At 64.8% G+C, this 57,671-nt stretch carries 43 protein-coding genes and 2 pseudogenes (1 of these 45 running past the window's edge); 16 read left to right on the top strand and 29 right to left on the bottom strand.

Features of this window, described 5'->3' with window-relative positions; genetic code table 11:
• The coding region annotated (locus tag ABIE20_RS26325; RefSeq protein ID WP_429508397.1) for a hypothetical protein crosses the window boundary (this coding region is incomplete at its 3' end): on the bottom strand, window positions 1-40 show 40 of its 192 nt. 152 nt of the annotated region lie to the left of the window's left edge.
• Window positions 41-276: 236 nt separating this feature from the next.
• Here ABIE20_RS26325 and ABIE20_RS26320 point away from each other — a divergent pair.
• Window positions 277-426 (top strand): annotated as a pseudogene (locus tag ABIE20_RS26320) (flavin reductase family protein); the annotation flags it as partial.
• Between the two features lie 65 nt (window positions 427-491).
• On the opposite strand, the gene ABIE20_RS26315 reads toward ABIE20_RS26320, so the two are convergent.
• The 15 genes from ABIE20_RS26315 to ABIE20_RS26245 all read right to left on the bottom strand — a co-directional run bounded on the left by ABIE20_RS26315 (window position 492) and on the right by ABIE20_RS26245 (window position 26,757).
• The gene (locus ABIE20_RS26315) at window positions 492-5,033 is read right to left on the bottom strand and encodes an NEL-type E3 ubiquitin ligase domain-containing protein (protein ID WP_429508396.1); all 4,542 of its coding nucleotides are present in this window, start codon (window positions 5,031-5,033) and stop codon (window positions 492-494) included.
• Window positions 5,030-9,256 carry an NEL-type E3 ubiquitin ligase domain-containing protein gene (locus tag ABIE20_RS26310; protein WP_429508394.1) on the bottom strand — a complete coding sequence of 1,409 codons (4,227 nt, stop codon included), beginning with the start codon at window positions 9,254-9,256 and terminating at the stop codon, window positions 5,030-5,032. Before ABIE20_RS26310 ends, ABIE20_RS26315 begins: the two co-directional genes overlap by 4 nt.
• A gap of 59 nt (window positions 9,257-9,315) precedes the next feature.
• On the bottom strand, window positions 9,316-9,537 hold the full coding sequence (locus ABIE20_RS26305) for a DUF3079 domain-containing protein (RefSeq protein ID WP_429508393.1): 222 nt from the start codon (window positions 9,535-9,537) through the stop codon (window positions 9,316-9,318).
• Window positions 9,538-9,634: 97 nt separating this feature from the next.
• Window positions 9,635-11,254, bottom strand: coding sequence for a methyl-accepting chemotaxis protein (locus ABIE20_RS26300; RefSeq protein ID WP_429508392.1), 1,620 nt, complete (start codon window positions 11,252-11,254; stop codon window positions 9,635-9,637).
• Window positions 11,255-11,266: 12 nt separating this feature from the next.
• The gene (locus ABIE20_RS26295) at window positions 11,267-11,962 is read right to left on the bottom strand and encodes an anaerobic ribonucleoside-triphosphate reductase activating protein (protein ID WP_429508390.1); all 696 of its coding nucleotides are present in this window, start codon (window positions 11,960-11,962) and stop codon (window positions 11,267-11,269) included.
• Window positions 11,959-12,126 carry an anaerobic ribonucleoside-triphosphate reductase gene (nrdD, locus tag ABIE20_RS26290; RefSeq protein ID WP_045198023.1) on the bottom strand — a complete coding sequence of 56 codons (168 nt, stop codon included), beginning with the start codon at window positions 12,124-12,126 and terminating at the stop codon, window positions 11,959-11,961. The genes ABIE20_RS26295 and nrdD overlap by 4 nt, the downstream gene beginning before the upstream one ends.
• A 34-nt stretch (window positions 12,127-12,160) precedes the next feature.
• Window positions 12,161-14,173, bottom strand: a complete 2,013-nt coding sequence (locus tag ABIE20_RS26285; RefSeq protein ID WP_429508388.1) for a ribonucleoside triphosphate reductase — start codon at window positions 14,171-14,173, stop codon at window positions 12,161-12,163.
• Between the two features lie 1,245 nt (window positions 14,174-15,418).
• Complete coding sequence (gene moaA / locus ABIE20_RS26280) at window positions 15,419-16,411, bottom strand: GTP 3',8-cyclase MoaA (protein ID WP_429508387.1); 993 nt, start codon at window positions 16,409-16,411, stop codon at window positions 15,419-15,421.
• A 10-nt stretch (window positions 16,412-16,421) separates the two neighbouring features.
• The gene (locus ABIE20_RS26275; protein WP_429508385.1) at window positions 16,422-17,246 is read right to left on the bottom strand and encodes a peptidylprolyl isomerase; all 825 of its coding nucleotides are present in this window, start codon (window positions 17,244-17,246) and stop codon (window positions 16,422-16,424) included.
• A gap of 10 nt (window positions 17,247-17,256) precedes the next feature.
• Window positions 17,257-17,937 (bottom strand): respiratory nitrate reductase subunit gamma, encoded by a 681-nt coding sequence (narI, locus tag ABIE20_RS26270; RefSeq protein WP_429508383.1) that lies wholly within the window; start codon window positions 17,935-17,937, stop codon window positions 17,257-17,259.
• On the bottom strand, window positions 17,930-18,685 hold the full coding sequence (gene narJ / locus ABIE20_RS26265) for a nitrate reductase molybdenum cofactor assembly chaperone (RefSeq protein WP_429508382.1): 756 nt from the start codon (window positions 18,683-18,685) through the stop codon (window positions 17,930-17,932). The genes narI and narJ overlap by 8 nt, the downstream gene beginning before the upstream one ends.
• A gap of 2 nt (window positions 18,686-18,687) precedes the next feature.
• A complete protein-coding gene (gene narH / locus ABIE20_RS26260; RefSeq protein ID WP_429508380.1) occupies window positions 18,688-20,226 on the bottom strand; it encodes a nitrate reductase subunit beta in 1,539 nt (512 codons plus the stop codon).
• Window positions 20,227-20,237: 11 nt separating this feature from the next.
• Complete coding sequence (locus ABIE20_RS26255; RefSeq protein ID WP_429508379.1) at window positions 20,238-24,005, bottom strand: nitrate reductase subunit alpha; 3,768 nt, start codon at window positions 24,003-24,005, stop codon at window positions 20,238-20,240.
• 72 nt (window positions 24,006-24,077) lie between these two features.
• The gene (locus tag ABIE20_RS26250; protein ID WP_429508377.1) at window positions 24,078-25,475 is read right to left on the bottom strand and encodes a NarK family nitrate/nitrite MFS transporter; all 1,398 of its coding nucleotides are present in this window, start codon (window positions 25,473-25,475) and stop codon (window positions 24,078-24,080) included.
• Entirely contained in the window at window positions 25,462-26,757 is a 1,296-nt protein-coding gene (locus ABIE20_RS26245; RefSeq protein WP_429508376.1) for an MFS transporter, read from the bottom strand. The genes ABIE20_RS26250 and ABIE20_RS26245 overlap by 14 nt, the downstream gene beginning before the upstream one ends.
• A gap of 316 nt (window positions 26,758-27,073) precedes the next feature.
• Here ABIE20_RS26245 and ABIE20_RS26240 point away from each other — a divergent pair, with 316 nt between their 5' ends.
• From ABIE20_RS26240 to ABIE20_RS26230, 3 genes are all read left to right on the top strand, one after another.
• Window positions 27,074-28,876, top strand: coding sequence for a HAMP domain-containing protein (locus ABIE20_RS26240; protein WP_429508401.1), 1,803 nt, complete (start codon window positions 27,074-27,076; stop codon window positions 28,874-28,876).
• The gene (gene narL / locus ABIE20_RS26235; protein WP_429508375.1) at window positions 28,873-29,520 is read left to right on the top strand and encodes a two-component system response regulator NarL; all 648 of its coding nucleotides are present in this window, start codon (window positions 28,873-28,875) and stop codon (window positions 29,518-29,520) included. Before ABIE20_RS26240 ends, narL begins: the two co-directional genes overlap by 4 nt.
• A 96-nt stretch (window positions 29,521-29,616) precedes the next feature.
• Window positions 29,617-30,294, top strand: coding sequence for a Crp/Fnr family transcriptional regulator (locus tag ABIE20_RS26230; RefSeq protein WP_429508373.1), 678 nt, complete (start codon window positions 29,617-29,619; stop codon window positions 30,292-30,294).
• A gap of 19 nt (window positions 30,295-30,313) precedes the next feature.
• Here ABIE20_RS26230 and ubiT read toward each other — a convergent pair whose 3' ends face one another.
• From ubiT to norR, 7 genes are all read right to left on the bottom strand, one after another.
• The gene (gene ubiT, locus ABIE20_RS26225) at window positions 30,314-30,784 is read right to left on the bottom strand and encodes a ubiquinone anaerobic biosynthesis accessory factor UbiT (RefSeq protein WP_429508372.1); all 471 of its coding nucleotides are present in this window, start codon (window positions 30,782-30,784) and stop codon (window positions 30,314-30,316) included.
• The gene (locus ABIE20_RS26220) at window positions 30,778-31,668 is read right to left on the bottom strand and encodes a U32 family peptidase (protein ID WP_429508370.1); all 891 of its coding nucleotides are present in this window, start codon (window positions 31,666-31,668) and stop codon (window positions 30,778-30,780) included. Before ABIE20_RS26220 ends, ubiT begins: the two co-directional genes overlap by 7 nt.
• Before the next feature lie 10 nt (window positions 31,669-31,678).
• The gene (ubiU, locus tag ABIE20_RS26215) at window positions 31,679-32,674 is read right to left on the bottom strand and encodes a ubiquinone anaerobic biosynthesis protein UbiU (RefSeq protein WP_429508369.1); all 996 of its coding nucleotides are present in this window, start codon (window positions 32,672-32,674) and stop codon (window positions 31,679-31,681) included.
• A 127-nt stretch (window positions 32,675-32,801) separates the two neighbouring features.
• Window positions 32,802-34,037: a molybdopterin molybdotransferase MoeA gene (locus ABIE20_RS26210; RefSeq protein WP_429508367.1), complete on the bottom strand. Its 1,236-nt coding sequence runs from the start codon at window positions 34,035-34,037 to the stop codon at window positions 32,802-32,804.
• Window positions 34,034-34,588, bottom strand: a complete 555-nt coding sequence (moaB, locus tag ABIE20_RS26205; RefSeq protein ID WP_429508366.1) for a molybdenum cofactor biosynthesis protein B — start codon at window positions 34,586-34,588, stop codon at window positions 34,034-34,036. The genes ABIE20_RS26210 and moaB overlap by 4 nt, the downstream gene beginning before the upstream one ends.
• Window positions 34,589-34,678: 90 nt before the next feature.
• Window positions 34,679-35,326 (bottom strand): pyridoxamine 5'-phosphate oxidase, encoded by a 648-nt coding sequence (gene pdxH, locus ABIE20_RS26200; RefSeq protein ID WP_429508364.1) that lies wholly within the window; start codon window positions 35,324-35,326, stop codon window positions 34,679-34,681.
• A gap of 81 nt (window positions 35,327-35,407) precedes the next feature.
• Entirely contained in the window at window positions 35,408-36,928 is a 1,521-nt protein-coding gene (gene norR / locus ABIE20_RS26195) for a nitric oxide reductase transcriptional regulator NorR (protein ID WP_429508363.1), read from the bottom strand.
• Between norR and ABIE20_RS26190 the strand changes: the two genes are divergently transcribed.
• Window positions 36,866-37,531 carry a hemerythrin domain-containing protein gene (locus tag ABIE20_RS26190; protein WP_429508399.1) on the top strand — a complete coding sequence of 222 codons (666 nt, stop codon included), beginning with the start codon at window positions 36,866-36,868 and terminating at the stop codon, window positions 37,529-37,531. The genes norR and ABIE20_RS26190 overlap by 63 nt on opposite strands.
• A 799-nt stretch (window positions 37,532-38,330) precedes the next feature.
• Here ABIE20_RS26190 and ABIE20_RS26185 read toward each other — a convergent pair.
• From ABIE20_RS26185 to vasI, 6 genes and pseudogenes are all read right to left on the bottom strand, one after another.
• Window positions 38,331-38,768 carry a CopD family copper resistance protein gene (locus tag ABIE20_RS26185; RefSeq protein WP_429508361.1) on the bottom strand — a complete coding sequence of 146 codons (438 nt, stop codon included), beginning with the start codon at window positions 38,766-38,768 and terminating at the stop codon, window positions 38,331-38,333.
• 17 nt (window positions 38,769-38,785) lie between these two features.
• The gene (locus tag ABIE20_RS26180; protein ID WP_429508359.1) at window positions 38,786-39,976 is read right to left on the bottom strand and encodes an NnrS family protein; all 1,191 of its coding nucleotides are present in this window, start codon (window positions 39,974-39,976) and stop codon (window positions 38,786-38,788) included.
• 203 nt (window positions 39,977-40,179) lie between these two features.
• Complete coding sequence (locus ABIE20_RS26175; protein WP_429508358.1) at window positions 40,180-41,490, bottom strand: coproporphyrinogen III oxidase; 1,311 nt, start codon at window positions 41,488-41,490, stop codon at window positions 40,180-40,182.
• Window positions 41,491-41,582: 92 nt separating this feature from the next.
• Entirely contained in the window at window positions 41,583-45,191 is a 3,609-nt protein-coding gene (gene tssM, locus ABIE20_RS26170; protein ID WP_429508356.1) for a type VI secretion system membrane subunit TssM, read from the bottom strand.
• A 7-nt stretch (window positions 45,192-45,198) separates the two neighbouring features.
• Window positions 45,199-46,629 (bottom strand): annotated as a pseudogene (gene tssA, locus ABIE20_RS26165) (type VI secretion system protein TssA).
• On the bottom strand, window positions 46,617-47,231 hold the full coding sequence (gene vasI, locus ABIE20_RS26160; protein ID WP_429508354.1) for a type VI secretion system-associated protein VasI: 615 nt from the start codon (window positions 47,229-47,231) through the stop codon (window positions 46,617-46,619). The pseudogene tssA and the gene vasI overlap by 13 nt, the downstream one beginning before the upstream one ends.
• 358 nt (window positions 47,232-47,589) lie before the next feature.
• Here vasI and tssB point away from each other — a divergent pair, with 358 nt between their 5' ends.
• The 11 genes from tssB to ABIE20_RS26105 all read left to right on the top strand — a co-directional run.
• The gene (tssB, locus tag ABIE20_RS26155) at window positions 47,590-48,105 is read left to right on the top strand and encodes a type VI secretion system contractile sheath small subunit (RefSeq protein ID WP_429508352.1); all 516 of its coding nucleotides are present in this window, start codon (window positions 47,590-47,592) and stop codon (window positions 48,103-48,105) included.
• 62 nt (window positions 48,106-48,167) lie between these two features.
• Entirely contained in the window at window positions 48,168-49,646 is a 1,479-nt protein-coding gene (tssC, locus tag ABIE20_RS26150; RefSeq protein WP_429508350.1) for a type VI secretion system contractile sheath large subunit, read from the top strand.
• On the top strand, window positions 49,647-50,063 hold the full coding sequence (tssE, locus tag ABIE20_RS26145; protein ID WP_429508348.1) for a type VI secretion system baseplate subunit TssE: 417 nt from the start codon (window positions 49,647-49,649) through the stop codon (window positions 50,061-50,063). It abuts the gene before it with no gap.
• Window positions 50,064-50,070: 7 nt separating this feature from the next.
• Window positions 50,071-51,837, top strand: coding sequence for a type VI secretion system baseplate subunit TssF (gene tssF, locus ABIE20_RS26140; RefSeq protein ID WP_429508346.1), 1,767 nt, complete (start codon window positions 50,071-50,073; stop codon window positions 51,835-51,837).
• Window positions 51,801-52,826 (top strand): type VI secretion system baseplate subunit TssG, encoded by a 1,026-nt coding sequence (gene tssG / locus ABIE20_RS26135; protein WP_429508345.1) that lies wholly within the window; start codon window positions 51,801-51,803, stop codon window positions 52,824-52,826. Before tssF ends, tssG begins: the two co-directional genes overlap by 37 nt.
• Window positions 52,823-54,232: a type VI secretion system lipoprotein TssJ gene (gene tssJ, locus ABIE20_RS26130; RefSeq protein WP_429508344.1), complete on the top strand. Its 1,410-nt coding sequence runs from the start codon at window positions 52,823-52,825 to the stop codon at window positions 54,230-54,232. Before tssG ends, tssJ begins: the two co-directional genes overlap by 4 nt.
• A gap of 37 nt (window positions 54,233-54,269) precedes the next feature.
• Entirely contained in the window at window positions 54,270-55,616 is a 1,347-nt protein-coding gene (tssK, locus tag ABIE20_RS26125; RefSeq protein WP_429508343.1) for a type VI secretion system baseplate subunit TssK, read from the top strand.
• Window positions 55,609-56,415 (top strand): type IVB secretion system protein IcmH/DotU, encoded by an 807-nt coding sequence (icmH, locus tag ABIE20_RS26120; RefSeq protein WP_429508342.1) that lies wholly within the window; start codon window positions 55,609-55,611, stop codon window positions 56,413-56,415. The genes tssK and icmH overlap by 8 nt, the downstream gene beginning before the upstream one ends.
• Before the next feature lie 120 nt (window positions 56,416-56,535).
• Window positions 56,536-57,048 carry an Hcp family type VI secretion system effector gene (locus tag ABIE20_RS26115; protein WP_045197961.1) on the top strand — a complete coding sequence of 171 codons (513 nt, stop codon included), beginning with the start codon at window positions 56,536-56,538 and terminating at the stop codon, window positions 57,046-57,048.
• Between the two features lie 75 nt (window positions 57,049-57,123).
• Window positions 57,124-57,381, top strand: coding sequence for a PAAR domain-containing protein (locus tag ABIE20_RS26110; RefSeq protein WP_429508341.1), 258 nt, complete (start codon window positions 57,124-57,126; stop codon window positions 57,379-57,381).
• 18 nt (window positions 57,382-57,399) lie between these two features.
• On the top strand, window positions 57,400-57,671 hold a 272-nt coding region (locus tag ABIE20_RS26105), incomplete at its 3' end, for a contractile injection system protein, VgrG/Pvc8 family (RefSeq protein ID WP_429508340.1).

The following is a 57,671-nucleotide window of genomic DNA, read 5'->3' as shown; positions in this document are numbered from 1 at the left end:
CGATCGCTGGCAAAGCCAGCTCCCACAGGTTCTGGTGCATGCAGATCCATTGTGGGAGCCGGCCTTGCCGGCGATGAGGCCGGTACAGCCAGTACATCAGGCGTTGCCTGGATTACGACCGCTGTGCGCTCGATCGCTGGCAAAGCCAGCTCCCACAGGTCTGGTGCATGCAGATCCATTGTGAGAGCCGGCTTTGCCGGCGATCGAGCGCGCAGCGCTCGCAGCTACCTGTCTCTCCTGCAACCGCCCCCCCAACATTCCCATGAGGCTTATCTGGCGCTGGTGCTGTTCTGCCCCAACTACAGCTCCGATTCCTACCCGGTGCTGATCCGCAATAAACGCTTCGCCATCCACTTGCTGTCCGGCGCCCAACAGGCCGAGGCCTATGCCTTTGCACGCGAAGGCAAAGACAAGGCCCAGGGCATCGCGTTTCGCTGAAGCTAACGTTCGTCGGCCCGGATCCAACCGCACCGCTGCTGTTCTGAAGGCTTTTAGGGTGTGGCCGCCTTCGAACCAAAGGCGGCCCACGCCTCTTCGGTAAAGCGCAGCGCCAAGCTTGCTTCGGCCTGGTCGCGGGCGCTGGCCAATGCCCTCAAACGCTCCAGGTAGTCAGCATCACGCAGCACACTCTGACTGTTCATGATCGTATCCAGCTGGTCGCGGTAAGGCCGATCAAGAGCCTCGAACTGCACTTTGTGCTGCTCTTTGAGGTGCTCGAGCCAGAAGTCCCGGGTACTGATGAACTGCTGCAACGCCGGTGTCTGTTCAAGGCCCTCGATGCGCTGGCGGGCGCCGGCGATCTCGCTCCCATCCAGCGGCGCCAGAGCCGGAAACAACATGCTCTGCGGCTTGCTCGGCAAGTCCAGGGCTTCGCCCAGGGCAATGCGGTAGGCCAGGTTCAGCTCGACGGCATCGACAGCTGTCGCCCCGCCCGCGCGTGCCTCAACCTGTTCGGCAACCAGCAGGTCGAGCTGTTCCTGGCGAAACAGACGCCGGCCCAGGCGCAGTAGGCGCTGTGCCAGTGGCTGGTCACTCTCAAGGTGTGTGGCGACGTACACCGAAGCCCTGGTTTCCAGGGTGGTGAAGTTCAAGGTGACGCTGTCACCGCAGGTGATCGGTGATGCCGCCAGCTCGAACAGCGACTCGCGCAGTTCAGGCGCCTTGCTGGTGGCTTCGAGCAAGGCCCACACCCGCACGCCCAGGTCAGCGGGCGTGCGCTGGAATTCGGCGGTGGTGCTCAGGTCGGCCAACAGTTGCAACAATGCGCTTGCCTGTGGCTCATCTGCCAGGGCTTGCCATGTGATCAGCGCCTGGGCGCTTGCGCCAGCAGGCGCCGTTTGCAACCACAGGCGCCGCGCCCTGCTCGCCGGCGACAAGTGACTGCGGCGCGAGGTCAGACGGATACCGGTGCGCTGCTGGTAGTGCTCAAGCTGTTCGAGGGTTTGCTCCGACAGCGGGTTGTCGTGCAGCGCCAGCGCGCGGTTGATCCAGCCCGGAGCATCGAGTACCGCCTGTGGCAGGGCCTCGATCTGGTTGTTGCGCAGGTCTAGGCGATAGCCGTGGAAGCGGTTCAACAGGCCGCTGGGCCAGGCTTGCAGCCCGGTGTTGCGCAACTGCACTTCTTCCAGCCGGGACAGGCGCTCAAGGTCTAGCAACGGGCCTATGGGATTGTCGTTGAGGTTGAGCCAGCGCAACTGTGAAAGCCCGGCCAGCAGCGTTGCCGCCTGCTGGTCGAGCTCGATCTGGTTGCCCGGTAACAATAACCGCGTCAGCGCCGGCATGCGGCCCAGGGCGTCCGGCACACGGGTCAGGGCGTTGTTGCCCAGGTTCAGCTCGCGCAAACGCTGGAAGGGCTGCAGAAAGACTGCCGACGCGTCGCCCAGGCCCATGTTGTGCAGTTGCAGATCAACCACATGGTCAAAGCTGACCTCGGCCGGCCAGCCGGGCAACTCGCCGGTGCGCAGCCCCTCAAGGCTCAGGCTATAGCCGATGACGCTGTGGTTGGACAAGCGCTTGGGCGACAGTTTGCGCCAGGCGCGACGAATCAGCAGCGCCGCCTGCTGGCGGCTGCGGCCCATGGCCTGTCCGGCCTCGCCGCCCGGAAGCGATTTGCTCCAGGCTCGCAAGGTGTCGTCGAGCAACTTGAATTCACGTTGATAGGACTTGATCCGCGCAGCGACATCGACACCACTGCGCTGCAGCGCGTCAACGAAACTGTCGGCATCAGTATCAGACAGCCCCGGGTAGAGCTGGCGTACATCCCTGACCTGCGCCGCGCGGCGCCCGCCGAACAGGCCGCGACCACTCAAGGGGTAACCGATACGGCCATCGGCCAGACGCTGCGGCGGATTGAACCAGGGGCGTTGCTCGGGCATCAGTTGCAACCACTGGCCGACCTGGTCGCGGTGCTGATGCAACAGCTCGCCGAGGCGGCTGCGCAACCCTGCTTGCGGCGCTTCCAGCGCAGCCTGTTCGGTGCTCGTCAGCACGGTGCGCAAGGCGCTGAACAGATCGGCACAGAATTCGCCCTCCCCCGCCACACGATACAGCTGATACCCCGACTCCAACCTGACGATCTGCACGCGCCGGCTGGCGCTCGTGGCCCAGGCTGGGACGAATGCCGGACCTGACAGGCTGCCTTCGAGCAACTCGATCGCCAGGTCCCGGGGCCAGCCGGCGAGGTGCCCGAGCAGGGCCAGGACCAACCTGTCGCTGTCGCCGCTGCGCACCGATTGTAGATACAGCCCTTCAACGGCGCGGCTGACGCGCACTTCGTACAAGGGTGCACGCAAGCGGTTGGCCATCGACAGCGGGACTCGCCACTGCTGCTCCAGCCGCTCGCGTTCGAGGTCGCTGGCTGCCTCGACCAGATCACCCACGAGGCTGTTGGGCAGCTCGGGGAAATCCACCTGCACCACGGTTTCGGGAATGCCGCTCAGGCGTGTGCGCAGACCATAGCAATGCTCGAACAGTGCCTGGCGCAGCGTGCCCGCATGCCGGGCCAGTACCGTGGGCGCGGCGCTGCCAGTGGTGCCCGCGGGTAAGTGTGACAACAGGTAGTCGGCCATTTGCGCGTTGCCGGTATCCAGCGCTGCCCCCTGCGCAAGCTGCTCGATAAAGCGTTCGATATCGTGATCCAGACGCCAGCGCAGCAGGCAGTCGCGAAGCAGGCCCGGCGCCGGCAGGTCGTCCAGGTGCAAACGGCGCAATTGCCCGCCGTCCAGCCCGCTCATGGTCAGAACCTGTGCCTGGGCCGGCTCTGGCAGGGTGGCCAATTCAGGCAGCAGACGCTTGAGCATGAACCGCGAGTCGTGCCACAACAGCGGGTTTTCACCACCGTGACGCCAGCCTCCCCGGCCGTTGCCGTGCAACACCGGCGAGTAGCGCTCGGGCGTTTGCGGCTGGACGATGCGCCACTGCGCCAGGGCTGCGTCGTGGTCCACGGCGTAGAGCCGCTCGTCCAGCTTGATGTAATGGCGCAGGCTCCCGCTGATGAGCCCCTGCGAATCCGCGGTGCCCTGCTCGATGCCGGCTTCACTGGCCGCATAACCCGCAAGGTCGGGTTTCCACAAGCGCGCCTGGCCACCCGCGTTGCTGATCGGCACCAGTTCCTCGATAAAGGCTGCGTGGCGCAAGGCTTTGCTCACCAGCTGAACACCGGCGCCGGCGGCGGCAAACAAGGCGAGGGTTTCGACCACGTCGGTCAGGTGTTCGAGCGCCTTGTCGCTATCGCCCTGCAACCAGTCCTCAACACCTTCCAACACTTGCGAGAGCAGTTGCCCCGCAGCCACCCCGAGCATCACTGCGCCCAGTACCGGCACGAACAGGCCGGCGACATTGAGCAGCAACAGCCCGGCATTCTCGTAGGCGTGCAAGCGCTCCACCCGCTCGTTTTCGTCTTCATCAGCGGTGGGCACGGCCAGGGTGCGCGCATCATTGCGGATCTTTGCCACCTGCTGGTTTGCCAGGGTACTGAACAAGGGCCCGGGGAAAGCCGTCAGGGCCATGGGCAGCACCAGCGGTTCGCCCTTTTCGGCACGCTGACGGCGCTCGGCCAGGGTTGCGGCAAATGCCAGCTGCTCGGCCTGGGGGACGAAGCGCATGAACAGGCGCTCGTACGCGGGTGACTGCAAACGCTGACCCAGCTCGCGTGCCATAGCGTCGCGGGAATTGAAGCGAAGCAGCGGCCGCTGCGCGTCACCGGGGATGTACAGCAGCCAGTTGAGCCGCTCAAAACGCAGCACACCCGGCGTGAGGCTAAAGGCCGACTCCGGCAGTACCTCAAAGACCACCACCGCACTGAGCAGCACCCCACCCAGGCGCACCTGCAGGGGGCGAATGACCGGGTCTTCGCCCGGCTGCAGAAAGTCTGTATGAACATGCTGCAACAGCGCCTTGAAGCTGTATTCATCGAGCGTGCCATTGAGCGCGGCGATCAACGCAGCGACTTCAAGATCATGGTAATGACTGCGCCGCAGCACCTGGGTAAATTCGCCAGTCAGCACCTGATCCAGATGCGACTGGTAGCGGCCACCCAGGTCGAGGGTGCGGCACAGTGCGGCGAAAGACTCGGGAGTCAATTGCGTCGAGGCGGCCAGCGGTTGTGCAAACTGCAGCCGCGCTTTGCCGGCAAGCCCGCCGCTGGCCGCCTCGGCGGCGCTGAAGTTCTGTAGCGCAGCCTGCAGCAGGCTGTGACTGGAGACCACTGCCGTCGAGCCCTGACGCGGTAAAGAGAGCAAGGTGGAGGTCAGGCTCAGGTGCCGGGTATGGACAAAATGGTTGAGCTCGACATCCAGGTTGGCACCGGTGTGTGTCCGCAGTTGCTGGCGCAGCAAGCTACGGGCAAAGCCGTCGAGCGGCTCAATGGTCGAGAGCACCGCAGCAACCCTGGTGCGTTGCTGCTGGCTTAGTTGCAGCGCCCGGCTCAGGGCCAGCAAACGCTGTGCCGGCGCCTGCAGCAGCCAGGTGGGCAGATAGTCGTGCACCTGGCTGTCGATGCCGGGCGCCTGCCCCTGAGGGTTAGATGCGTTCATTGCTGCGCCTCCTGCGCCAGGGCGCGGCGGGTCAGTTGCAGGATCAGCTCGGCACGCGCCGCTTCGCGTGCCGCGCCAATGTCGTTGCTGCGCTGCAGGTACTGCTGGTCGGTGAGTTCGCCCTGCATCGCCGCCAGGTCCTCCAGTTGCTGGAAAAATGGCTGGTCTACCGCCTCGAACGCGTGCTGCTCATGTTGCTCCATAAACCTGACCCAGAAGTCTCGTGCTGCTACCGAAGCCACCAGGCGTGGCGTCTGCTCGGCCATGCGGACCTGGTCGCGCATGGTGTGCAAGGCATGGCGATCGACACCGGCGACAAAGCGGTAGGCCATGGTTCGCGGTTGCCCGACCAGTTCCAGCTCGTCGGCAAGCCCGGTACGAAACGCCAGCAGCACCTCGATTTCGTCCGGCGCCAAGCCCATCGAGCGACGCACCTGGATTTCTTCGCGGCTCAGGCGGTCGACTTCATCCAGACGAAACAGCGAGCGGGCCAGGTTCAGCAGCGGCTGCAGGCGGCTGGCGCCGGTCAGGCCTCTGGTCGCAGCAAGTTCGTGGGCGCGCACCTCCAGGGCACTGAAGTTCAGGGCCACGCTGTCGGAGCAGCTTCTCGGCGCGCCGGCCAGGGCGAACAGTTCACTGCGCAAGCGGGTATCGCGATAGCAGCCATCGAGCACCTCCCAGACCCGGCGCGTCAGGTCCTGGCGCCGACGCCTGAAGTCGGCCGTCTCACGCAGATCTCCCAGCAGGCGAAACAGGTCGGCCGAGCCCTCCTCACCCAGCAGTGCTTGCCATTGTCGGGTCCGTTGTCCTCGCAGCTCGTCGTCTGCCCCGGACAGCCACTGCTCCTGCAGGTTGTCGAAGCGCGCATGACTGAAGCCGGCCACCGCCGGCAGCAACCCGGCGCGCTCGAACGCCAGCAGCCGTTCACGGCTCTCGGCGTTGAGCGGATTGTCGTGGAAGTTGATGCGTTCGAGGATCCGCCGCGGCGCGTTGAACAGCCCCTCCTGCAACACCACAATGGGGTTTTCGCGCAAGTCGGCGCTCTCCAGCGCCGGGCGGCTGAGCAACCCGGCCGGGACCGTGGTAATGGCGGTACTGCGCAGGCGCAACACGCGCAAACGCGACAAGGCGGTCACTTCCGGTGGAGCGGCCAGCGGATTGTGATCAAGGTCGAGCACCTCCAGGCGGCCCAGTGACGCCAGCACACCATTGTCGGCGGGGGTCCAGGCAATCTGGTTGCCGCTGAGGTTCAACCAGGTCAGATGACTCAGCCCGCTGATGCCCTCGGGCACCCGGGTCAGGTCACTGTGCACCACATCCAGCCAGCGCAAGGCCGGAAAATGCTGGAGAAACCCTGGCGGCAACTCGGTGATCTGCAAGCCATTGAAGGTGATCTCCGCCACATGGCCAAAGCTGATGCTCGCTGGCAACTGCGGCAGTGCGCCAATCGGCTCGTGCTCGAGCAGCAAGCGATAATCGGCGCCGCGGTTACGCACCCGTGCTGTCTGCCGGCGCCAGCAACGGCGCAGGCGCGCCGCGACCCGCTCGCGGGCGGCGCCACGTATGGGGTCGGCGGCTTGCCAGGTGTAGAGGGTCTCGTTGAGGCTTGCCAGTTCCTGATGCAGTGCCTGCAAGCCGCTCCACAACTCACGGCCGGACACCCGCAGTTCGGTGAGGAATTCGCCAATCTCGGCATCGCTGAAGGTCGGGTACACCTCGCGGATGGCGCGATTGACCGCTTGCCGGCCACCCACCCCACGCCCGCTCAAGGGGTAGCCGATACGGCCGTCGGCCAGGCGCTGCGGCGGGTGAAACCATTGCCCCGGCTCGCTCAGGCCGATGATCGCGGCAACCTCGTCTCGCCTGGCCATAGCCAGGGCCGCCACCGTTGTACTGTCAGCCCGGCCAGGGCTTTGCAGATGCAGACCTTCCAGCGCGCGGTTGATGCGCACCTCACGCATCAACAGGCGGGCTTCTTCAAGCATCGCCAAGGGTACTTTCGAGGTATCCAGCAAATTCTGCAGATGGTCGGGCCGGGCGTGGCTGCAGATCTCTTCGGCGACCACCAGCGGCAGGCCGGGGAAGTTGCGCTGAAGGATCTGCGCGCCGGGTCCGGGGTTTCTCCGCCTGTGGGCATAGAGGTAATCAAAGGCGTCCGGCTTTTGCTGTTCAAGGTGACTGGACAGGCGCGCGATCACTTGCTGACGCTCGCTCAGGCCCTCTGCGTCATCGCTGAGCAGCGTACTCTTGTCGGTTTCATCCAGTGCCTGCAGGACCTGATCCAGCCAATCGCCGCTGGCCGAGGGCACACCGGTCAGTTCAATAGTGCGCGATTGCTCAAGCACCTCCTGGCCGAAACGCTCATCGCCGAGCTGCAACTGTACCTGTTCGGGCCAGCCCTCAAGGGCGGTCAGCGCCCGCAGCAGCACGGGTGCCGGCTGGCCGACGTTACCCACGGTCAGGCTGCTGAGCATCGAGGCCAGCTGCTGGTCGAGCTGCACGCGCTCCAGCGCATCGACCAGCGTCGCCGGCAGCGCCGCGCCTTGCACTTGCCAATGCCTGACCTGCGCCTCTTCGGTGCCGGTAATTGCCAGTACCCGGTCCAGTTGCGCGTCGGACACCCGAGCCCATTGCCCGCCGTAACGTCTGAGCATCAGCCGGGTGTCCTGCCAGTGCTGCGGGCTGTCCCACGCCGGGCGCCAACCCGTGGCACCGAGAGGCTCCAGGCGGTGCTCGAACGCATTGGCCCGGTACGATTGCCAGTCGGGATTCCACAAGCGCTGGCGCTGGTCGGCCAGTGATACCGGCACCAGGCCATCGACAAAGCCCGAACGCTTCACGGCCTTGACCAAGGCCGTGCCACCGGCCACCAGCAAGGCGTTGGCCGCCAGGTTCTCCGCCACCCCGAGCAAGTGGTTCAAGGCCCCCTCTCGATCACCCTGCTGCCAGTCTTCATAACCGTGATAGACCTCGCCGAGCATCTGCCCGATGGCGACACCGAGCATCACTTCCCCAAGCCCCGGAACAAAAAACGCCGCCAGGTTCGCCAGGTTCAGCCCGGCGTCCAGGTACTCCTGCAACCTGACGTTGCGGTTGGCGCGGTCTTCATCATCGGTTGGCACCGCAAGTACCCGGGCGTCGTCTTCGATCTTGCTGATCCGTGCGCCTGCAAGCGTGGCCAGCAGCGGCCCGGCAAAGGCGAAATGACGACCATCGAGCTCGATTGCCGAGCCCGCCGTGGCTTGCCTGAGCAGCCGCGTCAGGGTGGTCACGAATGCCGCACGATCGCGTTCGCTGACAAAGCGTTGAAAGAACGGCCCGTACCCTGCTTGCGCAAAGCGTGCGGCAAGCGCCGAATACGCCGCGCTCCACGAGTTGTAGTGCTTGACCGGGTGCAGCGGATCATCCGGCACATACAAGACCACGCCCAGAACATCGGAATAGCCATTGGGCTCAAACAGTTGCTCGCGCATCTCGAACGCCACCACGCCGACCAGACGCTTGCCCAGCAGGTTGAGGTGGTGGGGGAAACTGCTCAAGGTGGCGTTGGGCACCAGCGGCCTGAGCGCCAGGGCGCGCAACAGACAGTCATGGTTGGCGGCGTCGAGGTCGCCCTTGATCCAGGCCTGGTTGAGGGCGACGGCCAGGCCGCTGCGGCCGGCCTGCTCCAGGGTCTTGCTGACCTGCCTGGCCGCCTCGCCAGCAGGGCTTAGCAGCGCCTTGAGGTGAGCCTGGTACTGGCCACCCAGGTCCAGTTCCCGGCACAGGCTGGCGAAGGCTGCCACCGGCAACGGCTGCACCGCGCCCTGCTCGTCGATGATCGCGGTCAGTTCATCATGACTACCCTCCACCGCTTCTTCAGCCGCAAAATTGTGCAGCGCGGCGTGCAACAGGCTCTGGTAAGTGGTCACCACCCGGAAAACCGGCGGCAGCGACGCTTGCGGCAATCCATCGAGAACGCGCCGCACCAGGCGCAGGCGCCAGCTGCGTACATTGACCCGCTGGGCAATGCGCCTGCCCAGGGCGGCGTTCAACAGCGGGGCGGCAAAGTCTTCGAGAGGCTGCAACTGGTCGAGCAGCGCCTGCATCGGCATCTGGGCGCGCTGATTGTCGCCCATGCTCTGCTGCAGGGCTTGGACAGCGGCCAGCGGCGCATCCCGTAGCCAGCTTGGCAGGCGCTGGGCGATAAAACTGTCAATCGAGGCATCGTCGTGGTCGTTCATGCTGACTTCCTGGTACTGGAAAAGTCAGCAGCAGAACTCAGCTGCGATCCGCGCAGGTGCTATTTAACTAGTGCTGCCTGGTCTGTAGCGCCATCGTTATCCTCCGGCAGCGCCAAGCCATAGTCACCCTGCTCGTTCCAGTCCTCACCGAACATTTCCACCGGATGCATGGTGCGGTCGGCGCCGTTGCCGCAGGCCAGGGCGTTGGCCGCGCAGTAGCGGTCACAACCCCAGCAGATACGCTCGGGGTGCTTGGGGTTGATGGGAAAAGGCTTGGCCATGAACGACCTCCGACCGGCAATGGGCGCGCTTTCACGCTACTGCCCAGTGCCGGGTTTGCCCTTGATACAGATCAAGGGCACGTGATCGAGACTGAAATCACACCTTGAAGCGCGCCACGGTCTGGCTCAGGCTGCCGGCCATCTGCGCCAGGTCCTGGCCGGCGGTGTCGGTGTGTTGCGCGCCGAGCAGAACCTGCTCAGAGAGGTTGCGAATGCCCACCAGGTTGCGGTCCACCTCGCGGGCCACCAGGGCCTGCTCTTCGGTGGCGCTGGCGATCATCAGGTTGCGCTCGTTGATCTGCGAAATCGACCGGGTGATCGCCTCCAGCGCTTCGCCGGCACGCTGGGCCACATCCAGGGTGGTGTGCACCAGCTCGCTGCTGCTGAGCATGGCGGTCACCGCCTCGCTGGTGTCCTGCCGGATGTTGCCGATCATCTGCTCGATCTCCTGGGTCGACACCTGGGTGCGATGGGCCAGGGCCCGCACCTCGTCGGCGACCACGGCAAAGCCGCGCCCGGCATCACCGGCGCGGGCTGCTTCGATGGCGGCGTTGAGCGCCAGCAGGTTGGTCTGTTCGGCGATGCTGCGAATCACATCCAGCACGGTGCTGATGTCCTGCACGCGCCCGGCCAGTTGCTGAATGCGTGCGGAAGTATCGCTGACGCCATCGGCCAGGGTGCTGATCGAGGCGACCGTCTCGCGCACCTGTTCACGACCACGCTGGGCGGTTTGTTCGGAGACCTTCGAGGCTTCGCTGGTACTCACCGCGTTGCGCGCCACTTCGTCCACCGCTGCGGTCATCTCATTGACCGCGGCAGCCGCCTGTTCGATTTCCAGGCCCTGCAACTGCAGGCTGCTGCTGGTCTGGCTGCTGACTGCGCTGAGTTCCTCGGAGGAACTGGCGACCCGCTCCACCGAGGCTGCGATGTACTTGACCATGCTGTTCAGGCTCTGCTGCATCTGCTGCATGTTGCGCATCACGCTGCCGTCGGCACTGCCATGGGTCGGCACCGCGATGGTCAGGTCGCCCTCGGCGATCTGGCTGAGCACCCGCGCGGCGGTATCCGGCTCGCCGCCCAGCGGCCGGGTGACGCTGCGAGTTACCAGCAGCGCGGCGGCGATCACCGCCAGCAGGCACAGCACGACCAGGCCGAGCATGTTCAGCCACGCATCGTTGTACAGGGCCTGGGCGGCCTGCTCGCGCTCGACAAAGATCTGCCCCTGCAAGGCCATCAGGCTTTCCAGGTGCTGGTAAACCTCGTGCTCGGCGGGTACCACGTTTTGCTTGAGCTGGGCCATGGCCGCCTGCGCGTCGCCCTGGCGAATCAGCGTCTGCACCTGGGTGAAGGCCGCGACATAGGTTTCGCGGCTGGCTTTCAGCGCAGCGTAGGCCGCCTTGCCCTCGGGCAGGTAGAACAACGGCTCAAGCGTTGCCAGGGCCTGACTGATGCGCTGCTTGGTGGTGTCGATGGCCTGCTGCACCTGCAGGTTGTCCTTGTCGAGCAACAGGTCGCGGGTGTTGCGCGCGTTATCGCGCACCCCGGTGGCAATAACCATGATCGGCTCGATCTTCGGCCAGTCCTGTTTGACGATCACCACCGCCTGCTCCTTGAGCGTGGCCAGGTCGTGCAGGGCATAGAAGGCCAGGCCCAGGAGCGCCAGGGGCGCAATGGCAAAGCCGATGAGGATACGTTGTGCTGTGGTCAATCTGGTCATTTCAAAGCCTTACTAGTCGCGTACTTCAAACGCGGGAAACAGCGTGTGGAGGGTGTCCCACAGCTCGGGTAGCAATCTGTGTGCCGAAGCACCGGGCAGCTGCGGATCGAGCATGCGTGCCGTGCGTACCCGCTGCACGACAAAGCGTTGGACCCCAAGCGCATTCAAGCGCCGGGCCAGGGTGAGGAGTCGCGGGGGATCAATCAGGTGCCAGTGCACCGTGGTGCGGCATTCGTAGTCGACGCCGCTGGCCAGCAGGTAATCCAGGCTGCGCCAGTTGGCCTGGCCACTGCCGCGCACGCCGGTAACCAGCTGGCAGTCTTCGGCCAGCGCCTTGACGTCAAAGCCGACCCAGTCGGCCCCAGGCAATGCCCGGGCAAACGCCTCGGGCTTGATCCCGGCACTGTGCAGGCCGATGGCAAAGCCCATGGCCCGCACCTGGGCCATGGTCTCGGGCAGGCTGTCCTGCAGGGTCGCTTCGCCGCCGCTGAACACCACGGCGTCGAGCAAGCCGCGGCGACGCTGCAAAAACGCCAGCACCTGCGCCCAGGGCAGTTCATCACGGCCCCGGGGCGGGATCAGTTGCGGGTTGTGGCAGTAACGGCAGCGCCAGGCGCAGCCCTGGCAGAACAGCACGCAGGCGAGCCTGCCGGGGTAATCGAGGGTGGTCAGGGGCACCATGCCCCCGACCCGTAGCGCTCGACTCATGGATGCCCGGCCGTTGCCGCGCCCTCATTGAAGTGCAGCCGCTCGTGGTGCTCGGACTGTTTGCCGGGGTTGAACGCCGACACCGGGCGGTGATAGCCCATGACCCGGGTCCAGACTTCGCACCGTTGGCGTTGCGCCGTCGGCAGGGTTTGCTGTGCAGTCATGATGAAGCTCCTTGCTGTTGAGGGTAAAACGCAGTCAATGCACGCTGCCCTGTTGCTGAGCCAGCAACAGCGCCTCGTCGCACTTGGGGCAGAACTCGTGTTCGCCATCCAGGTAGCCGTGTACCGGGCAGATGGAAAACGTCGGAGTGATGGTCAGGTATGGCAGGCGGAAGCGCTCCAGGGCCCTGCGCACCAGTTGCTTGCAGGCCTGGGCCGAGGAGATCCGCTCGGCCATGTACAGGTGCAGCACGGTGCCGCCGGTGTACTTGCATTGCAGCTCGTCCTGCAGCTCCAGGGCCTCGAACGGATCGTCGGTATAACCCACCGGCAGTTGCGAGGAGTTGGTGTAGTACGGCGCCTGGCTGCAGCCGGCCTGGAGGATGTCGGGGAAACGCTTGAGGTCTTCCTTGGCGAAGCGGTAGGTGGTGCCCTCGGCCGGGGTGGCTTCGAGGTTGTACAGGTGGCCGGTTTCTTCCTGAAAACGCACCAGGGTGGCGCGCACATGGTCCAGCAGGTTCAGGGCAAAGCGCCGGCCCTGGGCGGTGTGCAGACCCATCTGCTCGTCGCTGAAGTTGCGCAGCATTTCGTGCAGGCCGTTGACGCCGATGGTCGAGAAGTGATTACGCAGGGTGCCCAGGTAGCGCTTGGTGTACGGATAGAGCCCGGCATCCATGTGGTGCTGGATCACCTTGCGCTTGACCTCAAGGCTCTCCATGGCCAGCTCCATCAGCGCATCCAGACGCTGCAACAGGCCGCTGATGTCGCCCTTGTACAGGTAGCCCAGGCGCGCGCAGTTAATAGTCACCACCCCCAGCGAGCCGGTCTGCTCGGCCGAGCCGAACAGGCCGCCGCCACGTTTGAGCAGTTCGCGCACATCCAGTTGCAGGCGGCAGCACATCGAGCGCACCTGGTTGGGCTGCATGTCCGAGTTGAGGAAGTTCTGGAAGTACGGCAGACCATAGCGCGCGGTCATGGCGAACAGGCGCTCGGCGTTGTCGCTGTCCCAGGGAAAGTCGTGGGTGATGTTGTAGGTCGGGATCGGGAAAGTGAACACCCGGCCCTTGGCGTCGCCGGCCTGCATCACTTCGATGTAGGCACGGTTGAGCAGGTCCATCTCCGCTTGCAGCTCGCCGTAGGCAAAGGGCATTTCTTCGCCGCCGATCACCGGGATCTGCTCGCGCAGGTCCTGCGGACAGACCCAGTCGAAGGTCAGGTTGGTAAACGGCGTTTGCGTACCCCAGCGCGACGGCACGTTGAGGTTGTAGATGAACTCCTGGAGGGCCTGGCGCACTTCTTCATAGCTCAGCCGGTCCTTGCGCACGTAGGGTGCCAGGTAAGTGTCGAAGGAGCTGAAGGCCTGGGCCCCGGCCCACTCGTTTTGCAGGGTGCCGAGAAAGTTGACCATCTGTCCCAGGGCGCTGCTCAGGTGCTTGGGCGGCCCGGCCTCGACCCGCCCGGGCACGCCATTGAGGCCCTCGTGCAGCAGGCTGCGCAGCGACCAGCCGGCGCAGTAGCCGGCGAGCATGTCGAGGTCATGAATATGCAGGTCGCCCTCGCGGTGGGCGCGGCCGATGGCTTCGCTGTAGACCTCGTCGAGCCAGTAGTTGGCGGTGACCTTGCCGGAAACATTGAGCACCAGGCCGCCGAGGGAATAACCCTGGTTGGCGTTGGCCTGCACCCGCCAGTCTTCGCGGTTGAGGTATTCGTTCATCGAGGTGGCGACTTCGACCAGGGTCTTGCGGTCGCGGCGCAGGCGCCCGTGCTGTTCGCGGTAAACGATGTAGGCGCGTAGCGAAAGGAAGTGCCCGGCGTCCATCAGCACCCGCTCGACCCGGTCCTGGATCTGCTCGACGTGCAGTTTCGAATAGCCTTCCAGATGCGCCAATACCGCGTCGAGCAAACCGTCAGCCTCGGCTTCGGCGTATTCGCCAGTGGCCTTGCCGGCGGCGATCAACGCCTGGCGGATCTTGTCGGCATCGAAGGCCACCAGGCTGCCATCGCGCTTGTGCAACCGGTTGTGCCCTACCCTGATCAGCGTGCTGTGCATTTGTCCTCCAGACACTACATATAGATATTCAATAACCTGAAAACACAATATGCAGTGCAGGCTACGGGTAAAGCGGGTGAAAGAAATTGATCGATATCAAGGTTGACAGGTTGTGCAAACAACCTGATCAAGACAGTTGCTCCCACAATGGATCGGCGTACACGGAGCCCGGTGAGAGCTGGCCTTGCCGGCGATCGAGCGCGAAGCGGTCGCAATTCAGCCACTCCTGATGTGCTGACTGCACCGGCCTCATCGCCGGCAAGGCCGGCTGCCACAATGGACCTGCATGCACCGGACCTGTAGGAGCTGGCCTTGCCGGCGATCGAGCGCGCAGCGGTCGCAATCCAGCCAACACCTCTTGTGCTGACTGCACCGGCCTCATCGCCGGCAAGGCCGGCTGCCACGATGGACCTGCATGCACCGGACCTGTAGGAGCTGGCCTTGCCAGCGATCGAGCGCGCAGCGGTCGTAATCCAGTCAACACCTCTTGTGCTGGCTGCACCGGCCTCATCGCCGGCAAGGCCGGCTCCCACAATGGACCTGCATGCACCGGACCTGTAGGAGCTGACCTTGCCGGCGATCGAGCGCGCAGCGGTCGTAATCCAGTCAACACCTCTTGTGCTGACTGCACCGGCCTCATCGCCGGCAAGGCCGGCTCCCACAATGGACCTATGTACGCGGGCCCCGTAGGAGCTGGCCTTGCCGGCGATCGAGCGCGCAGCGGTCGTAATCCAGTCAACACCTCTTGTGCTGGCTGCACCGGCCTCATCGCCGGCAAGGCCGGCTGCCACAATGGACCTGCATGCAACGGACCTGTAGGAGCTGGCCTTGCCAGCGATCGAGCGCGAAGCGGTCGCAATTCAGCCGCTCCTGATGTGCTGACTGCACCGGCCTCATCGCCGGCAAGGCCGGCTCCCACAATGGACCTGCATGCACCGGACCTGTAGGAGCTGGCCTTGCCGGCGATCGAGCGCGCAGCGGTCGTAATCCAGTCAACACCTCTTGTGCTGGCTGCACCGGCCTCATCGCCGGCAAGGCCGGCTGCCACGATGGACCTGCATGCACCGGACCTGTAGGAGCTGGCCTTGCCAGCGATCGAGCGCGCAGCGGTCGTAATCCAGGCGACACCTCTTGTGCTGACTGCACCGGCCTCATCGCCGGCAAGGCCGGCTGCCACAATGGATCGGCGTACACGGAGCCCGGTGGGAGCTGGCCTTGCCAGCGATGAAGCCAGTACAGCCACCCTCAGCCCCCGCTCATGTTCATGAACCGCAAAATCTGCACCTCACCCTGCGCATCGAAATCATGGCGCAGCGGCTTGCGCCGCAATGCCTGTTGCAGGGCGTTGATGATCGGCTGGTCATCCAGCGGATAGCGCCGCAACAAGCCACGCAGATCCAGCGAATCCTCCTGCCCCAGGCACAGCAGCAAACGCCCTTCCACGGTCATTCGCACGCGGTTGCACGTGGCGCAAAAGTTGTGGCTGTTGGGCGAGATAAAACCGATACGCGTCGCCGGGTGCCGGGCCAGGCGCACGTAACGCGCCGGCCCGCCGCTGTTTTCGGCGCTGTCGAGCAAGGCGTGGCGGCTGGCAATCAGCGCCCGCACCTCGTCACTGGAACAGAACGACTCGCCACGAGAACGCCCAACCTCGCCCAGGGGCATTTCTTCGATGAAGGTGATGTCGATGCCCTGGTCGATGGCGTACTGCAGCAGCGCCAGCACCTCATCGAAGTTGCGCCCCTTCATCACCACGCAGTTGAGCTTGATGCCCTCGAAACCGGCATCACTTGCCGCCTCGATGCCGCGCAGCACCTGATCCAGATCACCCGTGCGGGTAATCGCCCGAAAGCGCTCGGAATCCAGGCTGTCGAGGCTGATGTTGATGCGCTTGACCCCGGCCTCTACCAGCGGCCGGGCCAAGCGCTGCAGTTGCGAGCCATTGCTGGTCATCACCAGCTCACGCAGGCCCGGCAAGGCAGCAATGTCACGGCACAGCTCGACGATGCCGGGGCGAATCAGTGGCTCGCCGCCGGTCAGGCGGATCTTGCGCACGCCCTGGCCGACGAACAGTGTGGCCAGGCGCCGCAATTCCTCGAGGGTCAGCACTTGCTGGCGCGGCAAGAAGGTCATGTGCTTGGCCATGCAGTACACACAGCGAAAATCACAACGATCGGTCACCGACATGCGCAGGTAATCGATCTGCCGCCCGAAGCCGTCCTGCATCACAGCGCTCATCAGTGTCCCCTTATTGCACCAGCGGTGAGTCGGCGCCCTGCAAGCGGATGCCGCGAATGTCGGCGGCGCCGATCAGGGTTTGCAGGTACTGGACCAACGCCTTCTGCCACACGCCTTGCTGCAACTGGGTGCGGATCGCCGGGGCCACTGCCTCGTAGGGCAAGGCCTGGCCTTCGATGCGTTGGTCGACACTGACCAGGTGCCAGCCGTAGCGGCTTTCCAGTGGCTTGACGGCCAGCCCCGGCGCCAGGGTGAACAACTGGCGCTCCAGCTCCGGCACGGTCTGGCCCTTGCTGATCTGCCCCAGCTCGCCGCCCTGGGCCTTCGACGGGCAGGCCGAGTACTTTTGCGCAAGCTCGGCGAACTGCTCGGGGAACTGCTGCAGCCGTTCGTGGAGGATTTCGGCTTGCACCAGTGCCAGGCTACGCGCCTCGGCATCGTCCGGCGCGCATTCGAGCAGGATGTGCCGCACCGCCAACAGCGGTGCGCTGTGAAAGCGCCCGCGATTGCTGTGGTAGTAGCGCAGGCAGGTGGCCTCGTCACAGCTGGGCACCTGCACTTCGCGCTCCAGCAGCAACCGCGTGGCCGCTTCTTCCTGGTTCTCGCCCGCCGCCACCTGCAGCGCCAGCCCCAGTTCGGCGATGCGCTGCTGCAGCAGCTCGCGGATCACCAGGGCGCGGGCGGCCATGTACACGGCCTCCTCACGATCCTTGGCCGGGTGGTATTGCAGCTCCTGGGCCAGGGCCTGCTGGCTGATGACCACGTCATTGACGCTGATGACCGGCCACTGCTGTTCGCTGCTGGCAATCAGTTGCGCCTCGCTTGCATGAGTCATGGCAACCTCCTCAGGCTTTCTGCCGGACGATCTGATAACGCCGGCCGAGGTACCACACCGGCGCGCTGACGATGTGCACCAGGCGGGTGAAGGGGAATAGCACGAACAAGGTCAGGCCCAGCAGCACGTGCAGCTTGTACACCAGGCTCACCGGGGCGATTGCCGCCGCCGCGTCAACCGGGCGCAGCAGCACGGTGTTCTGCGCCCAGTCAGCCAGCATGACCATCACCGAGCCGTCCATATGGCCGGTGGAAGCGACAATGGTCAGCAGGCCGAGCACCAGTTGTGCGAGCAATACCAGCAAGATGAGAATGTCCGACGTGCTGGAAGTCGCCCGCACCCGTGGCTCGGTCAGGCGCCGGTGCAGCAGCATGATCAGGCCGATCAGGCACAGCAGGCCGAAGAAACCACCAGAGACCATCGCCAGCAGTTGCTTGTGCTCGGTGCTGATCACATGGTGGTAGACCGACGCCGGGGTCAGCAGGCCGACGAAGTGCCCGGCCAGAACAAACAGCACGCCGATATGGAACAGGTTGCTCGCCACGCGCATGCCGCGCTGGTCGAGCATCTGGCTGGAGCCGGCCTTCCAGCTGTACTGCGAGAGGTCAAACCGCGCCCAACTGCCGAGCAAGCAGATCGCCAGGGCGACATAGGGATAGACCCCGAACATCAACAGGTTCCACTTAGACATTACCCACCTCCCCGGCCGGCGCAGCGGCCTGGCCTTGATGCTGAAAATCGACCCAGTGCAGCGGCACCGCGCTTTCTTCCCGGGCCTTGCCCGGGGCGCTTGGCAGCGAGCTGCAACGCTCTTGCTGCTCAGCCTTGAGAAAGTCCACCGCCTCCTCTTCCCAGATCTTGTCCAGGGCTTCGAGAGAATCATCGCGTTGCTCGGCGGCGACCTGCTCGCGCAAATCAGCCACCGCCTGGTGCGGCTCGGCGCCGGCAATCTGCAGCAGCGCCCGGAAGCAACTGGCGTAGGCGCTCTCGCGCTCCTCCAGGCGTGCGGCGAGCAGCGCCAGCAGGTGCGCGACATCGGCCAGGCCCTCGCGGGCCTCGAGGTCTTCGCGGGTCGACAGGTACTCCAGGTACAGCGGGATGTAGTCCGGCAGCTCCTTGACGCCGATGGCAAAGCCCGCCGCTTCGTACTGGGCAAGCATGTCGACCATGGCCTGGCCACGGTCGCGGGACTCGCCATGCACATGCTCGAACAGCAGCAGCGACAGCGAACGGCCACGGCCGAACAACGCGCCGTAATGTTCCTGGCCATCCATCAGGTCGTTGTTGCAGATCAGCTCCAGCAGCTCGAACAGCGCGCCGCGCTGACGCGGGCTGATCTCCCGCGCCTGGATGATCGCCTGCTCCAGTTCGTCGCGGCCGGCCACCAGGGCTTCGTTCGGGTAATCGAGCAGCAGCGAAATCACTTTAAGGATGCGCATGCTCATTCCTCCCACAGCTGTACGGTTTTGAGGATCTCGCGGCGGTTGGCCTTCTTCGCCCCGAACAGGTTGGTGTCGGAGCTGCCGCTGCAACCGCTGCCGAAGCTGAAGCCGCAACCGGAGCGCTCGGCGAAAGCGTCGCTCATGGCCTCTTCGCGGTGGGCACTGGGCACCACGTAGCGGTCTTCGTAGTTGGCGATGGCCAGGTAGCGGTACATTTCCTCGACCTGGTTGACGCTCAAACCGACGTCCTCCAGCACCTGCAAGTCCTGAACCCCTTCGACCTGCTCGGCACGCTTGTAGGCGCGCATGGCCAGCAGGCGCTTGAGGGCGCGCTTCACCGGCTTTTCGTCACCGGCGGTCAGCAGGTTGGCCAGGTAGCGCAGCGGAATACGCAAGCTGTCGACATCCGGGATCACCCCGTTCATGCCCACGGTGCCAGCGGCTACGGCGTTCTGGATCGGCGACAGTGGCGGCACGTACCAGACCATCGGCAAGGTGCGGTATTCCGGGTGCAGCGGCAGCGCCAGCTTCCAGTCGACGGCCATCTTGTACACCGGCGAGCGTTGCGCGGCGTCGATCACCGACTGCGGTACGCCGTCCTCCAGGGCCTGGCGGATCACCGCCGGGTCGTTGGGATCGAGGAAGATTTCCAGCTGCTTCTCGTACAAGTCGTGCTCGTTGGCGGTGCTGGCCACCTCGGCAATGCGGTCGGCGTCATACAGCAGCACGCCGAGGTAGCGGATGCGGCCGACGCAGGTTTCGGCGCACACCGTAGGCATGCCGGCTTCGATGCGCGGGTAGCAGAAGATGCACTTCTCGGATTTGCCGCTCTTCCAGTTGAAGTAGATCTTCTTGTACGGGCAGCCGCTGATGCACATGCGCCAGCCGCGGCATTTTTCCTGGTCGATAAGGACGATACCGTCCTCTTCGCGCTTGTAGATCGCCCCGCTCGGGCAGGACGCCGCACACGCAGGATTGAGGCAGTGCTCGCATAGGCGCGGCAGGTACATCATGAAGGTGTTTTCGTACTCACCATAAATGTCGGCCTGGATCTGGTCGAAATTCTTGTCCTTGCGCCGCTTGGCGAACTCGGTGCCAAGGATCTCTTCCCAGTTCGGCCCCCATTCGATCTTTTCCATGCGCTTGCCGGACACCACCGAGCGCGGCCGCGCAGTCGGCTGGTGCTCGCCCAGGGGCGCGGTGTGCAGGTGCTGGTAGTCGAAGTCGAACGGCTCGTAATAGTCATCCAGGCTCGGCAGGTCGGGGTTGGCGAAGATGTTCGCCAGCACCCGGAACTTGCCGCCGATGCGCGGGTTGATCGTGCCGTTGGCATTGCGCAGCCAGCCGCCCTTCCACTTGTCCTGGTTTTCCCACTCTTTCGGGTAGCCGACCCCGGGCTTGGATTCGACGTTGTTGAACCAGGCGTATTCCATGCCTTCGCGGCTGGTCCAGACGTTCTTGCAGGTGATCGAGCAAGTGTGGCAGCCGATGCATTTGTCCAGGTTGAGGACCATGCCGATTTGTGAACGGATCTTCATGACAGCACTCCTTATTCCATCTCGGTCGGCAGCGGACGTGGCAGCTCATCGCCGCGCGAGCCGTCGAGCCAGTCGACCTTGGCCATCTTGCGCACCACGACGAATTCGTCGCGGTTGCAGCCGACCGTGCCGTAATAGTTGAAGCCATAGGCCTGTTGCGCGTAGCCGCCGATCATGTGGGTCGGCTTGAGCACCACGCGGGTGACCGAGTTGTGGTGGCCGCCGCGGGTCTTGGTGGTCTCGGCGCCAGGCACGTTCACGATCCGTTCCTGGGCGTGGTACATCATCACCATGCCCTCCTTGACCCGCTGGCTGACCACCGCCCGCGCGGTCAGTGCGCCGTTGGCGTTGAAGCACTCGATCCAGTCGTTGTCCTCGATGCCGGCCTTCTTCGCGTCGATTTCCGAGAGCCAGACAATCGGCCCGCCACGGCTGAGGGTGAGCATCAGCAGGTTGTCGCTGTAGGTGCTGTGGATGCCCCACTTCTGGTGCGGGGTGATCCAGTTGAGGACGATCTCGGTCTCGCCGTTGCTGCGCTTGTCCTTCACCCCGGCGATGGTCCGGGTGTTGACCGGTGGCCGGTAGCTCATCAACTGCTCGCCGAACGCCTGCATCCACGGGTGATCCTGGTAGAACTGCTGGCGGCCGGTGATGGTGCGCCACGGGATGTTCTCGTGGACGTTGGTGTAGCCGGCGTTGTAGCTGACGTGATCGTCCTCGAGCCCCGACCAGGTCGGGCTGGAGATGATCTTGCGCGGCTGCGCCTGGATGTCGCGAAAGCGGATCGCTTCGTGGGCCTTGGACAGCGCCAGGTGGCTGTGGTCGATGCCGGTGAACTGCGACAGCGCCGCCCAGGCCTTGACCGCCACGTGGCCATTGGTTTCCGGGGCCAGCGAGAGGATCACTTCGGCAGCGTCGATGGCGGTGTCGATTTTCGGCCGGCCGTGGCTGATGCCCGCCTCGACTTCGCGGTAGTTCAACTCACCGAGGAACTTCACTTCTTCATCGGTGTTCCAGTTGATGCCCTTGCCGCCGTTGCCGAGTTTTTCCAGCAGCGGGCCCAGCGAGGTGAACTGCTTGTAGATGTTCGGGTAATCACGCTCGACCACCTGCAGGTTCGGTGCGTTCTTGCCCGGCTGCGGCGCAACACCGGCGGTTTTCCAGTCGGTGCCGCCAAACGGCTGGGCCAGCTCGCCGACGCTGTCATGCATCAGCGGCACGGTGACCAGGTCCTGCTCGACGCCCAGGTGCCCCTCGGCCATGGCCGAGAAGGCCTTGGCGATGCCCTTGTAGATCTCCCAGTCCGAGCGCGATTCCCAGGCCGGGTCGATGGCTGCCGACAGCGGGTGGATGAACGGGTGCATGTCCGAAGTGTTCATGTCGTCCTTCTCGTACCAGGTCGCGGTCGGCAGGACGATGTCGGAGTACACGCAGGTCGAGGACATGCGAAAATCCAGGGTAGTCACCAGGTCGAGCTTGCCGATGGCGCCGTCGTCGACCCATTCGGCCTCTTGCGGCTTGCAGTCGCCAACCTGGCCGATGTCTTCGTTCATCACCCCGTTGCGGGTGCCGAGCAGGTACTTGAGCATGTACTCGTGGCCCTTGCCCGAGGAGCCAAGCAGATTGGACCGCCAGATGAACATGTTGCGCGGGAAGTTCACCGGGTTGTCCGGCTGCTCGCAGGCAAAGCGCAGGCTGCCTTCGTGCAGGCCCTTGACCACGTAGTCCTTGGGCGCCATGCCGGCTGCGGCGGCGTCGCGGCAGATGTTAAGCGGGTTGGTGTTGAGCTGCGGCGCGCTGGGCAGCCAGCCGGCGCGTTCGGCGCGGATGTTGTAGTCCAGGGCGTGTTCGGGAAACTCGCGCTTGTCGGCCAGCGGCGAGAGCACGTCGTGCATGCTCATCTTCTCGTGACGCCATTGCGAGCTGTGGGCGTAGAAGAAGCTGGTGCCGTTCATCTGCCGTGGCGGCCGGCTCCAGTCCAGGCCGAAGGCCAGGGGCAGCCAGCCGCACTGCGGGCGCAGTTTTTCCTGGCCGACGTAGTGGGCCCAGCCGCCACCGGTCTGGCCGACGCAACCGCAGAGCATGAGCATGTTGATCAGCCCGCGGTAGTTCATGTCCATGTGGTACCAGTGGTTCATCGCCGCGCCGACGATGATCATCGAGCGGCCACGGGTCTTGTCGGCGTTGTCGGCAAACTCGCGGGCGATCTGGATGGCTTTCTCGCGGCTGACGCCGGTGATCTGCTCCTGCCAGGCCGGCGTGCCGGGCACGCTGGCGTCATCGTAGTCGCGGGCCACGTTGGCGCCGCCCAGGCCACGGTCGATGGCAAGGTTGGCCGCCGACAGGTCGAACACCGTGGCGACCTTGACCTGGCTGCCGTCGGCCAGGGTCAGGCTGCGCACCGGCACGCGGCGGTACTGCACCGCGTCGCCGGCGACATGCTGGAAGTGCTCATGGCTTTCGCCGGCAAAGTACGGGAAGGCCACTTCGGCGACATCGCCGCCGATCAGGCTGAGGGTCAGGTCGATCTCGCGGCCTTCGCCGCCTTCACGGGCAAGGATGTTCCACTTGCCCTGCTCGCCCCAGCGGTAGCCAATCGAGCCCTGGGGCGAGACCAGCTCGCCGTCGGCATTGACGGCGATGGTTTTCCATTCCGGGTTGTTGTCCTGGCCAAGGTTGTCGGCCAGGTCCGAGGCGCGCAGGAAGCGGTCCGGCTGATAGCCGTTGCCCGGCGCGGTGCCGAGCATCGGCTTGAGCAATACCAGCACCGGCAGGTCGGTGTAGCGCTTGGCGTACTCGGTAAAGTAGGCGCTGGGCCGGTCGAGGTGAAATTCCTTGAAGATCACATGGTTGAAAGCCTGGGCCAAGGCCGCGTCGGTGCCCTGCTTGGGGTTGAGCCAGAGGTCGGTGAGCTTGGCCACTTCCGAATAGTCGGGGGTGATGGCCACGGTCTTGGTGCCCTTGTAGCGCACCTCGGTGAAAAAATGCGCATCGGGGGTGCGGGTCTGCGGAACGTTGGAGCCCCAGGCGATGATGTAGTTGGAGTTGTACCAGTCGGCCGATTCCGGCACGTCGGTCTGCTCGCCCCAGACCATCGGCGAGGCCGGCGGCAGGTCGCAGTACCAGTCGTAGAAGCTCAGGCAGGTGCCGCCCAGCAGCGACAGGTAGCGGGCACCGGCGGCGTAGCTGACCATCGACATCGCCGGGATCGGCGAGAAGCCCACTACCCGGTCGGGGCCGTACTGCTTGATGGTGTAGACGTTGGCGGCGGCGATGATCTCGGTGACTTCATCCCAGCTGGAGCGAATGAAGCCGCCCATGCCGCGCTTGCTCTTGTAGCTGTCGGCCTTGGCCTTGTTCTCGACGATGCTCGCCCAGGCTTCGACCGGCGCCAGGCTCTGGCGCGCCTCACGCCACAATTTGAGCAGCGGCTTGCGGATCTTCGGGTACTTCAGGCGGTTGGCACTGTAGATGTACCAGCTGTAGCTGGCCCCCCGCGGGCAGCCGCGCGGCTCGTGGTTGGGCAGGTCGTTGCGGGTGCGCGGGTAATCGGTCTGCTGGGTTTCCCAGGTGATCAGGCCGTTTTTCACGTAGATCTTCCACGAGCAGGAGCCGGTGCAGTTGACCCCGTGGGTGGAGCGCACGATCTTGTCGTACTGCCAGCGCGAACGGTAGACGTTCTCCCAGTCGCGCGACTCTTTGCGGGTCTCGCCATGACCGTCGGCAAACTCGCCTTGCTTGCGATTGAAGAACCGCAGTTGATCCAGTAAATGACTCATGGTGCTTTCCTCTCAGGCTTGCGGCTGCGGGGTTCTGCGCCCCGCCCGGGCAAGGTGTGAATTCGGGTTCTGTCAGCAGGGGGTCGCGGCGCCTTTGCGCGCGTACCACCACCAGGTCACGACGATGCAGCTCAGGTAAAAGCCGACGAACAGGTAGAAGGCCATCTGCGGGCCACCGGTCAGGGCCATGGAAGTGCCGAAGGTCTTGGGGATGAAGAACGCGCCGAAGGCGCCCATCGCCGAGCTGAAGCCGAGCACTGCGGCCGATTCCTTGCCGGCGTTTTTCAGCGCCTGTTCGCGGGCAGCGGCGCCTTTGCCGCTGGCGGCCTGTTCGTGCAGGGTGCGAAAGATCACCGGGATCATGCGGAAGGTCGAACCGTTGCCGATGCCGGTGGTGATGAACAGCAGCATGAACATGCCGAGGAAACCGTAGAAGTTGCCGCTCTCGCCCTGGGCGGGGATGAACGCCAGCACGCCGAAGACCATGACGATCATCAGCACGAAGTTCCACAGGGTCACCCGCGCGCCGCCGAGCTTGTCCGCCAGCCAGCCGCCCAGCGGCCGTACCAGGGCGCCGACCAGCGGGCCGAGGAAGGCGAAGGTCAGGGCATTGACCTGCGGGAAAGCGGTCTTGATCAGCAGCGGAAAGGCTGCGGAAAAACCGATGAACGAGCCGAAGGTGGCCAGGTACAGCCAGCACATCAGCCAGTTGTGCTTGCGCTTGAAGATCACCGCCTGCTCGCTGAACGAGGCCTTGGCGCTGGACAGGTCGTTCATGCCGAACCAGGCCAGTACGGTGACCAGGACAATGAACGGCACCCAGATGAAACCTGCGTTCTGCAGCCACAGCTGGCCGCCGTCGGTGAGCGCCTGCGGCTGGCCACCGAGGGCGCCGAACAGGCCGAAGGTAATCACCAGCGGCACGCTGAACTGCATCACCGAAACGCCAAGGTTACCCAGGCCGGCGTTCAGGCCCAGGGCGGTGCCCTGCTGCGACTTGGGGTAGAAAAAGCTGATATTGGACATGCTCGAAGCGAAGTTGCCGCCGCCGAAACCGCACAGCAGCGCGATGATCACAAACACGCTGTAGGGGGTGTTCGGGTCTTGCACGGCAAAGCCCATCCACAGCGACGGCGCCAGCAGCGAAGCGGTGCTCAGCGCGGTCCAGCGCCGGCCGCCGAAGATCGGCACCATGAACGAGTAGAACACCCGCAAGGTCGCCCCCGAGAGCCCGGGCAAGGCCGCCAGCCAGAACAGCTGGTCGGTGCTGAAGCTGAAGCCGATGGCATTCAGGCGCACGATCACCGTGCTCCACACCATCCACACGGCGAAGGCCAGCAGCAGTGCGGGGATCGAGATCCACAGGTTGCGGGTGGCGGTCTTCTTGCCGCTACGGCCCCAGAACGCGGGGTCTTCGGGGCGCCAGTCGTGAATCACCGGGCCTTGGTCAGGCTGTTTAAGAACCGACATGGTCTTCTCCTTGGGCAATACTGGAAAACGGGGCGGCGACGGCTGGCGGCTGTTTGCCCAGCAGCGGGCGCTTGCGGATTTCGCTGAGGTACATCCAGGTGAGCGACACCCAGACCACGCCGTACATCAACATGAAGCAGGAGGAACGCACGCCGGTGAGGTCGACCAGCGCGCCGAACAGGATCGGCAGAATGAAGCCACCCAGACCGCCCGCCAGGCCGACGATGCCGGACACCGCGCCCATGTTCTGCGGGTAGTCGTTGGCGATGTACTTGAACACCGAGGCCTTGCCGAAGGCGAAGGCAATGCCCATGACAAACAGCAGCACGGTGAACAGCGCAGGGTTCAGGCCGATGTGAAAGTCCAGCGGGCCATTGATGGTCTGCACCTGCAGCTGGGTTTGCGGGTAAGAGAGCAGGAACAGGCAGATCCAGCTGACCCACAGCACCCACCAGGTCACGCTCTGGGCGCCCCAGCGGTCCGACATCCAGCCGCCGACGGCGCGCAGCACACCGCCCGGCAGCGAGAAGCAGGCGGCCAGCAACGCCGCGCTTTGCAGGCTGAAGCCGTATTCCTGGACGTAGTACTTGGTCATCCACAGCGCCAGGGCCACATAGCCGCCGAAAACGATCGAGTAGTACTGGCAGTAGCGCCACACCGCAGGCTCGGCCAGGGCCTTGAGCTGCTCGCCGAGGGTCGCCCCCGAGGCGCTGCGGTGAGCCTTGTTGTCGGTACTGAGGAACCAGAACAGCAGCGCAGTAATGAACAGGATGGCGCTGAACACTTTCGGCACCAGTTGCCAGCTGCCGGCGGCAATCAGTGCCGGGGCAAGGAACTTGGTGACCGCGGCGCCTGCGTTGCCGGCGCCGAAGATGCCCATGGCCAGGCCCTGGTTGTCTTGCTCGAACCACTTGGCAACATAGGCGATGCCCACCGAGAACGAACCACCGGCCAGGCCGACGAACAAACCCAGGACCAGGAATTGCCAATAGGCCGTGGCGTGGCTGATCAGGTACAGCGGCAGCACACAGGCGAGCATCAGCAGGAAGAACACGCTGCGCCCGCCAAAGCGGTCGGTGAGCATACCCAGCGGCAGGCGCACCAGCGAACCGGTCAGCACCGGGGTGGCGGCCAGCAGGCCGAACTGGGTCTCGTTGAGCTGGAGCAGGTCCTTGATCGGCACGCCGAGCACGGCAAACATCATCCAGACCATGAAGCAGACGGTGAAGGCCAGCGTACTCATGCCCAATACCAGGCCTTGGCGTATTCGCGGTTGAGTCATCTCGGGTCTCCAGTCAGGTAGCCATCGCCGGCAGACTAGAGAGGCAAACCCCGATAAAACTTGACCCCGATCAAAGAAGCCCTGGCGCCCCTGGGCCTATGCTTGTACTGCCTACCTCCAACGAGGTAGTGCCGAAAAACCTCTAAACCCTTTATTTATCAGGGCCTTGTCAAGTTTCTCAGCGCCATCGCAAGAAGCCTGACAGTTGCAAACTCTTTAGAGGTAGAGCGCCAGGGACCGGCTGCGAAACGATCAGCTGCTACACTCTGGAGTGCTTCATGTGCCGTTTTCCCCTGCTCGCCTGCGACCGCCGTCCATGATCGGCTGGCTGCGCAGCTCGTTGCCCGCGCGCGCCGGCCTGGCGGTGATTCTGATTGCCGTGCTGGCCCTGGCCAGCTCGCTCAGCGCCGGTTTGATCGCCTGGTTCAGCCAGGGCGATGCAGCGGCGATCAACACCGCAGGCTCGGTGCGCATGGAGACCTACCACCTGAGCTGGAAGCTCGCCGCCGGTGCCGAGGCCGCCGAGCTCGAGCGCATCCGCGACAGCCTGCAGCAGCGCCTCAACAGCCCGGCGCTGCAAGCGGTGCTCGAAGACGGCAAGAACCTTGAGCTGCAGGCCAGCTACCAGCGTTTGCAGGACTACTGGCAGCAAACCCTGTTGCCGGCCTTGCAGCGCGGCGACGCCGCTACGTTTCAGGCCAGCACCCTGCCCTTCGTCAACCAGCTCAACCAGTTCGTCAGCCTGCTGCAACGCCAGAGCGAGCATAAGCAGGGCTGGCAGCAAGTGATCCAGGGCGCGGCGCTGTTCACCACCATGATCGTCCTGCTGTTTGGCTTGTATGAGCTGCAATACAACGTCATCACGCCGCTCAAGGAACTGGTGGACGCCACCCAGCGCTTTCGCCGTGGCGAGTTCCAGGCGCGGGTCAATCATCAGTCCGCAGACGAACTCGGCGAATTGGCCACCAGCTTCAACGCCATGGCCGAAACCATCGAGCAATCCCACCGCACCCTGGAAAGCCAGGTGCAGCAAAAAACCCTCAACCTGCAGCAGGCCAACGCCGCCCTTGAACTGCTGTACCAGAGCAGCCGCAGCCTGGCCACGCGGCTGGCCAATGCCGAGGGCCTGGATGAGCTGATCCGGCGATTCCAGCAGCGCCTGCCGGGGCTGCGCCTGTCGCTGTGCCTGCACGGCCAGTTGCAAGCCCCGGCCCAGCAGCTGCTGGCCCTGCATGGCGCCGACAGCCGCAAGATCTGCGCCAGCAGCGATTGCGCCAGTTGCCAGCGGCACCAGCGCACCAACCGCCACACCTTCAGCATCAGCAACCAGGGCAGCACCCTCGGCGAGCTGAAGGCGCACTTTATCGACGGCCACGAACCGCAAGCCTGGGAAACCGAGCTGATCCAGGCCCTGGCCAACCTGATCGGCACCTCGCTGTCGCTCAAGCGCCAGCGCGAACAGGACCACCGCCTGGTGCTGCTCGAAGAGCGCGCAATCATTGCCCGCGAACTGCACGATTCGCTGGCCCAGGCGCTGTCGTACATGAAGCTGCAGGTCAGCCGCATGCAAACCCTGATGCGCCGTGGCGAGCCAGTGGCAACGCTCGAGAACGTCACTGCCGAGTTGCGCGATGGCCTGAACAACGCCTACCGCCAGTTGCGCGAACTGCTCACCACCTTCCGCCTGCAGATCCATGATGCCGGCCTGGTGCAGGAACTCAAGGACACCGCCGAGGAGTTCTCCCGCCGCGGCGAATTCCAGGTACACCTGCACGTCGACAGCCTGGCCTTCGAGCTGTCGGCCAGCGAACAGATCCACATCCTGCAGATCACCCGCGAGGCGCTGTCCAACTGCCTGCGCCATGCCCATGCGCAGAACGCCTGGTTGCAATTGCGCCAGCACGGCGAGCAGGTCTGCCTGTCGATCGAGGATGATGGCCGCGGTTTCAGCGGCACCCACGACCTGCGCGAACACCATGGCCTGAACATCATGGACGAGCGGGCGCGCAGCCTGCGCGGCCAGTTGCACATTGTTGGCCGGGCGCCGCAAGGCACCCGGGTACAGATGGAATTTCGCCCGGAATTTCTCGGGCACTTGAACGAAGGTAACCCTGTATGAACCCCTCCCCGCGCTACCGGATACTGCTGGTCGACGACCACCCGATGATGCGCCGTGGCATTCGCCAGATGCTCGAACTGGAAGACGACTTCCAGATCGTCGGCGAAGCCAGCCACGGCGAAGAAGCCCTGGCCCTGATCGCGCCGCTGCAACCGGACCTGGTGCTGCTGGACAACAACATGCCGCAGATGAACGGCATCGAAACCCTGCGCCACCTGCGCAGCCAGGGCTTTGCCGGCAAGGTGCTGCTGTTCACCGTGTCCGATGCCGAAGACGATATCCGCGACGCCCTGCGCCTGGACGCCGACGGCTACCTGCTCAAGGACATGGAGCCGGAGCTGTTGATCCAGTACATCCGCGACGCCATGAACGGCGCCCTGGTGATCAGCCCGGGGTTGACCCGGGTCATGGCCCAGGCACTGCGCTCACCACCGCGCCAGGCGGACGTGGAGCTCACCGAGCGTGAACGCCAGGTGCTGAAGACCATCGCCAGCGGCTACAGCAACAAGGTTATCGGCCACAAGCTGGGGATCACCGAAGGCACGGTCAAGGTGCATGTGAAGAACCTGCTGCACAAGCTCGGCCTGCGCTCGCGGGTGGAGGCGGCGGTGTGGGCCATGGAGCACCTGCGCCACAGCGCCTGAACCGGCCTTTGCCCACTGCCCCTTTGGAGGTAGACCGGCAGAGGCATAGGCCGCCGGCGCCACGGGTTTTACCATAGGCGCCAGCGGAGGTACGCCATGCTGACCCACCCTTCTACCGTTCTGGTTTTACGTCGCCATCACCTGTTCAGCCAACTGCCGCAGAAAGTCTTCGAAGGCGTCTGTGCCCTGGCGATGCTCCGGCGCCTGGGCTGCCATGACACGCTCATGCACCAGGGCGATCCGGCCAAGCGTTTCTTCTTGCTGGTCAGCGGCCAGATCAAGCTGTACCGGCTCAGCGCCGAGGGCCAGGAGCACCTGGTGGAGATCATCCAGCCGGGCCAGACCTTTGCCGAAGCGCTGCTGTTCAGCCAGGCGCGCAGCTACCCGGTGACCGCCACGGCGCTCAAGGATTGCGTGCTGATCAGCATCGACGGCGGCCACTACCGCAACGCCCTGGAAGACCAGCCGCAGGTGTGCCTGGCGATTCTGGCGAGCATGAGCATCCACCTGCACCAGCGCCTCATGGACATCGACACGCTGACCTCGGCCAGCGCCAGCCGGCGGGTGATCAGCTTTTTGCTGCAGGAGTGCGACCCGGACAGCGGCCGGGTCGAGTTGCAGGTGTCCAAACGCCTGGTGGCCTCCAAGCTGGGTATCCAGCCGGAGACCTTTTCGCGCACCCTGCACCGCCTGGTGGAACGTGGCCTGATCGCCATGGAGCGGCGCAGTATCCATATCCTCAAAGCCGACGAGCTGGCCGGCTACTCAGGGTAGCCAGGCTAGCCCCCTGCCCTCAGCTGGCCGCCAGCCCTTTGCCGGCGCGCTCCAGGTTGCGCCACAACCACACCGGCAATACCTCGGGGTCGAGGCTGTCAATCAGGTTTTTCAGGGTCAGGCCCAGCTCGGTGTCGCCCTCGATCACCAGGCGGCGGCGAAAGAACAGGGTGTCCGGGTCTTCCTGACGGCTGGCCAGCAACAGAAACTCGCGCCAGTTGCCGCGAATGGTCACATCGGCCCTGGCCCGCTCGGCGATCTGCAGGCCCTCGCGGTTGCGGGTCAGGTACCAGGTCAGGTCCAGATCGGGGATGCGCAGGCACAACCAGCGCCCGCGCAGCAGGTCGAACTCGCCGTCACGCAGGGGCTCGGCCAGGCAGCGGTTGAGCGCCTGCTGCAAGGCCACGCGCTGGATCACGAACGGCACCTTGCGCACCAAGGGCAGAACCTTGTCGGCGCCCTTCAACAACCATTGCGCACGGTTCAGCACAGGCCCACCTCCTCGACCCGCAACATGCCCGCCTGGCCATGCCAGTAGCCGTTGCAGCCGTCGACGCACAGCGGCGGCGCCTCGCCCTGACGCACCCGGGCAAAGGCCTCGACCACCTCGGCCATGCCCTGGGCCCGCGGGCTCAGGCGCAGCAGATCGGCGCCGCAGGCTTGCAACCCGGCATAGTCGGCCAGCAGGTTGGTGACTTCGGCGGACAGGGTCTGGATGCCGTTGAGGGTGAACAGCGCCTGGCCTTCCTGGCTGCTCAGGGCCAGGCCGTCGGGGTAGTTGATGCAGCAGAACTGGCAGTCATCCTTGGGCCGGTTTTCGGCCCGCGCGGTAAAGCAGCGCGCCGAATAGGCCAGCGGCAGGTGGCCATAGGCGAAGACCTCGACCTCGGGCAGTTCACGGCCCAGTTCAACGGCCTGGTCGAGCACCGCGCGAATCAGTGCTGCCGAGCACTCTACCGGCGGCACCCAGCGGATCATCCCGCAATCGAGCAGCTTGGCCACCGCATGGCCGTTATAAAGGTTCAGCGCCGGCCCGGCCACGAACGGTAGCTTGCGCTCGGCCAGGTACTGCACCGCGCCCATGTCGTTAGCCTCCACCAGCAGCTCGCCGTTGTCGCACAGGCGGCGCAGGCTGGAGAGCTCGGACGCAGCTTCGATCAGGGTCAGGCTCGACAGCACGATCTGCGCCGGGCTGCAGGCCTGTAGCTCGCGGCCCAGGCCCAGCCAGTGGTCGAGGTTCATCGCCCGGCGTTTCGAGCAGACGGTTTCACCGAGGTAAATCACATCCAGGGGCAAGGCCGACATCTCGCTGTAGAAACGCCGCAATTGTTCTTTGTCCCAGTAGTACAACACGGGTCCCAGGCTGAGTTTCATGTGCAGTTCCTCATTGCCATGATCGATGGTAAGCACCCAGGGTGGTCTGGCTGCCTTCGGACAAACCGGCCAGCACCTGGCGCCACTGCTCCTTGACCGTGAAGCGTTGCGGCGCCAGGCGGTGGGCGTCGAGCGCGGCGCGCCAGACCTGGGTGACCTGCTCGACATACGCCGGGCTGCGCTGGCGGCCTTCGATCTTGACCGCCTCGACACCCATGGCGGCGAGCTCTGGCAGCAGGTCGAGGGTGTCGAGGCTGGTAGGTTCTTCCAGGGCGTGGAAGCGCTTGCCGCCGACCAGGAACCGGCCCTTGCACAGGGTCGGGTAACCGGCGGGCTCGTCAGCTTGATAGCGGTCGATCAGCACTTCGCTCAGGCGTGCGCTGAGGCCCTCGGCGTCTTCGCTCCAGCGCACCGCCTTGGCCGGCGAGCAGACGCCACACAGGTTCGGCGACTCGCCGGTGATGTACGAGGACAGGTGGCAGCGCCCTTCGGCCATGATGCACAGGCTGCCGAAAGCGAACACTTCGATGGGCACCGTGCTGCTGGCAGCCACCTGGCGCACCTGGGCCAGCGACAGCACCCGCGGCAGCACGGCGCGGCGGATGTTGTAGTGCTGGGCGTAGAACGCCAGGGCACTGGCGTTGGTGGCCGAGCCCTGGACCGAGAGGTGCAGGTTTAGCTGCGGGTGGCGCTCGGCCGCGTAGCCGAGCACCCCCGGGTCAGCTGCGATCAGGGCATCGACACCATGGTCGGCGGCGCGGTCCACCGCCCTTTGCCAGCGCTCCCAGCCCCGCGGCTGTGGGTAGGTGTTGACCGCGACATAGAGCTTGCGATTGTGCTGGCGGATATGAGCGACGGCGGCGTCGAACTGCTTGTCGTCCATATTCAGGCCGGCAAAGTGCCGGGCGTTGGTGTCATCGCGAAAGCCGACATACACCGCATCGGCGCCTTGGCGCACCGCGGCTTTGAGCGCAGGCAGGTTGCCTGCCGGGCAGACCAGTTGCATGGGTTTTCCTCATCAAAGAAACCTATCTCCACTGGCCTGCACGGTTCGAACAGGCCCGGAGCACTGGAAAAAGCGCTGCCAGTCTAGCCAGCGCCTCCAGCAGAGCCTTGACGGCAATCAAGGTCACTCATTGCATCAGCTCGGCAAATGACAGGAACTGCACATTGTCGTGCTTGTGCACCTGCTGCTGGCACTCCACCACCGCCAGGCCGTCGGCCCAGCAGGCGGCGCTGAGCATCGCCGAGCTTTGTTGCGGATGCAGTTGCACGCTGGACTGGCCGTTGGCCTCGGGCAACAAGCGCGCCCGCAGGTACTGGCGGCGCTTGTTGCGCTGCAGCCAGTCAAAACCCGCCGGCAGCGCCACGGGCCGGGGTAGCACATCGCGCACGCCCTGGGCGCGCAGCAGCCAGGGCCTTACCACCACCAGCGCCGTGATCAGTGCGGCTGCCGGGTTGCCGGGCATGCCAACCCACGGCCGCCCCGCCACCTCGCCAAAGGCCAGGGGCTTGCCCGGCTGGATCGCCAGGCGCCAGAAATCGACACTGCCCAGCTCGTCGATGGCTTGCTTGAGATGATCTTCCTCGCCCACCGACACGCCGCCGGAGGTCAGCAGCAGGTCGCACTCGGCTGCGGCCAGGTTCAGCGCGTGCTTGCTGGCCGCCAGCTCGTCGGCCATCACCCCGTAGTCATGGACCTCGACGCCCCAGCCTTGCAACAGGGCCGTCAAGCAATAGCGGTTGCTGTTGTAGATCTGCCCTGGCGCCAGGGGTTGGCCGGGTTCGCGCAACTCATCGCCACTGCTCAGCAGACCGACACGCAAGGGCCGATGAACTTCGACCCAGGCCACTCCGGAGGCGGCCAGCAAGCCCAGCTCCTGAGCGCGCAGGCGCTTGCCGGCTTGCAGCAGCAGATGGCCTTCGCGCAGCTCTTCGCCGGCCTTGCGCAAATGCTCGCCAAGGCTTGCGGCCGGCAGCCATACCAGTTCGCCATCAACCCGGCACAACTCCTGCGGGGCCACCGTGTCGGCGCCTGGCGGCAAGGGCGCACCGGTAAAGATCCGCACCGCCTGGCCTGGCTGCAATGCAGCGCTGGCCTGCTGACCGGCAGCGATGCGCCCGGCCAGGGTCAGGCAGCCGCCCGTGACCGGCAAGTCGGCCGCCCTGAAGGCGAAACCGTCCATGGCGCTGTTATCCCAGCCCGGCAGGCTGCGCGGGGCATGAATATCAACCGCCAGCACCCGGCCCAGGGCTTGCTCCAGCAGCACCATCTGCGCCGCCGGTGGTGGCGGCGCCTGTTCGAGCAAATAGCGGATGGCCTGATCGACCGGCATCAACGCGCCGCTGTCGCACACACGCCCGCTCATGGCCGCGCCTCACAGGCGTCGATGGCCTGCGCGGCCTGGGCCTTGAGGTGCGGGGCGAAATTGCACGGGCCAGTGCGGCTGTCGAGCTGGCTATTGAGGATCTGCGTCCAGGCCGTGCGACAGGCGCCGGGCGAACCCGGCACGCAACACACCAGCACGCCGTTGCTCATGCCGGCCAGGGCGCGGGACTGCAGGCTGGACATGCCGATTTCGGCCAGCGACACCTGGCGGAACAACTCGCCAAAGCCTTCGACGTGTTTGTCCAGTAACGGCAGCACCGCCTGCGGGGTGTTGTCGCGGGCGGTAAAGCCGGTGCCGCCGGTGGTCAGTACCACCTGCACCTTGGGGTCGGCGATCCAGCGCGAGAGCGTGGCGCGGATCTGGTAGATATCGTCCTTGACCAGGTCACGCTCGAGCAGCACATGCCCGGCGGCCTGCAGCAGGTCGATAAGGGTCTGCCCCGAGCTGTCGGTGTCGAAATTGCGCGTGTCGCTGATGGTCAGTACGGCGATGTTCAGGGGTTCAAACGTGCGTTGTGCCAGATGGGCCATGGCCTGGGCTTCCCGTGAAAGGTGGATGGGCCCAAGCCTGAACCTAAAGCCTGGGCGAACCTATTCCTCGTTGGAGGTATCTCTTTGGCTTCACGGCGCCAGGCGCTGGCGCGTCCACGTCCCGCCCTCGCGGCGGTAGTCGAGGCGGTCATGCAGGCGATCGGCGCGACCCTGCCAGAACTCCATGCGCTCCGGCGCCAGGCAGTAGCCACCCCAGTGTTCGGGGCGGCGCAAGGGTTGTTCGACGAAGCGGCGGATGGTTTGCGCGAGCATCACCTGCAGCTCGTCGCGGTCGGCCAGCGGCCGACTCTGCGGTGATGCCCAGGCGCCCAGGCGGCTGGCTTCGGGGCGTGAGTCGAAGTAGGCATCGGACAGCCGCGGATCAAGCCGCGTCACCGGCCCTTCAATGCGTACCTGGCGCTCCAGCCCTGGCCAGAAGAAGGTCATCGCCGCATAGGGATTGGCTGCCAGCTCCTGGCCCTTGGCGCTCTGGTAGTTGCCGAAGAAGGTAAAGCCCTGCTCGTCAACGCCCTTGAGCAGCAGCACCCGGCAATGCGGGCGGCCCGTGGCGTCAACCGTGGCCAGGTACATGCTGTTGGCTTCCACCGGCTCGCGCTCGGTCTCGCGGGCCTGTTGCAGCCACTGGGCAAACAGGCTCAGAGGCTCCAGCGGCGCTTGGGCTTCCTGCAGGCCACCTAGGGTGTAGTTGCGACGCATCTGGGCAAGGGACAACGGCATGGCGGTGAGCTCCTGGTTAGGTGTGCGCAGTCTGTAAGCAGCGCCACGTACGCACCTTGATCACCATCAACGCCAGCGGCGTTACTTCAGGCGCAAACGCCTGGCCAGTTTGTGCAGGTTGCTCGGGTCGAGCGCCAGCAAGCGCGCGGCGCTGGCCCAGTTGTCGCCGCTCAGTTGCAGGGCGTGGACGATGGCTTGGCGCTGGCAGGCATCGACGGCGTCGCTCAGGGACGTGAACGGCATAGCGGGCGCTGTGTGCAGGTCCGCTACAGGCGCCGTTGCCGGCGTGCTGTCGAGATCAAGCACCTGCGGCTCCAGGGTGATGATCCGGTTGCGGCTACCTTCGCGGCTCAGTTGCTTGAGCGCGGCGCGGCTGATCACATGCTCAAGCTCGCGCACGTTGCCCGGCCAGTGATAAGCCAGCAGCGCCCGCTCGGCCGCCGCCGACAGGCGCAAGCCGCGCAGGCCCAGGCGGGTGCGGTTGAGCTCGAGGAACTGCCCGGCAATCATCAGCACATCGTTGCCGCGCTCGCGCAGCGGCGGGATCGGCAGCGGGTACACCGACAGGCGATGGTACAGGTCGGCGCGAAACAGGCCGTCGCGAATGCTGTCGGGCAGATGCCGGTTGGTGGCGGCGATGATGCGCACATCCACGTGTAGCGGCTTGTCGGCGCCCAGGCGCTGGATCTCGCCGTTTTGCAACGTGCGCAACAGCTTGGCCTGCACGCTCAGGGGCAACTCGCCGACTTCATCGAGAAACAGCGTGCCGCCGTTGGCCGCATCGAAGCGCCCGGCGCGGTCACTGCTGGCGCCCGAGAACGCGCCTTTGACATGGCCGAACAGCTCGCTCTCGGCCAGGGACTCGGGCAAGGCCGCGCAGTTGACCTGAATCAGCGGCTTGTGGCTGCGCCGCGACAAGCGATGCAGGCGGCGGGCGAACAGCTCCTTGCCGACCCCGGTCTCGCCCAGCAGCAACACCGGCAACTCAGCGTCGGCGAGTATTTCAATCTCGTTGAGCAACTGCTCCAGCACTGGGCTGTGGCCAAGAATCTCGCCCTCTTCCAGCGGCGCACGCAGGTCCTGGGGGGCGCTGCGCGACAGGCGCAGGCTGCGGTTTTCCTGCTCCAGGCGGGTCACCCTCAGGGCCGCTTCGATCTGCAAGGTGCAGCGTTTTAGCTCATCGCGGGCAGCGTTGTCGAAGGTACCCGGCTGCAGCGCATCGAGGGTGATCGCACCCCAGACCTGCCCTTGCACATGGAGGCTCACGCCCATGCAGTCGTGTACGGCCAATGGTTCGTGCAGTGCGCTGTCGAGCAGCCCATCGTAAGGGTCCGGCAGGCGGCTGTCGGGCTCGAACCAGGTCGGCTCGCGCGAGGCCATGATCGCTGCCAGGCGCGGATGCCGGGCGATCACGAAGCGCCGGCCGAGGGCTTCGTGCACCAGCCCGACGGTGGCCTGCGGGCGCAGGCTGTCGCCCTCCAGGCGCAACAGCCCGACCGCGCCGCAGTTGAAGTACTCGCGCAGGGTTTGCACCAGGCGCTGCAAGCGCACGGCATTGGGCAGCTCGACGATCAGGTCAGCGGCCAGGCTTTCACGCAGCATGGTAGTTATTACCCCCTATGGTTATCGCTACCCGCAGGTAGGCGGGTAGATTTCACCACAGGCCCGGCGCTGGACCTTGATTTCGGGCAAGCAAAGCTGGCATGGCCGATGCAATCACCTCTGGGATCCTTAGCAACCAGAGCAGGAACCCTGATGAACACGACCGAACTGATCGCCCATATCCTCACCCGCTACCACGACCGCCACCGCCAACAACTGCCGGAACTGATCCGCCTGGCCCGGCGCGTCGAGCAGGTCCATGGCGGCCATGCCCAATGCCCCAACGGCCTGGCCGACCACCTGCAGGACATGCAACAGGAACTTGAAGGGCACATGCTCAAGGAGGAACAGGTGCTGTTCCCCCTGCTGCAACGGGGCATGGGCCGCCAGGCGGGTGCGCCGATCCAGGTGATGCGCATGGAACATGACCAGCATGGTGAGGCGCTGGTGCGCTTGAAGCTGTTGACCAACGACATCAGCGCGCCAGAGGGTGCCTGCAATACCTGGCGCACCCTGTACCACGGGCTGGAGGAGTTTCGCGAGGATTTGCAGCAGCACATCGAGTTGGAGAACGATGTGTTGTTCACCAACGCCCTGGCTTGATGGCTGGCCTTTGGATCTGCATGCACCAGACCTGTGGGAGCGGGACTTGCCCGCGATCGAGTGCGCAACGCTCGTAATCCAGACGCCCCCTACTGTGCTGGCTGTACCGGCCTCATCGCCGGCAAGGCCGGCTCCCACAATAGACCGGCATGCACCGGACCTGCAGGAACCGGCCTTGCCAGCGATCGAGCGCGAAGCGTTCGCAATCCAGGCGCCAGCTGATGTGCTGGCTGCACCGGCCTCATCGCCGGCAAGGCCGGCTCCCACAATATGGACTGCATGCACCGGACCTGTAGGAGCTGGCCTTGCCAGCGATCAAGCGCGAAGCGGTCGTGATCCAGCCACATCTGATGTGCTGACTGCACCGGCCTCATCGCCGGCAAGGCCGGCTCCCACAAAAGACCTGCATGCGCCGGACCTGTAGGAGCTGGCCTTGCCAGCGATCGAGCGCGAAGCGGTCGTGATCCAGCCACATCTGATGTGCTGACTGTACCGGCCTCATCGCCGGCAAGGCCGGCTCCCACAATATGGACTGCATGCACCGGACCTGTGGGAGCTGGCCTTGCCAGCGATCGAGCGCGAAGCGGTCGCAATCCAGGCGCTAGCTGATGTGCTGACTGCACCGGCCTCATCGCAATCTGCATGCAGCGGACCTGTAGGAGCTGGCCTTGCCAGCGATCGAGCGCGAAGCGGTCGTAATCCAGACGCCCGCTAATGTGCTGGCTGTACCGGCTTCATCGCCGGCAAGGCCGGTTTCCACTGAGGTCGCAATCCAGGCAGACCCGCGATCGGGCGCAGGCTATTGCCAGTAGAACATCGCCTTGGCCAGCACCACGATCAGCAGCATGTGCCCAAGGATGCTCCAGCGAATCCCGCGCGCCCTGCCCTCGCTCAGGCGCCCGCGGGTCAGCCAGAACGCCAGCAACAGGTAATGGCCAATGATGCTCAGGGCCAGGACGATCTTCAGGCTCAGCAGGCTGGCAAAGCTGCTGGCCAACGGCTCGCTCAAGGCTGCGCGGTGGTGCCAGGCCAGACCCAGCCCTGCGCTATACAGCAGCAACACCACACCATGCAGCACCTTGCGTGAACGCACCGACAGCGCCTGGTCTACCCCTGCCAGCGCCGCAGCCGGCACTTGGCGGCGCGCTGCCTGCCAGATGAGCAGTTCAAAAAACAGCGTGCCGATAAAGGCAATGGCCGCCAGTAGATGAACCACCAACAAGTACGGATACAACATCCTTCGCCTCCAGGCGCTTAACCAGGGTGCCCGTCGACCCGGGCGCGCAACAGCATCGGCGCATAACGCCAGACATACAAGGCAAACGCCAGCACCCAGCACACGCCCGCCAGCCACAAACCGCCCAGCGGCAGCCACAGTACCAGCAACACCCGGCTGACTCCGGCGAGGTTGAGCAGGATGAACGCCAGGGTCATCCCCGCCGGCGGCTGCAACGCCCGCCCGGTGTGGCCAAGGCTGACCCGGGCGATCATCGCCAGGATCAACCCGGCCATGGCGCCGATGGTCAGGCAATGCACGGCCAGGCTCGGGTTCAGCGCCACGCCGAAATGCCACAGGGCCATGCCCAGGCAGGCCAGCACCAACCAGGCATAGGCCAGGTGCAGCGACCACAGCAGCGGTACCCGCCACAGCCGGTGGTCATACCAGCGCCACAGGCGTAGCCCGTGGCCGCAGGCCAGGGCGGCAAACAGTACGCCGATCCCGGTATTGCTGGTCAGCGCCGGCCCTGTCGCATACAACAGCGCCACCAGCGCCGAGCCCGCCAGCAGCAGCCCGTCGAGCCACGGCCAGGGCATTACCGCCGCTGTGCGGCCCAAGCCGCGTTGGGTAAAGAACGGAATCACCCGCCCGCCAATCAGGCCCATCATTGCCCCGACCAGCCAGATGCCGCCAAGCACGCCCTGGCGCTGCCAACCATCGTGGCCATGCACCAGGCCATACACGGACAGGCCATCGACTGCCGTCAGCAGTAGCAAAACCATCACGACCGGGTAATTGCGCTTGTGCCGCACCTGCCACAGGGTGCGCCCCATCAACACCGCCACCAGCAACGGGAAGCCCAACTCCAGCAGCGCCAGCAACGGCCAGGGCGCATTCGCCAGCCATGCCACCCGCCCGGCCAGCCAGAGTAACGCCAGGGCTGCCAGCGGCTTGCCGCTCAGGCCCGGTTGGCCGGTCCAGGTTTGCACCGCCGTAAGCAAAAAGCCGGCGATGATCGCCAGGCCAAAGCCGAACACCAGTTCATGCCGGTGCCAGGCCAGCCAGCCGCCGGCCGGCTGCCAGTTACCCAGCGAGCCGTTCAAGGCCGCCAGCCACAAGGGAATGGCCACCAGCGCCAGGGCGCAGCCAGCGAGGAACAACGGGCGGAACGCCAGGCGCAACAGCGGCGCGATGGCCAGCGCTTTACGGCGATCAAGAACGTGCATCAAGCCTCTCCTTACCTTGTTACCGACAGGTCAGCGTGCCCCGTCGGATCTGAGCAAGGCAGTGCAAGAGCCATGCCCCTAGCGTTTTGCGCGGCGCGGGCTCGGCCATGGGGTGAAATCGGGGTAACAATGACCCTGCCATGGTTGTTTCTACCCTGGTCATCCAGGGTATTTTCGACCCTCAAAAGAATCGTTTGACAGGCTCAAGGACCGGCATCGTGATCGCCCCATTGCTGCTGTTCGAACAGCTGGCAGATGGCATCGACGTCCACCCGGCCTGCAGGCAATATGCTGATGTGGCGCGCCGATACCTCGACCAGCCCTGTCCGGCGCATGGCCTCCAGCTGGCGCCAGGCACTGGCGAAGTACTGGCGAAAATCCACGCCGTAACGGGCCTCGATGGCCTGGATATCCAGCTCCAGGTCACACGCCAGGCGTTCGCTTACCCGCTGGCGCAGTTGGTCATGCGCCCCGCCGCGCCAGCCGCGGCAAGTGGCCAACTGATCGTTGCCCAATTGCTGCAGGTAATGCGCAAGGGTCAGGGCATTCTGTGCGTAGAGTTCGTCGAACTGGCTGATTGCGCCCAGGCCGAAGCCGACATGGTCACAGTAGCCGTGGCGGGTAAAGCCCTGGCAATTGCGCCGCAAACGCCCACGCTCCTGGGCAATGGCCAGGTCGTCGTCGGCGCGCACGAACTGGCCCAGGCCGATGTGCTGGTATCCCGCTGCCAGCAGCTGGGCAAAACAGCTATGGCGCATCTGCGCCTTGTCCTGCTCGCTGCAGGGTGCCTGCCGGGCGCTGTGGGCATAGCGCGCTGGCGGCTGGGCGTAGTCGAACACCTGAAGGCGGTCGGGCTCAAGCTCGATCAGGGTGGCAAGCTTACGGGCGAAACTGTCCGGGGTCTGCCAGGCGTGACCGTAGCCTAGGTCGACACTCACCGAGCGAAAATTGAAAGTACGCGCGGCATCGATCAGCGAATGTATCGGCGCCGGGTTTTGCCAGCGGGCTTCCGAAAGCCCTACTGCTTGGCCACAATCGGGCACGCCGATGCTGACCTGGTTGAAACCCTGGTCACGCAACAGGCCCATGGTCGCCCAACGGGTGTGATGCAGGTCGACTTCGACGCCGTAGTCCCCCAGTTCGTGGGGCAGAAAACTGAAGCGTTGGCGCAATTGCTCCATCATCCGCGGCAACACCTCATGGCCTGGAGTGGCACCGCTCAACTGGAACTGCTCGATGCTCTGGTCGGCCCCCAGGTGGCAGCCGACCAGGGCAATCTCCCGTTGCAGACTGCGCAGGTAGGTATCTTGTGCCTGGCCATCGAGCCCGGCCGGCAACTGCACGCTCAAGGACAACGGCCGGTGCTGCTGGCGGCTGGTGCGCAGCGCGCGCAATACATCCAGCGAGCCGATGCCGGCATGGAACCTGCGGGTATCGACATGCCCACCGGGCTCACCCGGCCACTGCCTGTTCGGGTTGACCGGCTGCGGTTGGCGATGATGTAAGTCAAGCATGGCGGGCTCCCAGACGGGCTGCGGAGCCTCAGTGTCTGCGCTGAGCGGCACGGGGGCCTTGATTTGTATCAAGCGCGGCGCGGGGTGCACGGCTATGACTCATCATCAACCGCCGGGCCGCGACGCGCTTCGAGCAAGGTCCTGGGCAAGGCAAACCCGGCAAAGCTGCGCTGGGTCACCGGGTTGTTGGCCTTCTGCACCCCGACCCGGTAGCGCATCAGGCCATCGGCGACGGCGAAGGTCAGGTCGACGCTGGTGTCGGTGCGGCCATTGAGCTGGGCGCGGCTGAGCAGGCGAAACAGCGACCAGGGCCCACGATAGCTGAGGCTGGCGGTGTTGCCGCTGCTGTTCACCAGCGTCAGCTGGCTGGCACTGGCACTGCCCAGGTCATTGGGCCAGACCAGCCCGGTGCGCTGTGGCGCGCCATGGCGGTACGGGACCAGTTGGCCGTCGATGCTCAGCAGGCTGCTCAGGCGACTGCTGCTCAAGGCCAGCGGCTCGATGCTCAATTGCACTGCCAGGTGGCCACGGTTGTTGAAGAAGGTGTCACGGATGCGTTCGGCATGCTGCAGTTGCTCCAGCACATCGCTGCGCACCAGGTAACCACCCAGGGCATCGGAGTACAGGGCGTCGAGGTTGTCCTTGAGGAACACGCTCAGGTACTGGTCCTGAAACTGTTGCAAGCGCCCCTTGGGGCCGAAGAAGGTTTCGAAGTCTTCCAGCGAGGCATCCTCGCCAGCGGGCCTGAACGGGTAACGATTGGCCAGGCGCTCATGATAGAAACTGTAGACCTCGCTGTCCCAGCGCTTTTCCAGCTCGCCCAGGGCGGCGATCATCAACACCTGGGCGGTCTGGTCGGCAAGCTTTCTGGCCTGCTGGTTGAGTGGTTCGGGCAAGCCGGCGGCGATACGCTGCAGGTTGGCAATCGGGTCGGCGCCGCCCAGCGAGAAGCGCTGCAATACCGCTTTCAATGCGGCCTTGCCCGGGTCGGGGCTGTCGTGCACGGTCTTGGCGTAGTCGTACAGCGCACTGACCGCGCGCAGGGTTTCATCATAGTAGGACGGCCGGTCAGCCTGGGCCGTGATCAACTCCGCCAGGCCGGAAAATGCCCGGCGGATCGCCACCGCCTGGAGCGGCTCATCCGCTGCCGTTTGCGAACCGGCTACCGGCTCAAGCTCGGCCACAGGCAGCGACGGAAAAATCACCGTGTTGTCACGCAGGGTTTCCAGCAGGCGGCGCACCGGTGCGCTAGGCCCGGTCACCTGCTCAAGCACTGCCACGCCGTGGCCCAGGTCACGAAAATCGACGATCGAAATCTGGTTCAGTGCCCGGCGCCAGCTGTCCACATAGTCGGCGTGGTACAGGGCGCGAATGCGCTGGCTGAGCACTTCGCGGTCATGCTCGGAGAAATCCAGGCGCTGACGTTCGCCGAGTACCCATTGGTCGATCATTGCCAGCTCGATGAGGTTACCGCTACCCGATTCGAAATAGGCTTTGTAGCCTTTGGCCGTGAGCAGCGGAGCCAGCAACAGGCCATCGCTTTCACTGGCGGGCGGCCCCTGGTAGATGATGTCGAAAGCCGGGCCCACTTCGCTGCGCAGGTCCAGCGCCGGCTGCAGGCGCGCCTGCGCCTGGCGCTTGAGGGCCAGGTAAACCCGCTCGGCCATGGGTCGCTGACGCAAGGTCTGTTGCACCTGGGCGATGCGTTGGTGGTGCTGCGGCAAATCGGCATCGGCGTACTTCAGCGCGTAGTCGAGGTGGCGCATCAGGTCGGCCTGCACCTGCCCCTGCCCGGGGTAGGCGCGTTGCCATTGCCTGGCAGCCCACTGTTCGACAATGGCCGCCTGGCGATTGCCTCGATCTTCAATCATGCGGTACACGCGCAACGCCTCCAGTTGCTCGTCACTGCCAGAAGGCGCGGCATTGACAGCGTCAAGGGCGCGGCTGGCGATGGCCGGCAAAAAGCGCTTGGACAGCAGGTTGAGGTAGGCTTCGTCTACCGTCGGGCCAATCTTCTTGCCCTGGTACAGGCCCATGTCGGACAGCAGAGGCCAGGCCTGACGATAGTCGCCGTACACCGACACCGCGTCACGAATCTGATCCAGCGGCGCCAGCAGGTTCCGGCCAGTGGTGTCGACCTTGGCATCGATATCCCGCGCACTGAACTCCTGGCTTTTGGCCAGGACACTGGCCGCCTTGTCACGGTTGACGGTGAAATACACCTGCCACAGCCCGACCGCCAGCAAGCAGCCCAGCGAAGCAACGCCAAACCCCGCAAGCAACAACCGGCGCTTGCTACGGGCGACCTTGATGTTGTCGCCGGCCAACCCCGCTTCCGGGTAGATGACCCGTTGGAACAACTGCTGGGCGAAATAGACGACCTTGCCGCCGGCAGGCTTTACCTCGGCCGCCGGCGACGGCAGTTGATAGGATTTGCCGGCCTCGTCGACGAAGGCGTTGGTCAGCATGCCCTGCTGGTACACCGAGGAAAAATACACCCCCCGCACCAGTGCAGGCGTGGTGAAGCGGTCACTGCCAAGCATCTCGGCCAAAAAACCCAGCAGTGCCGGGCGCAGGCCGGACAACTGCCGAACCAGCGCCACCAGGCGCTGGCGCTCGCTCAGCGAATGGGCCTGGGCGCAGCTGTCGAACACGTGCGCCCCCAGGCGCTCGACAAACCTGTCGTAACGGCTGGCCAGCTCTTGCTGCCAGGCATCAAAGTCGTCCACTGCCTCCAGGCTGAAGGTGAAGCCCAGCAATGCTTCACGCCCGCTCGGCGAGAGCCGGGCAAAGCACTCTTCGAAACCTTCCAGCAGGTCGACCTTGCTCAGGGTCACGTACACCGGCAACCGGGTGCCCAATTGCCGGGTCAGTTCATACAGCCGTGTGCGCAGCAGGTTCGCCTGGGCCTTGCGCTGCTCCGGTGCCTGGGTCAGCAAGCTTTGCAGGTCAATCACCAGCACCACGCCATTGAGGGCGCGGCGGCTGCGAGTGCGGGCCAGCCAGTCGAGCAGGTGCAGCCACAGCCGCTGGTGTGTACCGACGGGAAGCCCCTGCTGAACGCTGTCTTCGCCCCCGGCATTGGTTTCGTGGGGCAATGGCCCTTCAGGCTGGCTGAGCAGTTCGCCCGGCGGGTCGATCAGCACAGCCTCATCGCCCATCCACCAGTCGATCGGATACGCCAGGTCGGCATCCTGCTGGGCTCTGGCGCCCTCGCGGGTGACCTGGGACAGGGCGAAGCTCTGGTTGGAGCGGGTAACCAGGCTGGTCTTGCCGGCATTCTCGGCCCCGAGCACCAGGTACCAGGGCAGTTGGTACAGCGAGCGGCGGCGCTCCATGTTGTTGAGCAGGTGATCGAGGCTGCGCGCCAGCGCCCGCTCCTGGGCCTGTACATGGGGCAGACAGGGGTCGGCCTGGCGCGCCGCCTGCTGTTGGCGCTCGGCCTGAAACGCCTGGTATCGCCGGCGTACCCGCCAGGCCCAGGCCAGCAGCGGCGCTACCAGCACCACGACACTGGCCGCTACGCGCATGGGCAAGTGCGCCAGCGGTCGATGGTCATTCCAGGACCACTGCGGGCCCAGCCACCAGATTGCGCCCAGCAACAGCAGCACGCCCAGCAGCACCAACAGCGCCAATGACCGGTTGAACTGGCGCAGCACCGGCAGCCCCCAACGCTTGAGGTGACTCCAGACCCTATCCATATTTTCGCTACTCCTTGACTGCAGTGATCAGCGGGTCGGCGCCAGGGCGCTGTGCCACCTTCAGGTACAACTGTGGCTCCCAGCCCTGTGCGCTGGTCTCGCGCATCACCCGGGCAACGCCGGCATACAGATCGTCCGCCAGCCACACCAGACCGCGGGCGGCCAACAGGTCGGCGGCAATCACCGTGGCATGGCAACGGTGGCGTGGGGCCTGCTGCCCGGCTTGCAGTTCCTGCAAACGCAACAGCACGACCTCGACGCCTTCGCGATCTAACTGGGTAATCAATTCGTCGCGCAGCCCGGCGAACTCCTGCACCGGGCTGTGCGCCGCCTCGGGCTGATCGGCGCCGCTGATCCAGGCCAGGGTCTGGGCATCGGCGAACGGCGTGCCGTCGCTGAAGCACAAGCTGGTCAACCCCGGTAAACGGCAGGCGAAGCGCTCGCAGGCCTGGCGAATGGCACCCGCCACTTCGTCCATGGCCAGGCGCGAGGCCACGCTGGCCGCCAAAAAGCTGCCCCGCAACCAGTAGGGTGAGGCGCCAACGCTGCGCTCGATGCGCATCAGCAACGCGGGCTCGACGTTGTTCGCGGCTAGGGCGTCGTGGTAGCAGTCGACGATATCCCGGGGCACCGCGCTGAGTTCAGTGCGCCGCTCGCGGGTGACCGATGGCGCGGTGCGTACAGGGGTCCACAAGGCGAAGCGCCGCAACTGATAGCCCACCGGGTCGTAGGGGTCCTGCTGGTTGATCTGTTCGGCCATGTTCAGCAAGGCCCGGCGCTGTTCGCGCTCATTGCCCACCGGCGCCGAGCTTGCGAAGAACGCCGGGCTCAGGCCGGCGTCGGCAGCTACCACGCGGCTTGCCGGGGTTGGCAGGCAGCGTTCACGGTACTTGCCCAGTTGCGATTGCAACGCTTCGATCGCTGCGGGCTCGAGCCGTGTGGTTTCAATGCCGTCCAGCAAGCTGGCCAGGGCCTGTTCAGCCTCGGCCTGGTGAGCCTCGGCAAAGCTGCTGCGCTGCAGGCTCGGCAGCGCCTGGCCGAGCCCCTCGAGCAGGCGCAGCACCTGCTTGCGCTTGTTCAGGTAGCCGGTCGGCCCTGGCACCGGGTGAGCACTGTCCCAGTAATGCTCGACCATGCCCGCCAGCAGCGTCACGGCAGCGCTCCAGTGCCCCCACTCTGCGGTGCGCAGTCACACCACCTGCAGATGCCCGAGGATGCGCAGGTGCTTGCACTGGGTAGCCAGGTACTGGCGCGAGGCTTCATCGATGTACGGCCAGTCGATGGTGTTCTCGCGCAGGCCGCCCAGCTTGACCATTTCCTGGTCGATGGCCTGGAAGGTTTCATCTTCCACATCAAAATAACCGGCGGGCCGGTCGGCCTCGATGGGCGCCAACAGCTGCGTGAGGGCGCCGGCCGGTAGGTCGATCACCAGCGACATAGCTGACGCTCCTGCTCGATCAGTTCACCCAGGCCTTGCGCATCGAAAACCAGCCCGTCCAGTGGCGGGTAATCGCTTTTCACGCTCAGGCGTTGGCCGCCGCCCATGCGCCGCAGCAAGGCAATGGCTTGCAGCCCGCGCCCGGCGTCAACCACCAGGCCGGCATCGTCGAGCACTTGCCAGGGGTAGGCATCGGCAACCGGTTGCCCGTCTTTGAGTAGCTGCAGGCGGATACGGTTGGGGCCCGGCGGATCATCCAGCACCAGTTGCACCCGGGAAATATTCGCCTCGCAGCTGATCGCAAGGTAGGGCCGCGGTGGCGCGGCGCCCAGCGCGGGCGCGGAAATGATCATCCGCTGGCGGCTGTCGTCATCGGCTTCGGGCCAGAGCGATACGAGGAAGCGAAAGTCATTCGCGGCGCGGCGCTGCTCGTTGCGCTGCACCAGGTCGACGACAGCGGGCACCAGGCCTGCCCGCGAAGCCGGAGTCTTCACCGGCGCCGGGCCCGGCGGCGTGCCGGCTGCTTCGTCGAAACAGGCCAGGCGCTTGAGCGGCGAAACGATCGAGGTGCAGTCTGGCGCCGCCAGCGCACTGGCTGGCATCAATACAGATACGCACAGGCCCAGCCACCTGTATCGCCACTCCTTGCCCATAGCGCCCATAGCCACTCCTCAGCTGCAACTCATGAAAGTTTGCCGATAGTTATTCAGTCGAATTCAACGTTTTTAAAGCATCACTCAAATAAAAAATGAAATGCAAGCTGTAACAGGCAAAAAAACAGCAATTCGCCAAATACAGGAAGAGCAAGTAAGAAATATAAACACAGTTTTAAACATAAATCGGAATATTGGTAAATTCTCCTACGCATTAATCAGATCATTTTGGGAAGCATCCGACATGACAAAGGGCATTGGATCCATTCTTAATGTAAATGACCTACAGCCTGAAATGGATATTCCCATGTCAAAGATGCACGGTTCCGTCGCCCCCAAAGAGCGCATCAATATCAAATATGTGCCCGCTACCGGTGATCAGCAGGCAGAAGTCGAACTGCCGCTGAAACTGCTGGTCACCGGGGATTTCCTCGGCCGCAGCGATACCTCGAGCCTCGAGGAGCGCCGCCCGGTGCGCATTGACAAGGACAGTTTCAATGCCGTGCTGGCGGAGGCCGAAGTCGGTTTGCAGATGGCGGTGCCATCGACACTGAGCGCCGACAGCGACAATGACCTTAACGTGCACCTGCACTTTCGCTCGATCAATGACTTTGGCCCGGATGCCATCGCCCGGCAAGTACCGGAGTTGAACAAACTGCTGCAACTTCGCGAAGCACTGGTCGCACTTAAAGGGCCGATGGGTAATGTACCGGCCTTTCGCAAGCACTTGCAAAGCCTGCTCAGTGACGAAGCCACCCGCCAGCGCCTGGCCCAGGAACTCGACCTGGTCCTGGATGCAACAAACACGGTTACCGACGCATAACCACCGCGCCACTAACACTGACTCCCCTGCCCTGCATCCCAGCTATGAACGGAGAACCCACCATGCCCAAGGAAAGCGCAGCAGCCCAGGTCCTGGCGACCGATGAACACGCCTCGCTGCTCGATCAACTGCTGGCCAACACCACGATCCGCCCAGCCCAGGAAGGCTACGCCATCGCCCGCCAGGGGGTGGCCGCGTACATCAGCGAAATCCTGCAGAGCGGTGATCACCAGCAACCGGTGAACAAGCACCGGGTCGACCAGATGATCAGCGAGATCGACCAGGCCTTGAGCCAGCAAATCGACCAGATCCTCCACCAGCCGCAGTTCCAGCAACTGGAGTCGGCCTGGCGCGGTTTGAAGCTGCTGGTCGATCGCACGGATTTTCGCGAGAACATCAAGCTCGAGGTGCTGCATGTCACCAAGGAGGAGTTGCTCGACGACTTCGACAATGCCGGCGACATCACCCGCAGCGGCCTGTACAAGCACGTCTACAGCGCAGGCTTCGGCCAGTTCGGTGGCGAGCCGGTGGCGGCGATGATCGGCAACTACACCTTCGGCCCGTCATCGCCGGATATCAAATTGCTCGGCTACGTGGCAGCGGTTGGCGCCATGGCCCATGCGCCGTTCGTGATGGCCGCAGGGCCTGAGTTTTTCAACCTCAAGAGCTTCCACGACCTGGCCGCGGTCAAGGAAGTCAACGACATCTTCGAAGGCCCCGCCCATGCCAAATGGCGCGGCTTGCGTGACATGGAAGACGCCAAGTACCTGGCAGCGACCCTGCCGCGCTTTTTGTTGCGCTCGCCCTGGCACAGCACCGAGAACCCGATTCGCAGCTTCTGCTACGACGAGGGCATCGACGCCAACCATGACCACTACCTGTGGGGCAACACCGCGTTCCTGATGGCTTCACGCATCACCGAAAGCTTTGCCCGCTACCGCTGGTGCCCGAACATCATCGGTCCGCAATCGGGCGGTGCGGTCGATGACCTGCCGGTGCACCTGTTCGAAGCCATGGGCCAGTTGCAGGCCAAGATCCCCACCGAGGTGCTGATTTCCGATCGCAAGGAGTTCGAGCTGTCCGAAGCCGGCTTCATCCCCCTGACCATGCGCAAGGACAGCGACAACGCGGCGTTCTTCTCGGCCAACTCGGTGCAAAAACCCAAGACCTTCCCCAAGACCCGCGAGGGCCAGCAAGCGCAGACCAACTACAAGCTGGGCACCCAGTTGCCCTACCTGTTCATCGTCAATCGCCTGGCCCATTACATCAAGGTGCTGCAACGCGAGCAGATCGGCAGCTGGAAGGAGCGCCAGGACGTCGAGCGCGAACTGACCACCTGGCTCAAGCAATACGTTGCCGACCAGGACAACCCGTCCGCCGATGTACGTAGCCGCCGCCCCCTGCGCGCCGCGCAGATCGAAGTCCAGGAGGTGGCCGGCAACCCGGGCTGGTACCAGGTCTCGCTGGCGGTGCGCCCGCACTTCAAGTACATGGGCGCCAACTTCGAGATCTCGCTGGTTGGCCGCCTGGACACCCAGTAAATGAGCGTCGACAGCCTGTTCGAACGCCTCGAGCCCGAGGCCCCGCGCTATCGCCCGGGCACGGCGCAAAGCCACGCCCGGCAGGCGATCGAAGCGATCAAGCGTCACCTCGAACAGGTGCTCAACGCCCGCCAGGGCTGCTCGCAAAGCAGCCCTGAACTGGGCCTGCGTGATTTCAACGGTGCCGCCCAGGGCAGCAATGACCTGTTGATTGCCATCAGCGCCGACATCCGCCACTCGGTCGAGGCATTCGAGCCGCGGATCAAGGTCACCGGTGTGCGTTATCAGCCTGACCCGGACCTGCCGCTGGAGCTCAACTTTCGCCTCGACTGCCAGGTACGGCTCGAGCACAGGGAAGAACAGGTGCAACTGCAAGTGGCCATGCATGGCCGCGACGGCTACACCCGGGTGAAGTGAGAAGACCATGAGCTTGAAACAACGCTTTGCCGATGAACTGCGTTACCTGCGCGAGCTGGGTCGCGAGTTTGCCGAAGACAACCCGCAACTGGCGCAGTTTCTCGGCGACCAGGCCGGCGACCCGGACGTCGAGCGCTTGCTGGAAGGCTTCGCCTTCCTCACCGCAAGGCTGGGCATGAAGATCGACGACGACCTGCCCGAGCTGACCCACCCGTTGCTGCAGATGCTCTGGCCCAACTACCTGCGACCGCTGCCCAGCGCCACCATCGTGCGCTTCGAGCCGCGGCCTGACGCGATCACCCAGCGCAAAGTGCTGCCCAAGGGCACACGGCTGTTCGCCAAGCCTGTGGATGGCGTGTCGTGCGAGTTTCGCACCTGTACCGAAGTCAGCCTGTTCCCCCTGGCCGTGCAAGAGGTCAGCGACGCGCACAGCCGCGAGACCTCGATGCTGCGCATCGATCTCAAGGTGCTGACCCCGCAACCGCTCGACAGCCTGGAGTGCGAGCAACTGGATTTTCACCTGAGCGGTGACGACGCCACGGCCCAGACCCTGTACCTGTGGATTGCCCACTACCTGAAACGCCTGACCCTGCATATCGATGGCAACACCTACGGGCTGTCGGTCGAGAACATCGGCTTTCCCGGGTTCAGCGCCGAAGAGGCGCTGCTGCCCTACCCGCGCAATGTCTTCGACGGCTACCGGATATTGCAGGAGTACTTCGTCTTCCCCCAGCGCTTTCACTTCTTCAGCCTCACTGGCCTTGCCCGGGTATGGCCGGCGCTGAGCTGCGGGCAGATACGCTTCGAGTTCGAATTCTCCCGGCCCATGCCGGCCAACATTCGCCTGCGCACCCGCGACCTGCAGCTGTACTGCGCACCGGCAGTCAACCTGTTCAGCCACGATGCCGAGCCCATTGCCCTCGACGGGCGTCAGCTGGAGCGGCGCGTCCGGCCTGCGGGCAAACACCCTGAAGCGTATGAGGTGTTCAGTGTCGACCGGGTAGCCGGCTGGGATGCCAGCGACAAGGAGCGCAAGGGCGATCCGCTGCGCACCTTCACCCCTTTCGAGTCGTTCCAGCACGAGATCGAACTGGCCCGCGGGCGCACGGCCCTGTACTTTCGCACCCACATCGAAGAATCCCATGGCCGTGACGGCCTGATCCATCGCATCGCCTTTGTTCGCGGCGACGAGAGCCTGTACATCGGCGAGCGCGAAACCGCCTCGATCGAGCTGACCTGCAGCAACCGCGACCTGCCCCAGGCCCTGGGGGTCGGCGATCTGTCGTTGTCGACCGAGGCGACGCCTTCGTTCGCCACTTACACCAACCTGATCGCACCGACCCGCGCCTACCGGCCGGTACTCGACAGCAGCCTGCACTGGACGCTGATTTCCAACCTGTCGCTCAACTACCTGTCACTGCTGTCGGCCGAGCCGCTCAAGGCGGTGATCCGCGCCTACGACTTTGCCGCCCTGCATGACCTGCAGCAGGCCCGGGCCACGCGCAAACGCCTCAATGGCATCGGCCAGGCCCAGACCAGCGCGGTCGACTGGCTGATGAAGGGCCTGCCGGTACGCGGCCTGCAGACCAGCCTGCACCTGGACCAGCAGGCCTTTCTCTGCGAGGGCGACCTGTACCTGTTCGCCAGCGTGTTGTCACGCTTCTTTGCCCTCTACGCCAGCATCAATTCCTTCCATCGCCTGGAAGTGATCAACACCACCAACAACGAGCATTATGAATGGCCACTGTTGACCGGCAGGCAACCCCTGATCTAGTCGAAGCGCTGCTGGCCGACGCCCGCAACTATTCGTTCCATCGCCTGCTCGAGCACCTGCACGCCCTGCACGGCGACGACCTCGAAGCACTGCCTGCGGGCCCGGCCACGCGCCGGCGGATCCGCCTGCAGAGCCAGGCTGGCCTCGGCTTTCCCGCGTCCGACGTGACCCAGGCGGGCTTGCTGGCCGACGACGGCAGCGGCCATCAGCGTTATCGGGTGCAAACCAGCTTCTTCGGCCTGCAGGGCAGCGACTCGCCCCTGCCCGCCTATTACCTCGACCGCCTGGCCTACGAGCAGGCCCAGGAGCGCGGGATTCGCCCGGCGTTCCTGGACTTTTTCAATCATCGCCTGCTGACCCTGCTGCACCAGAGCTGGCGCAAGTACCGCTACTACATCCGCTTCCAGCCCGGGGCCCGCGACCGTTTTTCGCGCTATGTGTTTTCCTTGATCGGCCTGAACGACAACGACCTGCGCGGTGCTACACCCTTGCCCTGGGGCCGCCTGCTGAGTTTTACCGGGTTGATCGCCAGCCGCAGCCGCCCGCCGTCGATGGTGTCCGGCATCGTCGAGCATTGCTTCGATGTCCAGGGTGTCTACATACGCGAGTTCGAACGGCGCACCGTGCCCGTGCCGCCGCGTCAGCGCCTGGTACTGGGCGAGCGAAACGGCCAGCTGGGCAGCAGCTTCGTGGTCGGCGAGCGCACCCGGACCCGCGCCAGCAAGTTCACCCTGGTGATCCCCAACCTGTCCCAGGCGCGCTTTCGCCAGTTTCTGCCCAGTGGTGCGCAGTTCGCACGCCTGCGCCAGCTGCTGGAGTTTCTGCTGCGTGACGTGACCGCCTACGATCTGGAGCTGCGCCTGTGCGCAGAGGACGTACCGCCGTTCAACCTGCAACGCCAGGGCGGTACGCACCTGGGCTGGACCAGCTTCATCGAGAGCCAGCAACAGCACCACCCCGCCGTGGTACGGATCAGGGGGCGCGCATGAACCTGACCCTGGTGATCGGCAATCCGGCGCAACTGCTGCATGGCTGCCTGCCCAGCCGGCGCATGGATGACAGCGGCGGCCTGATCGGCAGCTATGGCTGCGACTGGCTGCTGCGTGACCGCTCTGGCCGCGTGCGCCCTCAGCACTGCCGGATTCACTGGCATGAAGGCCGCTTCTGCGTCACCGACCTGTGCGACGGCACCTACCTCAATGGCCATGACCTGCCCCTGGGCTGCGGCGCCACGGTGCGCCTGAACGAAGGCGACTGGCTTCAGGTCGGTGTCTACCGGATCGTCGTGCACCTGCACACCACTGCCTGCACAGACGCTGATCCGCGCCACCTGAGCCAGCGCTCGCTGGCCGAGCTGCTCAGCGGGCACGAGGAAGGCCTGGAAGACTGGCACGCCAATACCCGCGCGCTGCAGCCGGCGCCCGTGCCTGCCCCGGCCTTGTGCGCGGATTTCGAGCGATTGTGCCGGCCACTGGATCCGCGCGAACAGCACGACCCGATGCTGGGCCTGGGCGCGCCGCCGTCGACGCCACCGGCAGTTGCCCATCGGCAGCCCGCACACAACCACCGCCACCCGCCTGTTGCGCGTGGCAGGAAATACCCGGCAGCGGGCGGCTCACTGCGCCTGGGCCTGTTGCTGCTGGCAGCCCTGGCCCTCGGCGGCTGCACACTGCTGGGCAAGCTCGGCCAGGTGATCATCGACCCTTCGACGCCGGTGGGCGGGCCCGATGATCAACCCAGCTACTACTCGCTGAGCCTGCACGCCAGCGATGACGTCAACCGCCGCCTGGTCACCCCCGGCAACGCGCCAATGACCGCCGAACATCCCGCCGAGGCGCCCTACCGCCTGGACATCAAGGCCAGCAGCCCTCAGGCCCTGGCAGACAAGCTGCAAGCGGTGCTGGAGCATCTGTACGAAAACGCCCCGGCGCAGTCACCCGTCCTTGAGGAACCTGAGCCTGAAGCCCAGGCGTCCTGGGTCGAGGCGTCGGCGCTGGGCGATTACCAGGCTGCCGGCGTTCACCTGGCTACCTCGGCACAGCACCTCGCCCCGCAACTGATTGCCACGCCGGTGGCGTTCAGGGTCCTGCAACTGAGCGACGACTCGTTGCTGACCAGCGCCAGTGCCCAAGCCCTGGCGCTCGACCTTAAACAAGCCCTGGGCAGCACCTATATCCGCGTCGACGACTACCTGTTGCGACCCGGCCAGTTCAAGTTCATCGACCCTCAGCCCCTTGATGAGCAGACGCGCTTCGTCGCGGTGATCGCCGATTACCACAGCGAGGAGGTCAGCCAGTGGAAGCAGTTGCTGCGCGTCGAACCCAAGGGCCGGCGCTACGCGCTGCTGGTCGAGCTTGGCCAGGCGCAGGTCGAGCTCAAGGGTGAAACCCGATGACGCCATCTTGCGCCCCTTACATTCAGAGAGCCCGACAATGAGTTCACGCAACCCGGTCATTTGGCATGAGGGTTTGTTCGTCAAACCCCAGCACTTCCAGCAACAGGCACGCGCCACCGAGGCCGCCGCGCAACAGCGGGTCGAGAGCCTCAACCCGGCGCTTTACGGCTTCAGCGAGCTGGAGCTGAACAACGAGTTCCTCAATTTTGCCAAGGTGGCCATCAACCGCGCGCGCGGCATCCTGCCTGACGGCAGCGTGTTCGACATCCCCGGCGACCTGGCCCCGCCAGCGCCGCTGGAAATCAGCGACAGCGGCCTGGTCAACCAGGTGGTCTACCTGACACTGCCGCTCAAATCCGCCGGAAGCCTGGAGGTGCGCTGGCCCGAGCAGTACGCCAACAGCCGCTACATCGCCCAGCGCAAGCCGGTGCATGACATCCACAGCGAAGGCGGCGACCAGGTGGAAATGGACCTGGCGATCCCCAACCTGCAACTGATGCTCGAACGCGATGACCGCAGCGCCTTCACCAGCATTGCCGTGGGCAGGATCCACGACAAGCGGCCCGACGGCAGCCTGGTGATGGACGAGCAGTTCTACCCCACCAGCCTGTCATTGCAGGCGGTGCCGGCGCTGCAGCGCTACCTGGGCGAAATCACCGGGCTGATGCGTGAACGGGCGCGCAACCTGGCCGAACGCATCGGCTCGCCCGGGCAGTCCGGGGTGGCTGACGTCACCGACTTCAACCTGTTGCAAACCCTCAACCGCTGGTACCCGCTGTTCCAGCACCTGAGCCGGCAACGCCATGTCCACCCCGAGCGCCTGTACATCGCCTTTGCCCAGGCCTGCGGCGAGCTGGTGACCTTCACCGAGCAAAGCCACCTGCCCGATGAGTACCCGGCCTACCAGCACGACAACCTGCACCAGTGCTTCAAGCCCCTGGAACTGACCTTGCGCCGGGCCCTGGGCACGGTGCTGCAACCACGGGCAGTATCGCTGCCGATCGAAACCCTGGAGTACGGCGTCATGAGCGCCGCACTGGGCGACAAGCGCCTGCTGGACAACGCCGAGTTCATTCTGGCAGTACGCGCCAACCTGCCGCTGGACACCTTGCGCCAGCAGTTGCCGCGGCAGATCAAGATCAGCTCCAGCGAAACCCTGGGCCGGCTGATCAGCCTGCAACTGCCGGGCATCCCCTTGATTCCCCTGCCGGTGGCGCCACGCCACCTGCCCTTCCACGCCGGCTTCAGCTACTTCGAACTCGACCGCCACGACCCGGCCTGGCAAAGCCTGCGCAGCGCCAGTGGCTTTGGCTTCCACATCGCCGGCGATTTCCCTGAGCTTGAGCTGCAGCTGTGGGCCATCAGGAGTGAAAAAGATGCGTGATGCCAGCCAGGATCCTGACAACCCAGAGCCCCATTTTGATGCGTTGCTGCCCAAAGCCGTTAAGCCCGTCGACGCCCCCCGGCCGCGGCGCTGCGATCCGCAGTTCGAGCTGCGCGGGCTGTCGTGGAACCCGCTATGCGATGCCGCCATGCCGCTGATCGGGCTGGTCCTGCGCCTGCACAGCCTGGACGCGCACGAGGATGCGCTGGCCTTGCGTCAGAGCATTCATAACCAGATCGTCACGGTGATGGAGGAAGTCGCCCAGCTCGACTACGCACCCAGCACCCTCAAGGCCTACTCCTACAGCCTGTGCCTGCTGGTGGACGAAGTGGTCATGGCCAGCGACTGGGGCTTTCACGGCGAGTGGCGACAGCAGCCGTTGCTCAGTGCCTTGCACCATGAATCCTGGGGCGGCGAAAAGTTCTTCACCCTGCTGGCACGCATGTCCAGCGAAGCGGCCAAGTACCAGCACGTCCTGGAGTTCATGTACCTGTGCCTGTGCGTGGGCCTCAAGGGCAAGTACGGCAAGCAGGCCAATGGTGAAGCCGAGGTGCAGAAGATCATCACCCAGCTGCACGGCGTGCTGCGCCCGCTCAGGGGTGAAACGCCCACGCAACTGACCGAGCCGCTGCGCAATATCGCCCCACGCAACTACCGGCTCAAGCGCAGCCTGGCGCTGTGGACACCCTGGGCGCTGGCCGCAGTGGTCCTGGTGGGCGCCTACAGCGCCTACGCCCTGCGCCTGAACAGCATCAGCGAACAGGTGCTGGTGTCGCTGGAACGGATTCTCAGCCTTTGAACGATTTTCAGCGCGCCCCCGGGCGCCTGCAAAGCCTGGCCCATCGGGCCAACACACTCACCGTCATGGCGACGGTGGCGACCTGCGGGTCGTTCAATCGAACGCGACACGGAGCATGTCATGCCAACACCTGCCTACATCAGCATCCACGGCCAGAACCAGGGCCACATCACCAAGGGTGCCTTCACCGCCGACTCGGTCGGCAACGTCTATGTCGAAGGCCATGAAGACGAGATCCTCGCCCAGGAAATCGATCACCAGATCACCACCCCGACCGACCCGCAGAGCGGCCAGCCGTCGGGCCAGCGGGTGCACAAACCGCTGATCTTCACCAGTGCCCTGAGCAAGGCCTCGCCGATGCTCTACCAGGCCCTGGCCACCGGCGAAATGCTGCCGACCGTCGAGGTGAAGTGGTTTCGGACCTCGGTAGACGGCAAGCAGGAGCACTTCTTCACCACCAAGCTGGAGGACGCCACCGTGGTCGACATCCACACCGTGCTGCCCCATGCCCAGGACAGCGACAACGCCAACTACACCCAGCTGATCAAGACCAGCCTGGCCTACCGCAAGGTCAGCTGGAGCCATGAAGTGGCCGGCACCGAGGCCTCTGACGACTGGCGCAAACCGGCCTAACCGCTGCGCCCGTACCGTTGCGCCACGGCTCGCCTGTGGCGCACCCCTTTCCTGCTTCACCTATCAGGAGGCGATATGCCTGCCATCGTACTGCTTGGCCACAACCATCACTGCCCCACCTGCGGCCCGACCACGGTCGACAGTGGCGCCGACAGCTTCACCGTCAACGGCCGCGCCATCGCCCGGGTTGGCGACACCCTCGGCTGCGGCGCCAGCATCACCAGCGGCTCGCCGTCGATGACCATCGGCGGCCAACCGGTGGCCCGGGTCGGCGATACCACCGACCACAGCGGCACCCTGGAAAACGGCGACGCCAGCTGGCTGGTCGACTGACCCTACAAGGAGCCCCCCATGCCCCGCCAAAGCGACCTGCGCTTCACCTTCGAGCCCCTGCAGGGCGACGCCTTCGAAGTGGTCGAGTTCCGCCTCGAGGAAGGCCTGTCACAGCCCTTTCGCCTGAGCCTGGAACTGGCCAGCCACGACCCGGCTGTCGACTTCAACCGCGTGCTCGACCTTGCCGCGCTGTTCACCCTGTGGCGGGGCGACACCCCGGTGCGCTACGTGCACGGCCTGGTCAGCCTGTTCAGCCAGGGCGACACCGGCTTTCGCCGCACCCGCTACCG

The sequence above is a fragment of the Pseudomonas sp. 2835 genome, from assembly GCF_050435905.1.
In the GTDB taxonomy this organism is placed as follows: domain Bacteria; phylum Pseudomonadota; class Gammaproteobacteria; order Pseudomonadales; family Pseudomonadaceae; genus Aquipseudomonas.
This window is presented reverse-complemented; position numbering and strand designations above follow the sequence as displayed.

Bases quoted from the DNA above. Each gene is read 5' to 3' on its own strand.
- ABIE20_RS26315 (WP_429508396.1), bottom strand. From the start codon at position 5,033: ATGAACGCATCTAACCCTCAGGGGCAGGCGCCCGGCATCGACAGCCAG.
- ABIE20_RS26310 (WP_429508394.1), bottom strand. From the start codon at position 9,256: ATGAACGACCACGACGATGCCTCGATTGACAGTTTTATCGCCCAGCGC.
- ABIE20_RS26305 (WP_429508393.1), bottom strand. From the start codon at position 9,537: ATGGCCAAGCCTTTTCCCATCAACCCCAAGCACCCCGAGCGTATCTGC.
- ABIE20_RS26300 (WP_429508392.1), bottom strand. From the start codon at position 11,254: ATGACCAGATTGACCACAGCACAACGTATCCTCATCGGCTTTGCCATT.
- ABIE20_RS26295 (WP_429508390.1), bottom strand. From the start codon at position 11,962: ATGAGTCGAGCGCTACGGGTCGGGGGCATGGTGCCCCTGACCACCCTC.
- nrdD (WP_045198023.1), bottom strand. From the start codon at position 12,126: ATGACTGCACAGCAAACCCTGCCGACGGCGCAACGCCAACGGTGCGAA.
- ABIE20_RS26285 (WP_429508388.1), bottom strand. From the start codon at position 14,173: ATGCACAGCACGCTGATCAGGGTAGGGCACAACCGGTTGCACAAGCGC.
- moaA (WP_429508387.1), bottom strand. From the start codon at position 16,411: ATGAGCGCTGTGATGCAGGACGGCTTCGGGCGGCAGATCGATTACCTG.
- ABIE20_RS26275 (WP_429508385.1), bottom strand. From the start codon at position 17,246: ATGACTCATGCAAGCGAGGCGCAACTGATTGCCAGCAGCGAACAGCAG.
- narI (WP_429508383.1), bottom strand. From the start codon at position 17,937: ATGTCTAAGTGGAACCTGTTGATGTTCGGGGTCTATCCCTATGTCGCC.
- narJ (WP_429508382.1), bottom strand. From the start codon at position 18,685: ATGCGCATCCTTAAAGTGATTTCGCTGCTGCTCGATTACCCGAACGAA.
- narH (WP_429508380.1), bottom strand. From the start codon at position 20,226: ATGAAGATCCGTTCACAAATCGGCATGGTCCTCAACCTGGACAAATGC.
- ABIE20_RS26255 (WP_429508379.1), bottom strand. From the start codon at position 24,005: ATGAGTCATTTACTGGATCAACTGCGGTTCTTCAATCGCAAGCAAGGC.
- ABIE20_RS26250 (WP_429508377.1), bottom strand. From the start codon at position 25,475: ATGTCGGTTCTTAAACAGCCTGACCAAGGCCCGGTGATTCACGACTGG.
- ABIE20_RS26245 (WP_429508376.1), bottom strand. From the start codon at position 26,757: ATGACTCAACCGCGAATACGCCAAGGCCTGGTATTGGGCATGAGTACG.
- ABIE20_RS26240 (WP_429508401.1), top strand. From the start codon at position 27,074: ATGATCGGCTGGCTGCGCAGCTCGTTGCCCGCGCGCGCCGGCCTGGCG.
- narL (WP_429508375.1), top strand. From the start codon at position 28,873: ATGAACCCCTCCCCGCGCTACCGGATACTGCTGGTCGACGACCACCCG.
- ABIE20_RS26230 (WP_429508373.1), top strand. From the start codon at position 29,617: ATGCTGACCCACCCTTCTACCGTTCTGGTTTTACGTCGCCATCACCTG.
- ABIE20_RS26220 (WP_429508370.1), bottom strand. From the start codon at position 31,668: ATGAAACTCAGCCTGGGACCCGTGTTGTACTACTGGGACAAAGAACAA.
- ubiU (WP_429508369.1), bottom strand. From the start codon at position 32,674: ATGCAACTGGTCTGCCCGGCAGGCAACCTGCCTGCGCTCAAAGCCGCG.
- ABIE20_RS26210 (WP_429508367.1), bottom strand. From the start codon at position 34,037: ATGAGCGGGCGTGTGTGCGACAGCGGCGCGTTGATGCCGGTCGATCAG.
- moaB (WP_429508366.1), bottom strand. From the start codon at position 34,588: ATGGCCCATCTGGCACAACGCACGTTTGAACCCCTGAACATCGCCGTA.
- pdxH (WP_429508364.1), bottom strand. From the start codon at position 35,326: ATGCCGTTGTCCCTTGCCCAGATGCGTCGCAACTACACCCTAGGTGGC.
- norR (WP_429508363.1), bottom strand. From the start codon at position 36,928: ATGCTGCGTGAAAGCCTGGCCGCTGACCTGATCGTCGAGCTGCCCAAT.
- ABIE20_RS26185 (WP_429508361.1), bottom strand. From the start codon at position 38,768: ATGTTGTATCCGTACTTGTTGGTGGTTCATCTACTGGCGGCCATTGCC.
- ABIE20_RS26180 (WP_429508359.1), bottom strand. From the start codon at position 39,976: ATGCACGTTCTTGATCGCCGTAAAGCGCTGGCCATCGCGCCGCTGTTG.
- ABIE20_RS26175 (WP_429508358.1), bottom strand. From the start codon at position 41,490: ATGCTTGACTTACATCATCGCCAACCGCAGCCGGTCAACCCGAACAGG.
- tssM (WP_429508356.1), bottom strand. From the start codon at position 45,191: ATGGATAGGGTCTGGAGTCACCTCAAGCGTTGGGGGCTGCCGGTGCTG.
- vasI (WP_429508354.1), bottom strand. From the start codon at position 47,231: ATGCCAGCCAGTGCGCTGGCGGCGCCAGACTGCACCTCGATCGTTTCG.
- tssB (WP_429508352.1), top strand. From the start codon at position 47,590: ATGTCAAAGATGCACGGTTCCGTCGCCCCCAAAGAGCGCATCAATATC.
- tssC (WP_429508350.1), top strand. From the start codon at position 48,168: ATGCCCAAGGAAAGCGCAGCAGCCCAGGTCCTGGCGACCGATGAACAC.
- tssE (WP_429508348.1), top strand. From the start codon at position 49,647: ATGAGCGTCGACAGCCTGTTCGAACGCCTCGAGCCCGAGGCCCCGCGC.
- tssF (WP_429508346.1), top strand. From the start codon at position 50,071: ATGAGCTTGAAACAACGCTTTGCCGATGAACTGCGTTACCTGCGCGAG.
- tssG (WP_429508345.1), top strand. From the start codon at position 51,801: ATGGCCACTGTTGACCGGCAGGCAACCCCTGATCTAGTCGAAGCGCTG.
- tssJ (WP_429508344.1), top strand. From the start codon at position 52,823: ATGAACCTGACCCTGGTGATCGGCAATCCGGCGCAACTGCTGCATGGC.
- tssK (WP_429508343.1), top strand. From the start codon at position 54,270: ATGAGTTCACGCAACCCGGTCATTTGGCATGAGGGTTTGTTCGTCAAA.
- icmH (WP_429508342.1), top strand. From the start codon at position 55,609: ATGCGTGATGCCAGCCAGGATCCTGACAACCCAGAGCCCCATTTTGAT.
- ABIE20_RS26115 (WP_045197961.1), top strand. From the start codon at position 56,536: ATGCCAACACCTGCCTACATCAGCATCCACGGCCAGAACCAGGGCCAC.
- ABIE20_RS26110 (WP_429508341.1), top strand. From the start codon at position 57,124: ATGCCTGCCATCGTACTGCTTGGCCACAACCATCACTGCCCCACCTGC.